This is a genomic window from Novosphingobium sp. AAP83 (assembly GCF_001295795.1).
Classification (GTDB): domain Bacteria; phylum Pseudomonadota; class Alphaproteobacteria; order Sphingomonadales; family Sphingomonadaceae; genus Novosphingobium.
On sequence record NZ_LJHY01000031.1, the window covers coordinates 1 to 54,312 of the forward strand.

60 protein-coding genes and 1 tRNA gene (1 of these 61 only partly in view) are annotated in these 54,312 nt (G+C 61.3%); 21 read left to right on the plus strand and 40 right to left on the minus strand.

The features are described 5' to 3' along the window. Positions 1-102: 102 nt before the first annotated feature. Genes IP81_RS15190 through IP81_RS15220 form a run of 7 tightly spaced genes read right to left on the minus strand, consistent with a single transcriptional unit; the run spans position 103 to position 7,306 of the window. Positions 103-1,080 (minus strand): RDD family protein, encoded by a 978-nt coding sequence (locus IP81_RS15190; RefSeq protein WP_054108867.1) that lies wholly within the window; start codon positions 1,078-1,080, stop codon positions 103-105. Next, entirely contained in the window at positions 1,080-2,150 is a 1,071-nt protein-coding gene (locus IP81_RS15195) for a stage II sporulation protein M (protein WP_054108868.1), read from the minus strand. Before IP81_RS15195 ends, IP81_RS15190 begins: the two co-directional genes overlap by 1 nt. After that, positions 2,147-3,430, minus strand: a complete 1,284-nt coding sequence (locus tag IP81_RS15200; protein WP_054108922.1) for a DUF58 domain-containing protein — start codon at positions 3,428-3,430, stop codon at positions 2,147-2,149. Before IP81_RS15200 ends, IP81_RS15195 begins: the two co-directional genes overlap by 4 nt. A gap of 41 nt (positions 3,431-3,471) precedes the next feature. Continuing rightward, a complete protein-coding gene (locus tag IP81_RS15205) occupies positions 3,472-4,428 on the minus strand; it encodes a MoxR family ATPase (protein ID WP_054108923.1) in 957 nt (318 codons plus the stop codon). Positions 4,429-4,433: 5 nt separating this feature from the next. Beyond that, a complete protein-coding gene (locus IP81_RS15210) occupies positions 4,434-5,714 on the minus strand; it encodes a hypothetical protein (protein ID WP_054108869.1) in 1,281 nt (426 codons plus the stop codon). Continuing rightward, a complete protein-coding gene (locus IP81_RS15215) occupies positions 5,711-6,394 on the minus strand; it encodes a DUF4129 domain-containing protein (RefSeq protein ID WP_231626916.1) in 684 nt (227 codons plus the stop codon). Before IP81_RS15215 ends, IP81_RS15210 begins: the two co-directional genes overlap by 4 nt. A 21-nt stretch (positions 6,395-6,415) precedes the next feature. After that, positions 6,416-7,306, minus strand: a complete 891-nt coding sequence (locus tag IP81_RS15220; RefSeq protein WP_054108871.1) for a prephenate dehydratase — start codon at positions 7,304-7,306, stop codon at positions 6,416-6,418. Between the two features lie 168 nt (positions 7,307-7,474). Between IP81_RS15220 and IP81_RS15225 the strand changes: the two genes are divergently transcribed. Next, a complete protein-coding gene (locus IP81_RS15225; protein WP_054108872.1) occupies positions 7,475-8,101 on the plus strand; it encodes a cytochrome c family protein in 627 nt (208 codons plus the stop codon). A gap of 57 nt (positions 8,102-8,158) precedes the next feature. Here the strand turns inward: IP81_RS15225 and IP81_RS15230 are convergent, their stop codons facing one another. After that, on the minus strand, positions 8,159-8,590 hold the full coding sequence (locus IP81_RS15230) for a helix-turn-helix domain-containing protein (RefSeq protein ID WP_082356214.1): 432 nt from the start codon (positions 8,588-8,590) through the stop codon (positions 8,159-8,161). A gap of 56 nt (positions 8,591-8,646) precedes the next feature. On the opposite strand from IP81_RS15230, the gene IP81_RS15235 reads away from it, so the two are divergent. Then, positions 8,647-9,255: an NAD(P)-dependent oxidoreductase gene (locus IP81_RS15235; RefSeq protein ID WP_197274659.1), complete on the plus strand. Its 609-nt coding sequence runs from the start codon at positions 8,647-8,649 to the stop codon at positions 9,253-9,255. Here the strand turns inward: IP81_RS15235 and IP81_RS15240 are convergent. The 3 genes from IP81_RS15240 to IP81_RS15250 form a co-directional block, all read right to left on the minus strand. Further along, the gene (locus tag IP81_RS15240; protein ID WP_157573282.1) at positions 9,252-9,677 is read right to left on the minus strand and encodes a surface-adhesin E family protein; all 426 of its coding nucleotides are present in this window, start codon (positions 9,675-9,677) and stop codon (positions 9,252-9,254) included. The two genes, IP81_RS15235 and IP81_RS15240, sit on opposite strands and share 4 nt — an antisense overlap. A 118-nt stretch (positions 9,678-9,795) precedes the next feature. Next, complete coding sequence (locus IP81_RS15245; RefSeq protein ID WP_054108874.1) at positions 9,796-10,464, minus strand: RlmE family RNA methyltransferase; 669 nt, start codon at positions 10,462-10,464, stop codon at positions 9,796-9,798. Next, on the minus strand, positions 10,461-11,774 hold the full coding sequence (locus IP81_RS15250; protein ID WP_054108875.1) for a Ppx/GppA phosphatase family protein: 1,314 nt from the start codon (positions 11,772-11,774) through the stop codon (positions 10,461-10,463). The genes IP81_RS15245 and IP81_RS15250 overlap by 4 nt, the downstream gene beginning before the upstream one ends. 160 nt (positions 11,775-11,934) lie before the next feature. Here IP81_RS15250 and IP81_RS15255 point away from each other — a divergent pair. From IP81_RS15255 to IP81_RS15265, 3 genes are all read left to right on the plus strand, one after another. Next, positions 11,935-12,008: transfer RNA gene (locus tag IP81_RS15255), tRNA-Gln, on the plus strand. 82 nt (positions 12,009-12,090) lie between these two features. Next, the gene (locus IP81_RS15260; RefSeq protein ID WP_054108876.1) at positions 12,091-12,972 is read left to right on the plus strand and encodes a TIGR00730 family Rossman fold protein; all 882 of its coding nucleotides are present in this window, start codon (positions 12,091-12,093) and stop codon (positions 12,970-12,972) included. Then, on the plus strand, positions 12,965-13,492 hold the full coding sequence (locus IP81_RS15265) for a GNAT family N-acetyltransferase (RefSeq protein ID WP_054108877.1): 528 nt from the start codon (positions 12,965-12,967) through the stop codon (positions 13,490-13,492). Before IP81_RS15260 ends, IP81_RS15265 begins: the two co-directional genes overlap by 8 nt. Here the strand turns inward: IP81_RS15265 and thiD are convergent. From thiD to glmM, 3 genes are all read right to left on the minus strand, one after another. Further along, on the minus strand, positions 13,477-14,223 hold the full coding sequence (gene thiD, locus IP81_RS15270) for a bifunctional hydroxymethylpyrimidine kinase/phosphomethylpyrimidine kinase (protein ID WP_054108878.1): 747 nt from the start codon (positions 14,221-14,223) through the stop codon (positions 13,477-13,479). The two genes, IP81_RS15265 and thiD, sit on opposite strands and share 16 nt — an antisense overlap. Before the next feature lie 98 nt (positions 14,224-14,321). Beyond that, complete coding sequence (locus tag IP81_RS15275; protein ID WP_054108879.1) at positions 14,322-14,561, minus strand: DUF1272 domain-containing protein; 240 nt, start codon at positions 14,559-14,561, stop codon at positions 14,322-14,324. Further along, positions 14,561-15,898 carry a phosphoglucosamine mutase gene (glmM, locus tag IP81_RS15280; protein WP_054108880.1) on the minus strand — a complete coding sequence of 446 codons (1,338 nt, stop codon included), beginning with the start codon at positions 15,896-15,898 and terminating at the stop codon, positions 14,561-14,563. The genes IP81_RS15275 and glmM overlap by 1 nt, the downstream gene beginning before the upstream one ends. Positions 15,899-15,983: 85 nt before the next feature. Here glmM and IP81_RS15285 point away from each other — a divergent pair, with 85 nt between their 5' ends. After that, entirely contained in the window at positions 15,984-17,264 is a 1,281-nt protein-coding gene (locus IP81_RS15285) for a dicarboxylate/amino acid:cation symporter (RefSeq protein WP_054108881.1), read from the plus strand. A gap of 113 nt (positions 17,265-17,377) precedes the next feature. Beyond that, complete coding sequence (locus IP81_RS15290) at positions 17,378-17,992, plus strand: superoxide dismutase (protein ID WP_054108882.1); 615 nt, start codon at positions 17,378-17,380, stop codon at positions 17,990-17,992. Here the strand turns inward: IP81_RS15290 and IP81_RS15295 are convergent. The 3 genes from IP81_RS15295 to IP81_RS21020 all read right to left on the minus strand — a co-directional run bounded on the left by IP81_RS15295 (position 17,980) and on the right by IP81_RS21020 (position 20,102). Continuing rightward, positions 17,980-19,221, minus strand: a complete 1,242-nt coding sequence (locus tag IP81_RS15295) for an AI-2E family transporter (RefSeq protein ID WP_231626918.1) — start codon at positions 19,219-19,221, stop codon at positions 17,980-17,982. The two genes, IP81_RS15290 and IP81_RS15295, sit on opposite strands and share 13 nt — an antisense overlap. Positions 19,222-19,318: 97 nt before the next feature. Next, entirely contained in the window at positions 19,319-19,936 is a 618-nt protein-coding gene (locus tag IP81_RS15300; protein ID WP_054108883.1) for a sigma-70 family RNA polymerase sigma factor, read from the minus strand. Then, positions 19,929-20,102 (minus strand): NepR family anti-sigma factor, encoded by a 174-nt coding sequence (locus tag IP81_RS21020; protein WP_197274660.1) that lies wholly within the window; start codon positions 20,100-20,102, stop codon positions 19,929-19,931. Before IP81_RS21020 ends, IP81_RS15300 begins: the two co-directional genes overlap by 8 nt. Positions 20,103-20,323: 221 nt before the next feature. On the opposite strand from IP81_RS21020, the gene IP81_RS15305 reads away from it, so the two are divergent. Beyond that, a complete protein-coding gene (locus IP81_RS15305) occupies positions 20,324-21,994 on the plus strand; it encodes a CHASE domain-containing protein (protein WP_082356215.1) in 1,671 nt (556 codons plus the stop codon). A gap of 22 nt (positions 21,995-22,016) precedes the next feature. Here the strand turns inward: IP81_RS15305 and IP81_RS15310 are convergent, their stop codons facing one another. The 3 genes from IP81_RS15310 to IP81_RS15320 form a co-directional block, all read right to left on the minus strand. Then, positions 22,017-22,811, minus strand: a complete 795-nt coding sequence (locus IP81_RS15310; protein WP_054108885.1) for a response regulator — start codon at positions 22,809-22,811, stop codon at positions 22,017-22,019. A gap of 347 nt (positions 22,812-23,158) precedes the next feature. Next, positions 23,159-23,617: a response regulator gene (locus IP81_RS15315; protein ID WP_054108886.1), complete on the minus strand. Its 459-nt coding sequence runs from the start codon at positions 23,615-23,617 to the stop codon at positions 23,159-23,161. Positions 23,618-23,702: 85 nt separating this feature from the next. Beyond that, entirely contained in the window at positions 23,703-24,860 is a 1,158-nt protein-coding gene (locus IP81_RS15320) for a hypothetical protein (RefSeq protein ID WP_054108927.1), read from the minus strand. A gap of 153 nt (positions 24,861-25,013) precedes the next feature. Here IP81_RS15320 and IP81_RS15325 point away from each other — a divergent pair, with 153 nt between their 5' ends. Beyond that, positions 25,014-26,108: a fatty acid desaturase gene (locus IP81_RS15325; RefSeq protein ID WP_054108928.1), complete on the plus strand. Its 1,095-nt coding sequence runs from the start codon at positions 25,014-25,016 to the stop codon at positions 26,106-26,108. A 4-nt stretch (positions 26,109-26,112) separates the two neighbouring features. Here IP81_RS15325 and lptG read toward each other — a convergent pair whose 3' ends face one another. The 15 genes from lptG to flgB all read right to left on the minus strand — a co-directional run bounded on the left by lptG (position 26,113) and on the right by flgB (position 38,617). Then, positions 26,113-27,213 (minus strand): LPS export ABC transporter permease LptG, encoded by a 1,101-nt coding sequence (lptG, locus tag IP81_RS15330; RefSeq protein ID WP_054108887.1) that lies wholly within the window; start codon positions 27,211-27,213, stop codon positions 26,113-26,115. Next, positions 27,203-28,447 (minus strand): LPS export ABC transporter permease LptF, encoded by a 1,245-nt coding sequence (gene lptF, locus IP81_RS15335; protein WP_054108888.1) that lies wholly within the window; start codon positions 28,445-28,447, stop codon positions 27,203-27,205. The genes lptG and lptF overlap by 11 nt, the downstream gene beginning before the upstream one ends. Positions 28,448-28,876: 429 nt before the next feature. Continuing rightward, positions 28,877-29,716: a flagellar motor protein MotB gene (locus IP81_RS15340; protein WP_054108889.1), complete on the minus strand. Its 840-nt coding sequence runs from the start codon at positions 29,714-29,716 to the stop codon at positions 28,877-28,879. A 3-nt stretch (positions 29,717-29,719) separates the two neighbouring features. Further along, positions 29,720-30,583, minus strand: coding sequence for a flagellar motor stator protein MotA (gene motA, locus IP81_RS15345; protein ID WP_054108890.1), 864 nt, complete (start codon positions 30,581-30,583; stop codon positions 29,720-29,722). A 31-nt stretch (positions 30,584-30,614) separates the two neighbouring features. Further along, a complete protein-coding gene (locus IP81_RS15350) occupies positions 30,615-31,535 on the minus strand; it encodes a flagellar biosynthesis protein FlgL (protein WP_054108891.1) in 921 nt (306 codons plus the stop codon). Between the two features lie 6 nt (positions 31,536-31,541). Further along, positions 31,542-32,879, minus strand: a complete 1,338-nt coding sequence (flgK, locus tag IP81_RS15355) for a flagellar hook-associated protein FlgK (protein WP_054108892.1) — start codon at positions 32,877-32,879, stop codon at positions 31,542-31,544. Positions 32,880-32,882: 3 nt separating this feature from the next. Beyond that, the gene (locus IP81_RS15360; protein WP_054108893.1) at positions 32,883-33,212 is read right to left on the minus strand and encodes a hypothetical protein; all 330 of its coding nucleotides are present in this window, start codon (positions 33,210-33,212) and stop codon (positions 32,883-32,885) included. Further along, positions 33,212-34,312 (minus strand): flagellar basal body P-ring protein FlgI, encoded by a 1,101-nt coding sequence (locus tag IP81_RS20495; RefSeq protein WP_369800765.1) that lies wholly within the window; start codon positions 34,310-34,312, stop codon positions 33,212-33,214. The genes IP81_RS15360 and IP81_RS20495 overlap by 1 nt, the downstream gene beginning before the upstream one ends. Before the next feature lie 12 nt (positions 34,313-34,324). Next, complete coding sequence (locus IP81_RS20500; protein WP_054108895.1) at positions 34,325-35,068, minus strand: flagellar basal body L-ring protein FlgH; 744 nt, start codon at positions 35,066-35,068, stop codon at positions 34,325-34,327. A 5-nt stretch (positions 35,069-35,073) separates the two neighbouring features. After that, positions 35,074-35,862, minus strand: coding sequence for a flagellar basal-body rod protein FlgG (gene flgG / locus IP81_RS15375; RefSeq protein ID WP_054108896.1), 789 nt, complete (start codon positions 35,860-35,862; stop codon positions 35,074-35,076). A 20-nt stretch (positions 35,863-35,882) separates the two neighbouring features. Continuing rightward, positions 35,883-36,623 (minus strand): flagellar basal body rod protein FlgF, encoded by a 741-nt coding sequence (locus IP81_RS15380; RefSeq protein WP_054108897.1) that lies wholly within the window; start codon positions 36,621-36,623, stop codon positions 35,883-35,885. 39 nt (positions 36,624-36,662) lie between these two features. Then, complete coding sequence (locus IP81_RS15385; protein ID WP_054108898.1) at positions 36,663-37,490, minus strand: flagellar hook-basal body complex protein; 828 nt, start codon at positions 37,488-37,490, stop codon at positions 36,663-36,665. Positions 37,491-37,514: 24 nt separating this feature from the next. Further along, complete coding sequence (locus IP81_RS15390; protein ID WP_082356217.1) at positions 37,515-37,856, minus strand: flagellar hook assembly protein FlgD; 342 nt, start codon at positions 37,854-37,856, stop codon at positions 37,515-37,517. Next, complete coding sequence (flgC, locus tag IP81_RS15395; protein WP_054108899.1) at positions 37,856-38,266, minus strand: flagellar basal body rod protein FlgC; 411 nt, start codon at positions 38,264-38,266, stop codon at positions 37,856-37,858. Before flgC ends, IP81_RS15390 begins: the two co-directional genes overlap by 1 nt. Before the next feature lie 3 nt (positions 38,267-38,269). After that, positions 38,270-38,617: a flagellar basal body rod protein FlgB gene (flgB, locus tag IP81_RS15400; protein WP_054108929.1), complete on the minus strand. Its 348-nt coding sequence runs from the start codon at positions 38,615-38,617 to the stop codon at positions 38,270-38,272. Between the two features lie 199 nt (positions 38,618-38,816). Between flgB and IP81_RS15405 the strand changes: the two genes are divergently transcribed. The 8 genes from IP81_RS15405 (at position 38,817) to IP81_RS15440 (ending at position 45,115) form a co-directional block, all read left to right on the plus strand. Next, positions 38,817-39,494, plus strand: a complete 678-nt coding sequence (locus tag IP81_RS15405) for a MotA/TolQ/ExbB proton channel family protein (protein WP_054108900.1) — start codon at positions 38,817-38,819, stop codon at positions 39,492-39,494. Beyond that, positions 39,491-39,949, plus strand: coding sequence for a hypothetical protein (locus IP81_RS15410; RefSeq protein ID WP_054108901.1), 459 nt, complete (start codon positions 39,491-39,493; stop codon positions 39,947-39,949). The genes IP81_RS15405 and IP81_RS15410 overlap by 4 nt, the downstream gene beginning before the upstream one ends. A gap of 44 nt (positions 39,950-39,993) precedes the next feature. Further along, a complete protein-coding gene (locus IP81_RS15415) occupies positions 39,994-40,521 on the plus strand; it encodes a flagella basal body P-ring formation protein FlgA (protein WP_082356218.1) in 528 nt (175 codons plus the stop codon). A 108-nt stretch (positions 40,522-40,629) separates the two neighbouring features. Beyond that, on the plus strand, positions 40,630-40,929 hold the full coding sequence (flgM, locus tag IP81_RS15420) for a flagellar biosynthesis anti-sigma factor FlgM (RefSeq protein WP_082356219.1): 300 nt from the start codon (positions 40,630-40,632) through the stop codon (positions 40,927-40,929). Further along, on the plus strand, positions 40,929-41,303 hold the full coding sequence (locus tag IP81_RS15425; RefSeq protein ID WP_369800766.1) for a flagellar protein FlgN: 375 nt from the start codon (positions 40,929-40,931) through the stop codon (positions 41,301-41,303). Before flgM ends, IP81_RS15425 begins: the two co-directional genes overlap by 1 nt. 69 nt (positions 41,304-41,372) lie before the next feature. After that, the gene (locus tag IP81_RS15430; RefSeq protein ID WP_231626921.1) at positions 41,373-42,275 is read left to right on the plus strand and encodes a lytic transglycosylase domain-containing protein; all 903 of its coding nucleotides are present in this window, start codon (positions 41,373-41,375) and stop codon (positions 42,273-42,275) included. 72 nt (positions 42,276-42,347) lie between these two features. After that, positions 42,348-44,384: a flagellar biosynthesis protein FlhA gene (locus IP81_RS15435; protein ID WP_231626937.1), complete on the plus strand. Its 2,037-nt coding sequence runs from the start codon at positions 42,348-42,350 to the stop codon at positions 44,382-44,384. After that, the gene (locus IP81_RS15440; RefSeq protein WP_054108904.1) at positions 44,381-45,115 is read left to right on the plus strand and encodes a sigma-70 family RNA polymerase sigma factor; all 735 of its coding nucleotides are present in this window, start codon (positions 44,381-44,383) and stop codon (positions 45,113-45,115) included. Before IP81_RS15435 ends, IP81_RS15440 begins: the two co-directional genes overlap by 4 nt. A 51-nt stretch (positions 45,116-45,166) precedes the next feature. Here the strand turns inward: IP81_RS15440 and IP81_RS15445 are convergent, their stop codons facing one another. The 3 genes from IP81_RS15445 to IP81_RS15455 all read right to left on the minus strand — a co-directional run bounded on the left by IP81_RS15445 (position 45,167) and on the right by IP81_RS15455 (position 48,385). After that, entirely contained in the window at positions 45,167-45,895 is a 729-nt protein-coding gene (locus IP81_RS15445; RefSeq protein ID WP_054108905.1) for a L,D-transpeptidase family protein, read from the minus strand. A 158-nt stretch (positions 45,896-46,053) separates the two neighbouring features. Continuing rightward, positions 46,054-47,280 (minus strand): DUF418 domain-containing protein, encoded by a 1,227-nt coding sequence (locus tag IP81_RS15450; RefSeq protein ID WP_231626922.1) that lies wholly within the window; start codon positions 47,278-47,280, stop codon positions 46,054-46,056. 4 nt (positions 47,281-47,284) lie between these two features. After that, positions 47,285-48,385 carry an SPOR domain-containing protein gene (locus IP81_RS15455; protein WP_054108906.1) on the minus strand — a complete coding sequence of 367 codons (1,101 nt, stop codon included), beginning with the start codon at positions 48,383-48,385 and terminating at the stop codon, positions 47,285-47,287. A gap of 314 nt (positions 48,386-48,699) precedes the next feature. On the opposite strand from IP81_RS15455, the gene IP81_RS15460 reads away from it, so the two are divergent. Genes IP81_RS15460 through IP81_RS15470 form a run of 3 tightly spaced genes read left to right on the plus strand, consistent with a single transcriptional unit; the run spans position 48,700 to position 51,304 of the window. Next, a complete protein-coding gene (locus tag IP81_RS15460) occupies positions 48,700-49,428 on the plus strand; it encodes a ParA family protein (RefSeq protein WP_054108907.1) in 729 nt (242 codons plus the stop codon). Positions 49,429-49,438: 10 nt separating this feature from the next. Further along, positions 49,439-49,930 (plus strand): hypothetical protein, encoded by a 492-nt coding sequence (locus IP81_RS15465; RefSeq protein WP_082356224.1) that lies wholly within the window; start codon positions 49,439-49,441, stop codon positions 49,928-49,930. Between the two features lie 21 nt (positions 49,931-49,951). Continuing rightward, the gene (locus IP81_RS15470) at positions 49,952-51,304 is read left to right on the plus strand and encodes an SPOR domain-containing protein (RefSeq protein ID WP_054108909.1); all 1,353 of its coding nucleotides are present in this window, start codon (positions 49,952-49,954) and stop codon (positions 51,302-51,304) included. A 63-nt stretch (positions 51,305-51,367) separates the two neighbouring features. Here the strand turns inward: IP81_RS15470 and IP81_RS15475 are convergent, their stop codons facing one another. Continuing rightward, positions 51,368-52,597, minus strand: coding sequence for a dihydroorotase family protein (locus tag IP81_RS15475; RefSeq protein WP_054108910.1), 1,230 nt, complete (start codon positions 52,595-52,597; stop codon positions 51,368-51,370). Then, positions 52,594-53,619: an aspartate carbamoyltransferase catalytic subunit gene (locus IP81_RS15480; RefSeq protein ID WP_054108911.1), complete on the minus strand. Its 1,026-nt coding sequence runs from the start codon at positions 53,617-53,619 to the stop codon at positions 52,594-52,596. The genes IP81_RS15475 and IP81_RS15480 overlap by 4 nt, the downstream gene beginning before the upstream one ends. Before the next feature lie 87 nt (positions 53,620-53,706). Here IP81_RS15480 and sppA point away from each other — a divergent pair, with 87 nt between their 5' ends. After that, positions 53,707-54,312, plus strand: the start of a protein-coding gene (gene sppA, locus IP81_RS15485; RefSeq protein WP_054108912.1) for a signal peptide peptidase SppA. 1,272 nt of this gene lie beyond the right edge of the window; the window shows 606 of its 1,878 coding nt (coding positions 1-606); the start codon lies at positions 53,707-53,709; its stop codon lies beyond the right edge, outside the window.

The window sequence follows — 54,312 nt, forward strand, 5'->3', positions numbered from 1 at the left end:
GATCTCTTCACACTCGTCCCGGAATTGACCGGCAAGCTGTAAAGCTTCCGGCAAAGCCCCACAAACGAAAGGCCCCGCAAGCTTGCGGGGCCTTTTTGCGTTTTAACCGCCGCTGTGTTTATCGGCCTTGCGTTTGCCAAAGCGCATGCCGGTTTCCAGCCGCGCGCGCAGTTGGGCGTAATAGGCCTCGAGGAAGGCGCGTTCGTCGCCCGCACCGGCGCTCCAGCCGATCTTGCGGCAGATCGTTTGCGCCACATCGACCAGCGCTTCTTCGCGGTTTTCGCGCAGGACGCGTTCGAGCGTTTGCAGTTCGAACTCGCCATAGACGGCAAGGTCTGCGTCGCTGAAGCGGTATTGCGCGCCGGTTGTTTGCGACTGGCCGCGCGCGGCATCGCTGACCGAGAGCGCCTGCTCCAGCTTGCGCTTTGGCGCTTCGACGACCCATGTCCCCGCGATCAGATCACCGCAGCGCAAACGGTCCCGGTTGAAGAACGGGAACAGCACGAAGATCAGGAACCAGATGACTCCAGCCCAACTGGCAACGCCAGCATCACCATCATCGGCCATGGCAGACACGATGAAGATAACCGGCATGAACAGTTCGATATCGCGCACCAGATTGCGCGCGATCACGGCCTCGGTTGTCAGCCGCGCGCCAGCACTTGCCCCCCCGCTGGCACTGCCGCGCGCGGCCACGCGAATGCCGACGATACGCTTGCCCGGAGTTGCCCCGCGCGGGCCCAGTTCGAAGAACAGGAACCATGCGTTGCGGAACAGGAACAGCGCAATGATCCAGATGACGGCCAGTGCCTGCACCGCGCGGGCGGCCGGGCCCTTGCCGTCTTCCAGATTGATGCCTGTGGCTTCGGCGATCTTGAACAGGATCAGCGTCATCCCGATCATCGCGCCGACAATCATCGTCAGGTCTATCATCAGCGCACCCGCCCGCGCCCCGCGCGAGGCGAGCAGGAAAGGCAGCGACACGCCTTCGGGCGTGGTTACGATTCGTCGCCGTTTGCCATCGTAATCGAGCGGTGTTCCGGTCACCGGCTGGCGGCGTTTGGGCCATGAGAGCGCCATCACACGCGCACTCCGCGCCGGAAGGCAAAGAAATAGCCGATCCAGAACACCAGCATGAACCCGCCCACGGTGAGGCGCGCGGGCGTGTCGTCCACCAGTTGGCGGGCAAAGCCTTCAAGCACGGCGGCAACGATCAGCATCAGGACAACGCCGGTCATCACTTGCGCCGCGCGCCGTCCGGCAGCAGCAGCGGCATCAAGGACCGAGGCATTGCCGGGAAAGGCCATCGCGCGCCCGATATGCAGTCCCGCCGCGCCCGCCAGCAGGATCGCGAACAGTTCGGTCGTGCCGTGAATCGACAGCCAGCCGACGAAATCGAGCGTCAGGCCTTTGCCGTGATAGAGCCACAGCATCGCGCCCAGCAATGCGGTATTGTGGATCAGCAGCAGCATAGTGGGCAGGCCGAAGGCAAAGCCCAATGCGAAGCACATGATCGAAACTTGCGCATTGTTGCTGAACAGTGCTGCGGCGAACAGGGTCAACCCGTCCTTATCCTGATGGCCGAACAGCGTGCCGCGCAGCACTTCCTGGCTGGCCCCGGGCACGCGTTCATCGGCAAATCCGGATGAGACGAGCGAATAGTACCAATCGGGGTTTGCCTCGACAAGCATCCAGCCGACCACGGTGCCCGCCACCATCAGCGCCAGCGCGATCAGGATATCGCTGCCCATGGCGCGCACCGAGGCGCTCCATTCCCCGCCAAGGAAGCGCTTGAACCACGACCAGAGCGAGGCGCGCGGACCATAGACGAGGAACCACGCACGCTGGGTCAGCGTCTCAAGATAGGCGATCAGCGCGGCATCGAGCGAGGTTTCGCGCGCAATCGAAAGGCTGGAGGCGGCAGTGCGATAAAGCGCGGGCAGGGCGAGCAGGTCCTCGTCCGAAACGCGCCGCATCCGGCCTGCTTCCATCTGTGTGACCACGGCTTCCAGCCGCTTCCATTCGCCTTCACGCTCCAGCCGGAACCGGTCAGAACGCAGCGCGGCTTGCTCTGCCGCAACCGCTTGTTCGGGGGCTTTGGAGAACCAGCCGCCAATCTTCTGCGCGATGGTGGCATTAGCTGGCGTCATCCGATCCGCCCTTCGCGCTTTACGGTAAGATAGGCATCGAGCAGCCGCGTGCCGATCTTGTCATGCGGGGCTTCAATCACGCGCACGCCAAGCTGGCGCAGCCGTTGCAGCACCAAGGCGCGCTGGCGGATCAGCGATGTGGCGGTGACGGCTTGGCCTACGCTGTCCATATCCACAACCGGTGCCGAGACGATCCGCGCCAGATCGGCATCGGACATCACCACGAACAGCACGACATGGCGTTCCACCAGCCGCCCGACATTTTCGACCATCAGTTCGGCGCTGGTGGGATCGGCGAAATCCGAGAACAGCACGATCAGCGAGCGGCGTTGCAGGCGGGCGGCGAGTGTGGACAGAGCGAGGGTAAAGTTGGCCTCGCCGTAGTGATATTCCAGCCCTGCCGCAGCGCGTTGCAACCGCGCGAAATCGCGGCTGGAGGTGACGAAGGGCGTCGCGACTTCGGGCCTTGCCGCAAAGCCGAACAGGGCGACGCGGTCTTGCGCCTTCAATGCGACATAGGCGGTGGTCAGCGCGGCGGTGACGGCGCGATCGATGCGCGGCAGGCCATCGATGGGTTCGCACATTGCCTGCCCGCAATCGAACGCGAAGACGATCTGGTTGTTGCGCTCGACCTCGTATTCCTTGGCATAGAGGCGGGCGTGGCGGGCGGAGCTTTTCCAATCGATCCGGCGGCGGTCCATGCCGGGTTCGTATTCGGCCAGTGCCTCAAAATCGGTGCCTTCGCCACGGATACGGCGGGCGATCATGCCGAACTGGGCATCGCGCAGGAACAATTGCAGCGCGGGGCTGCGCACCGGGGCGATATTGGGCCAGATGCGCACCGCGCTATCGAGCGCGCGGCTGGTCTGGCGGTGGGCAAGCCCGAGCGGGCCGCTCCAGCGCAGCCATACGCGGCTGACAGCGCCGGTGCCGCGCCTGTTCGGGTGCAAGTCTGTCGTTCCGCTCCAAGCGCCGTCCAGAGGCGCGAGGGTGAGGGCTATGCGGCCTCCGGGTGCGAGGCGCGGGCCACATTCCAGCGCGGCTTCGGCCCGCGCGCGAGGGCCTGCGCGGGTAAGGTCGGCCAGCACGGTCAGCGCGGTGGCTTCACCAACTTCGGCATCGGCGGGCACGATCACGCGCAAATCTGCCAAAGCGCCCGCAAACACCCCGTCGAGCAGCACCAGCACCAGCAGCGCGCCACCCAATGCGGGCGCGGCGATCCACGCGCCGGGTGCCGCAGCGGCAAGGATGAGCGCCAGCGGGGCAAGCCCTGCGACCATCAGCACCGCCGTCCGTGTCGGCAACAAGGCGGGCGGTGCGCTCAACGCGGCGCTTCCGTGCTTTCCACCAAAACCGCAACAATCGCCTCGACCTGCTTGCCCTCGATCTCTGCCGCAGGGCTGAGCAGCAGGCGATGGCGCAACACGGCGGTAGCCAGCGCCTTCACATCGTCGGGGATCACATAGTTGCGGCCATCAAGCGCGGCGCGGGCGCGCGCGGCCCCTGCCAGCAGCACGGCGGCGCGGGGCGAGGCACCGGCAAACAGATCGCCGGTCTCGCGGGTGGCGCGCACCAGCCGCACAACATAATCGACAATCGATTCGGCCAGCGTGACCGAGGCCACGGCGGCATTGGCACGCGCCAATTCATCGCCGTCGGTTACAGCCACGATCCCCATCTCCGCAGGCTTGGGCGCGCCGCGTCCTTGGCCATAACGCGTGACAATGCGGGCTTCTTCCTCCGCCGAGGGATAGCCGACCAGCAGTTTGAACAAGAAGCGGTCAAGCTGCGCTTCGGGCAGGGGATAGACGCCCTGGCTTTCGATGGGGTTCTGTGTGGCGACGACCATGAAGCGGTCAGACAGCGCGTGCGCCTCGCCATCCAAGGTGACGCGGCGCTCCTGCATCGCTTCGAGCAGTGCGGCCTGCGTTTTGGGCGGGGTGCGGTTGATTTCATCGGCCAGCAACAGTTCGTGGAAAATCGGCCCGCGCGTAAGGGTGAACTGGCTGGTCTGAAAGTTGAACAGGTTGGAGCCCAGAATATCGCCCGGCATCAGATCCGGCGTGAACTGGATGCGCCCGAAATCAAGCCCGAGCGTGGTGGCAAGGCATTGCGCAAGGAACGTCTTGGCGGTGCCGGGAGGGCCTTCGAGCAGCACATGGCCGCCAGCAAACAGCGCGACGAGCAGATGGTCGAGCACCGCTTCCTGTCCGACCACGGCCTTGCCCACTTCGCTGCGAATCTTCGCGGCCAGTGTGCCCAGCTCCTCAAGGGTCATATCGCTCACGTCAGGTCCTTCTCGATCTGATGCACCACGGCAGCACGCCGGGTTAGTTCATGGGGTTTGCGCGCGGCGCGCAAATGCGCAGCGGCGGCGGAAAAACGGGGTCCGCCAAGGCCACGCCGGTCTTGCGCAGCGTCGATCAGCTTTTCGATGGCCTCTGCCGATTGCCCGCGCGGCAGGCCGAGCACCACCGCTAGCCGTTCCCGCGTCGCATCGGCATAGGGCGTGGCGACAAGGTGGACGCGACCTGTGCGCCGGATAAGACCAGCGGCATTGGCCACCAGCGCGGCCTTTCCATTGGCGATCTCCGGCCCGCTTTGCAGCGCAGGGCCAAAGCGGTAGAACGCGCGCCAAGCCACTGCCAGCGCGGCCAAAATCAGGCAGAGCGTGGCGGCCAGAAACGGTGGCTCGAACGCCAGCGTCAAAAGGTTGCGGTTTGCGCCAAAGCCGTTGAATGTCATGTCGAAAGCGAACGGTTGGCTGCGGTTGTCAGCCGTGGCAAGGATCAGATCGCGCGCCATCAGCGCGGTGGTCTTGTCAGCCAAGCCCCAGTTGTCGAGCAAGTCCGGCTCAAACACCAGCACCACCGGATAACGGTCTTCATCCTCGCCACCGTATGCAGGGTTTATCCCGGCAAAGGTGTTGAGTGCGGGGTAATAGCCATCATCATCCAGCCACGCCGCCAGCACTTTGCCGTTGCCCGCATTTATGATCGGCACCAAGCCTTTGCCCGATCCCGTCTCTACCCGCCGCTGATCCGGCAATGGTCCCAGCCGCGTTCCTACACGCCAGCCGCCGACCGGAGGGGATTTGTCGGTGCCAATGTCCACCGTCACATCATCGGCAAAACCTTGCCAGTTCGGTGCTGAAGTATCGATCACCTGCACCCAGCCGCGTTTGGCCTTTTGGGAATTTACACCCACCGCGGTCCACTTGGGCGTGACCACAATCGTCGGCCCGATATAGCGCCGTGTTTCGATGATCCGGGCAATCTCTTTGCCATCTGCCTCTGCCGGAGGTGTAAGGATCAGCAGCCCGTTTTGCGATTCCAGCGCTTTGCGGTTGCGCTGGCGGATCACATCCAGCCCCTCATCCTCCAGCATCCGGGCGATCCCGGCATAGCCGTTCAGGCCATACCCGCCGACATGCGCGCCGCCATTGTTGCCGCTACCGCCGGTATTGTTGCCCATGAACCATAGCAGGCCGACAAAGGCCAAGGCACCGACCAGCAGCATGCCAATTACGGTTGAGCGCGGGAAGGGGGATGCCGCAGCGCTCATGCCGCAACCTCAAGCCGTTCCAGCGCGAATCGTGCGTAAGCCGCGCGTGCCGCAGACCAATCTTCGGCGTTCAGGCGGCGCAGGGCGTAGCGGGCACGCTCTACCAATCCGGCAATCTCGGCAAAGGCGTGGCGGGCGCTTTGCGGCAGGGCCATGATCGCGCCGATTTCGCGCGCGGTGCTGGATGGCGATAGCCAGTCGGGACGCGCGCGGGCGATCTGGCCGATGCTGCGCTGAAGCAGCAGATGTGCGGCTTCGTCATAGCGCCCTTCGGCGGCCAGCCGGTCAGCATCTTCGAGCAGGGCAAGCGCTTCTTCGCGCGCTGGCGTCCAATCGGGAGCCACTGCCTTGATTCGGCCTTTGCGATCGCGCCACATTGGCCAGAGCAGTGCCCACGCGATCCAGGCGACGCCAAGCCCCGCGCTGATGAGCAAGGCCATTTCGATCCAGCCCCAATTCACACCCAGCATCTGTCCGAACGGAGACAGGAGCCAATCCAGAAAGCGGCCAATCGCCTTTAGCCATTCGGGCACTACAGGAGCCGGATCGGGCGGAACGGGCGCGAATTGGATGTCACCGGCATCACGCAGCGAGGCCCATGCCTTTTCCGCCGCAGCAGCGTCATCGCTTGAAGTGTTTGCCGGGGCTGCTGCTGTCACGGACGTAGTGGTTACACGCACAGGCGATCCGGGCAAGTATAACTAACCCCGGATACGCTCCATCGGGTAGGTTCCGAGCATGCGCAGGTGCTTGGCGAAATACTCAAGCTCTTCAAAAGCGCGGTCCACCGCCGGATCACCCGGAGCGCCAACAATATCGGCGAAGAATTCGGTTGCGGCAAAACTTGCCCCGCGCTGGTAACTTTCCAGCTTGGTCATGTTGACGCCATTCGTGGCGAAACCGCCCAGTGCCTTGTAAAGCGCGGCTGGAATGTTGCGCACTTCGAATACGAACGTGGTCATGGCTGGCGCAGCCATGGCAGCAGGGTCAAGCGGGGTCTTGGACAGGATAACGAATCGCGTGGTGTTATCGTGCGCGTCCTCGACGTTGTCCTCGATCACTTTGAGGCCATAGAGCTCCGCCGCGATTCGCGGGGCAAGCGCTGCAACGCCGGGATCGCCCAGCTCGGCAACATAGGCCGCAGCGCCCGCCGTATCGGCATAGCTCATCGGCACGATGCCGCGTGCTCGCAGATAGAATCGCGATTGGCCCAGCGCTTGCGGGTGGCTGTAAGCGGCAGTGAATGGTCCGTCGCCAAGCGCCATCAGGCTGGCATGAATCTCCAAGAAGTGTTCGCCGACAATCGACAAACCGCTTTCAGGCAGCAGGAAGTGGATGTCGGCAACGCGCCCATGCTGCGAGTTTTCGATGGGGATGATAGCCTGACCCGCGCGGCCCTCTTTCACCGCATCCAGTGCATCTTCGAAAGAAAAGCACGGCAGTGGCAAGCAATCGGGCAGGGCTTCCATCGCGGCGCGGTGCGAATTTGCGCCCGGGGCACCTTGAAACGATACGGCACGCGCCGGATCGGCGGCGGCAGCGGCGGCCATTTGTTCGACAAGGACGAGCGCGGGTGCGGGATAACTCTGCATAGTGACTGTGCGATTAAGCCTCCGTGCCCCTTGCGGCAAGGGCGTGATCCCGCTTCTTGTCATTTTGCGCGTCAAAGCATCTTGCACTTGGGCGGGGGTCTGACTAGAGCGAGCCGCAACTCGCGCGGGGGTCGACAAGGTGTCGGCGTGCGCCAATGGGGTTCGTAAATGGACGACCGTTTCAACACCATCGCTGGATGGGCTTTGTTCGGGGGCATCGTTGCTCTGGGCCTCTCCAGCCTTTCGGGACACTATTTCCTTGCTGATAAGGAGCATCGCCCTGAAAAGATGGGCTATGCGATTGAAGGCGTAGAAGAAGAAGCTGCGGCTGGCGCTGAAAAGGAAGTGCCATTGGCAACCCTGCTTGCCACGGGCGACATCGCCAAGGGTGAAGCTGTTTTTGCCAAGTGCAAAGCATGCCATGTTGCCACCCAAGGTGGTGCTAACGGCATCGGGCCTGCCCTCTATGGGATTGTTGGCAAGCCTGTAGGCAAGTCTGTTGCGGGCTTTGCCTATTCGGCAGATCTTGCAGGGCACGGCGGCAATTGGGATTTCACCACGCTTGATGCTTGGCTGAAGAATCCCAAGGCATTCGCCGCTGGCACCAAGATGTCGTTCGCCGGTCTCGCCAAGGGCGAAGATCGCGCCAACGTGATTCTCTATCTCAACTCGCTCGGCTCAAACCTGCCGCTGCCCGCCGCTGAAGCGGCTCCTGCCGCAGAAGCAGCGCCCGCGGATGCAAGCGCTTCTGGTGCAGCTGTCGAAGCAGCGCCCTCGGAAGCTGCTGCACAGTAAGGCAGCTTTGCGCGAATCATGCAAAGGGCGTCGGGAGCAATCCGGGCGCCTTTTGCATTATGGCTGCGGTGGATTGCGCAGATCATAGGCGCGCTGGGCAGCGGCTACCTCGATCATGCAGGTTTCGGCCCAGTCGATCATGCCGCGCATCGCGATGATCAGCCCGCGGCCAAGCGGCGTGATCGCATAAGTCACCGTCACGGGCACCGTCGGCTCGACCGCGCGGCTGACGAGCCCGTCGCGCTCCAATGATCGCAGCGTCTGGCTGAGCATCTTCTGGCTCACGCCCTCAATCCGCCGCTTCAGCGTGTTGAAGCGCAGGTCCTCTTGCGAAAGCAGCAGCAGGATCAGCGCGCTCCATTTATCGGCGATACGGTCCAGCAACTGCCGGGTGGGGCAATTGGCGGCGTAGACATCGCCGCGCAGATAGATCGGCGGGAGCGGGGTTACCTCGTGGTGACCAGGTATGGAAATTGTGCCTTCTTGCATGACTGGCATCCATATCGCACTTGGTATCCATTGGAAACCACCAAGGAGATATCCCGATGAAAGTTGCAGTTTTGGGCGCTAGTGGCCGTGCCGGATCAGAAATCACCGCCGAGCTTTCGCGCCGTGGACACGAAGTAATCGCCATTGCGCGCAAGCCCGAAGCCATTGCTGCGGTGTCTGGCGTCACCGCTGTCGCAGGCGATGCGAGCAACCCCGATGCGCTGGCAGGCCTGATTGCCGGTGTAGACGCCGTGATCAGCGCTATTCACTTCGATGTCACTGCGCAGACGTTGCTTTCAGCGGTCAAAGCGGCAGGCGTTCCGCGTCTCCTGATCACCGGTGGGGCGGCTAGCCTTGAAGTGGCGCCCGGCAAAATCCTGTTTGATGCAATGGACCTGCCCGAAGAATGGAAACCCGCGATTCTGGGCGGGATCACGTTCCTCAACGAGATTCGCAAGGAAACCGAGGTGGACTGGACGTTCTTCTCACCCGCGGCGTTCATCGAAGAAGGCCCGCGCACCGGCACATTCCGCCTTGGTACGGACCAGCTTGTAGTGGACGATAAGGGTGAAAGCCGGATCAGCTTTGCCGATTATGCCATCGCCATGGTGGACGAGCTCGAACAGCACCGCCACCCGCGCGCCCGCTTTACCGCTGCCTATTAAGCGGGGCAGGCAGTTGCCATGATCGTCGCGCCAAGCGTCGCGGGTTCGACCTTTTCATACAGGTCAGCCCGGTCGCTTGGCACGGCGTTGCGGGCAATCACTTTGCCATCGGCGGTGAAGTCGGTGGCGGCGGCAATCAGCATGCGCTGGCTGGCGCAATCATATTGGAACAGGACAATCTTGCGTCCAGCGTCGATTCCTGATGCACCGGTTTGATCAAATCCGGCCCAGACCTGCCGGACAGTGAACCGGCGATCGGCACTTGGCGGCAATTCCCGAACCGATTCGGGCCGCACCAGAACCTCGGTGCGATCCTCGGCCACCCCGATAAGTTTCCAGTCCGCACTCCAGCCTCGTGCCATCGCCTCGCCGGAGAAGCCAAGGAGGGCAAAAGGGAGCAGCATTTTGCGGACGGTCATCATCGGGTGGCTCCGGAACATTCGGGTAATGTTTCGATAACCATATCTGCAAACGGTGCGACTACGGGATTCTACGTGAGTCCCGCGATGTGACAGGCGCCTGGGCAAATCCTAACGCCGCCTATTCCGGCCTGCCCTTGAACCCTTGCGCAATCACATACCATTCGGACGAATCCTTGCGGCTGGACGGCGGCTTGGCATGCTTCACAGTCGTGAAGTTCTTTTTGAGGATCGTCAGCAGTTCCGCATCGGTCCCGCCTGCGAACACTTTGGCGACAAACCCTCCGCCCGGTGCCAGCGAGGTAATCGCAAAGTCCACCGCCGTTTCGACCAGGCCCATCGTGCGCAAATGATCGGTTTGCTTATGGCCCAAGGTATTGGCAGCCATATCGCAGACCACCAGATCAGGCGGACCATCCAGCGCCCCTTGCAGGGCTGCGGGCGCTTCATCGGCCATGAAGTCCATCTCTAAGATGACCACGCCCTCAATCGGCTCGGTCGGCAACAGATCAATGCCGACGATCTTGGCCGAGGGAGCCTTCTTGCGCACGACTTGCGCCCATCCGCCCGGCGCTATGCCCAGATCGACAACGCGTTTGGCATTGCGCAGCAGGCTGAACTTTTCGTCCAGTTCGATCAGCTTGAACGCCGCGCGGCTGCGCCATCCTTCGGCGCGGGCTTGCTTCACGTAAGGATCGTTGATCTGTCGCGTCAGCCAGCGCGACGAGGAGGCCGTGCGCTTCTTGGCGGTGCGCAAGCGCTCGTTCGGGTCTTTGCCGGATCGGCTCATGCTACAAAATTCCGTTGTTGGGCGGGCGCGCGGGAAGGTTCGCCGCCGCTCGCCATAAGGCTGCGCAAGATGCCCTCGCGAATGCCGCGATCGGCAATGCCAAGGCGTTCGGCTGGCCAGATATCGAGGATCGATTCGAGGATGGCACACCCCGCCACCACAAGGTCGGAACGCTCGCGCCCGATGCAGGGTACGGCCACGCGTTCGGCATAGGACATCTTGGCAAGGCTTTGGCTGATCGCGCGCATCGAATCCGCAGGGACGATCAGGCCATCCACCGCCCGCCTGTCATAGTGCGGCAGTTCCAGATGCAGGCTGGCCAGCGTAGTCACGGTGCCGCTGGTGCCCAGCAGGCGAATCCGCTCTTGCGCCAGCGCCACTTCGCGCATCGGCGAAACCCGCACCGCAAAGTCGGCAAAGCCTTCGTCAACACAGCGGCGCATTTCGGCATAGGCCTCGGCACGCGCCTCGGGGTGATCGTCAATCGGGCCAATGCTTTCGGTCAGCGAGACGACGCCCCATGGTGCGGATTGCCAATCAAGGATGCGCGGCACGGTTTCGCCCGTTTCGACCAGCACCATCTCGGTCGATCCGCCGCCGATATCAAAGATCATCGCGGGACCATCGCCCTGTTCCAGCAGGATGTGGCAGCCCAGCACAGCCAGCCGCGCTTCTTCTTGCGCGGTGATGATGTTCAGGTGGATGCCGGTTTCCTCGCGCACCCGCTCAATAAACGCAGCGCCATTGGTCGCGCGGCGGCAGGCCTCCGTCGCCACAGAGCGTGCCAGATGGACATTACGCTTGCGCAGCTTCTCGGCACAAACATGGAGCGCTGCCAGCGCGCGGTCCATCGCTTCGTCCGAAAGCCGTCCGGTCTGCGCCAGCCCTTCGCCAAGCCGCACCACGCGGCTAAATGCATCGATTACCACGAAGTGTTCGCCCGAAGGCCGCGCGATCAACAGGCGGCAATTGTTGGTGCCCAGATCAATCGCGGCATAGGCCTGTCGATGGTAGGGCAGGGGCTTTTGCCACAGCGCGACACGCTCAGGCACAATTACACCGGCACCGGTTTCTACGGCACGCACGGGCGCTTGCGCAGCCTCTGGCGATATGACCACCCTTGGCGGGGGCGGGCTGATCGTGCCAGCCGATGTGGGCGGGAGGCTGCTCCCGGCATTGTTGCGGCTCGGTCGGGACTTGCTTCGTCCCTTCTTCCGGCTGCCTTTGTTTTTGCCGGCCCTATGTTTTCCGGCTTTATGTTTGCCGGATTCCACGCCTTGCCCATTGGCTGGCGGAAGGTATTCCGCCATGATTCGAATTCACTTATGTTTTCCCGCGCTGCATGATGCCTGCCGGGTACTTGCCAGCAATGCTAACGACACAGTGCCTTGCCTGCAAGGCCAGCACCCCAAAAATGCCGTTTACCCTTCTTGACTCACAGTTTTTCGCCGCCTAATTGCGCACCCACACTGCCCCGTCGTCTAACGGTAAGACTACGGTTTCTGATACCGTCTATCGAGGTTCGAATCCTTGCGGGGCATCCATCTTCTTTTAAATTTTTGATAAATTGCGGCCAGTTGCTTGGCCCTCTTGCGCTTTTGCACTGATCGTCCGACTAATACGGGCATGACAGAAGAAGAAAAGCAGCACGATCTGACCAAGCGCAAGTTCTATAAGGCCAAGCAGGAAGCGGGCTTTATAGACAGTCGGCCCAAATCCACTCCGCAGCAGCAGGACCCGTCTTATCGGCTGGCATTTCGCGATACCGATTTCTTGTTACGTGAAGAATTGCGGCCTGTGCGGTTTCAGTTGGAACTGCTCAAGCCCGACATGTTGCTGGACGAGGCCGGGATCGGCTCAACCTTGGTGATCTATGGGTCAGCGCGGATCCCTTCGCCTGATGAGGCAGAGGTCGCACTGGCGGCTGCTGCGACGCCTGAGAAAAAGGCGGTGGCCGAGCGGCTCGCGGCCAAGGCGAAATACTATGAAGAAGCACGCAAGCTGGCCTATACAGCCAGCAGTTGTGGAATGATTGAGGACGGTCAGCGGCAGTTCGTGATCTGTTCGGGCGGCGGCCCTTCGATCATGGAGGCGGCCAACCGCGGCGCGCAAGAGGCAGGTGCCGAATCGATCGGCCTGAACATCGTGTTGCCTCATGAACAAGCGCCCAACAGCTATGTCACCCCACACCTGTCGTTCCAGTTCCACTACTTCGCGCTGCGCAAGATGCATTTCCTGCTGCGCGCCCGCGCGGTGGCGGTGTTCCCCGGCGGGTTCGGCACGTTCGATGAATTCTTTGAACTGCTCACGCTTGTCCAGACCGGCAAGATGAAGCCGATCCCGATCCTGCTGTTCGGCGGCGATTACTGGAACCGGGTGATCAACTTCGAGGCTCTGGCCGAGGAAGGCGTGATCAATTACGAGGATCTGGAACTGTTTACGCCGGTCGAGACTGCCGAAGAGGCGTGGGCACACATCGTCAAGTTCTACGATCTCGACTGTGGCTGAGGCCATTATCCGCACGCAGCGCCTGTTGCTGCGTCCCGTGCATGAGTCCGGGGATCTTGCGGCCATGCACACCATCATGAAGCAGTCGCGCGCGATGGCCTATTGGTCCACACCGCCGCATGCCAGCGAGGTTCAGACGCGCGAATGGCTGGCGAACATGGCGCAGATCGAACCTGCGCTGGGCGAGGATTTTATCGTTGAATTCGAAGGCCGTGTGATCGGCAAAGCGGGGTTCTACCGCTTCCCCGATATCGGCTATCTGTTGGACCCTGCGGTGTGGGGGCAGGGGATCGGGCGCGAGGCCGTGGAGGCCATCGTCGCACGCGGGTTTGCGGTGCATCACCTGCCGCGTATCACTGCCGATGTCGATCCGCGCAACAAGGCCTCGATGCGCTTGCTTGAAGGCTTGGCCTTTGCCGAAACGCACCGGCAGGCCCGCACATGGCTGGTCGGTGATATGTGGTGCGATAGCGTTTATTACGCGCTGACCCGCGAGGAGTGGGATCAGCGCACCGCGTGATGGCCAAGCGGACCATGGCCTGCGCCAAAGCCGGGCGCGGCCAGCAGGGCGGCGCGGACGAATTCGCGCGCATCCTCAACCGCCTCTTCCAGTGAAGCGCCAAGGCCGAGGAAGGTGGCAATCGCGCTCGACATCGTGCAGCCGGTGCCGTGGGTGTGGCGCGTTTTGATGCGCGGCGCGGTCCAGACCATTTCGGGCTGGCCGGGGATCACCAGCCGGTCAATCACGTCGGCTCCCTCGGCATCGCCCCCCTTGGCGATATAGGTGATGCCGCGCGCCTGCATGGCCACATCGCCGCCCAGCGCCAAAAGTTCGGGCACATTGGGCGTGGTCAGCGTGGCCAGCGTCATTAGCCTTTCAAAAGCCGTGATAGTGGAGGCGTCAGCCAGCGCGGCACCGCTGGTGGCGATCATCACGGGATCAAACACCACGGGCACAGACAGGCCCGCCAGCTTGTCGGCCACAACCCCCGCGATTTCAGGTGAGCCCAGCATCCCGATCTTCACCGCATCCACGCCGATATCCCGGATGCAGGCGTCAATCTGCGCGGCCACCATCGCCGGATCGACCGGCAGAACGGCATGGACGCCGGTCGTGTCCTGCGCGGTGAGGGCGCAGATCGCGGTCATCGCATAGCCGCCGAGCATGGTGATCGTCTTGATGTCGGCCTGAATACCGGCACCGCCGCTTGAATCAGAGCCGGCGATGGAAAGGATACGGGGAGGGTTCATTGTTTCGGGTTAGGGCTGTGCGGATGCTTCGACAAGCTCAGCATGAGCGGGTCATTTATTGTTGCATCGCACACATTGCGCAGCTTCACACACACCGCTCATCCTGAGCTTGTCGAAGGATGGAATTTGCGCACCACAGATGGCGGGTTCTTCGCGTGCAAGGCTTTGGCGCGGGTCGGGCGGTCCATCAGCTCGCCGCTGCAATTGGGGCAGCGATCATCCAGCGAGTCTGAACATTCGGCGCAAAAAGTGCATTCGAACGAACAGATGAATGCGCCGGGCGCTTCGGCAGGAAGATCGGTGCCGCAGCGTTCGCAATCAGGGCGCATTTCCAGCATCAAGCTGCCTTTCGCACGGCGTTGCAGATTTCATCGACGACTGCTTCGACTTCATCGGCATCATCGCCTTCGGCCATGACGCGGATGACGGGTTCAGTGCCCGATGGCCGGATAACAAGCCTGCCTTTGCCTGCAAGACGCGCTTCAGCCGCAGCGATCACGTCCTTGACGCTTTGCGCCTCCAGTGGCTTTCCGCCTGCAAATCGCACGTTCTTGAGGATTTGTGGCACGGGATCGAACTGGTGGAGCAATTCGCTGGCTGGTTTGCCCGATGATACCATCGCCGAAAGCACTTGCAGCGCGGCAACCGTGCCGTCGCCGGTGGTGGCATGATCGGTCAGGATCATGTGGCCCGATTGTTCGCCGCCCACGTTGAAGCCGCCCGAACGCATGCGCTCAAGCACGTAGCGATCACCCACAGAGGTGCGCTCCAGCGTCAACCCCTGCGAGTTCAGATGGCGTTCGAGGCCAAGGTTGGACATCACCGTGGCCACCACGCCGCCGCCGCGCAATTCGCCGCGCGCATGCAATTGCGTGCCGATCAGCGCCATTATCTGGTCGCCGTCCACTGTCTGGCTCTTTTCATCGACCACGATCAGCCGGTCGGCATCGCCATCCAGCGCAATGCCGATATCGGCGCGGGTTTCGCGCACTTTGGCCTTGATCGCATCAAGATGGGTGGAACCGACATTGAGGTTGATGTTCTTGCCATTGGGCTCAACACCCATGGCAATCACTTCTGCGCCCAGTTCCCACAGCGCGGAAGGCGTTACGTGATAGGCCGCGCCATTGGCGCAATCGATCACGATGCGCAGCCCGTCCAGCCGCACATTATCGGGCAGGCTGGCCTTGACCGCGTGGATATAGCGGCCGCGTGCGTCTTCGATGCGGCGGGCGCGGCCCACTTGCGTGGCATCGGCCAGCACCATGTCCTGTTCCAGCATGGCTTCGATGGCGAGTTCCGCATCGTCGGAAAGCTTGAAGCCATCGGGGCCGAACAGTTTGATGCCGTTATCTTCAAACGGGTTGTGGCTGGCCGAGATCATCACGCCAAGATCCGCGCGCATCGAACGGGCGAGCATGGCGACGGCAGGCGTGGGCATCGGACCCAGCAGAACCACGTCCATTCCCACCGAAGTGAACCCTGCCACCATCGCGCTTTCCATCATGTAGCCTGAAAGGCGCGTGTCCTTGCCGATCACCACACGGTGGCGATGATCGCCACGCTGGAAATAGGTGCCAGCGGCCTGCCCCACCTTCATTGCGGTGGCGGCGGTCATGACGCCTGCATTGGTGCGGCCCCGGATGCCATCAGTGCCAAAAAACTTGCGTGCCATGGAAAACATTTTCCCTATTCCCAGCGCCACCTTTGGCGGCTTGCTGCATTGCTATGCTTGGATGTGTAGCTAATGTCACCTCAACATGACCTTACCGAATCCGGAAAAATCGTCCAACGTCTTGCCGCCCATCGCCCAAGTGCCGGCGATGTGGACGTTTATCGGCCTCGTTGGCGGGTTGCTTGGTGGCTTGGCGATTGCATTTCTCGTGCCCCAGGCCTTGCCCATCGTGCAAACATGGGTCCAGCCCATCGGCGAAATGTGGCTGCGCGCCCTTCAGGCGACGATTGTGCCGCTGGTCGCCGCGCTCTTGTTCACCGGTGTAACGCAGACCGTTGCGATGGCCAGCGCGGGCGCAATGGCACGGCGCAGCCTTGGCATGTTCCTGGCCTTTCTGGCGTTTAGCGCGGGGATGGCCATTGTGGTTACGCCATTGCTGCTCTCGCTCTTCCCCGTTCCGGCAGAAGCGGGCGCGGCCTTGCGCATCAGCCTTGGCACAACAGAAGCCGGCCCGGTTCCGGGCGTTGCCGAATTCCTGCGGTCCATCGTGCCCACCAACGTGATCAATGCCGCCGCCAATGACCGGATGTTGCCGCTGATCCTGTTCATATCGGTGTTTGCGCTCGCGGTCGGACGGCTGGCAGGTCCGCAGCGCGAGGTGATGACGACATTCTTTGCCGCGCTTGCCTCGGCCATGCTGGTGGTGATCGGTTGGGTTCTGGCGCTAGCCCCTATCGGCGTATTCGCGCTGAGCATGGCGGTGGCAGCCACCAGCGGCACGGCCGCCATCGGCGCGCTGGCGCATTATGTCGGCATCGTGGTGCTGACCGGATCGGTCGTGCTGGTGGCAGGCTATGTCTTTGCCGTGGCCATTGCCCGCCAGCCTTTGGGAGCTTTCGCCCGCGCGATGCTGCCGGTGCAGACCATTGCCCTGTCCACCCAGTCATCGCTCGCCTCTTTGCCTGCCATGCTGGGCGCCTGCCGCGATCTGGGCGTGCGCGAGACGACGTCCGAATTCGTGATGCCGCTGGCCGTCGCCCTGTTCCGCGCCACCAGCCCTGCGATGAACCTTGCCGTGGCGATCTATGTCGCGCACCTCTATGACGTCACACTGTCGCCCATGGTGTTGATTTCGGCTTGGACAGTGGCGATCTTGGTTTCGTTAAGCTCGGTCAGCCTGCCCGGATCGATCAGCTTCGTCGCCTCTGTCGGTCCGATTGCGATTGCGATGAATGCCCCGGTTGCGCCGCTGGCGCTGCTGGTCGCGGTTGAAGTGCTGCCCGACCTCATGCGCACGCTGGGCAACGTGACGATGGATGTGGCGGTCACCGCTGCGGTTGATCGCAAAGCTGCGCAAAGCGCCTGACGCGCTGTCGATATCCAACGGAAATTCGATGTCTTTGGCTGCCGATTGCGGCACCGATGCGTGTTTCGCGCGTTGGCCAAGGATACGCAATTTCACAAGGACGTCGATCGCCCATGGCCATTACCCTGCCCCCGCTGCCTTATGCCAATGATGCGCTAGAACCTGCGGTCTCCGCAGTCACGCTCAAAACGCACCACGGCAAGCATCACAAGGCCTATATCGATAAGACCAACGCGGCGATTGTAGATACCGATCAAGCAGATGCGAGCCTTGAACAGATCATCGCAGCCGCCGCAGCCAAAGGCGACAAAGGCCTGTTCAACAATGCCGCACAAAGCTGGAATCACGCCTTTTACTGGAACAGCCTAACACCAGGCATGTCAGAGCCCGCAGGCGACTTGGCCAGCGCCATTGCGGCATCATTCGGTTCGCTCAGTGCGCTCAAGGTGGAACTGCTGGCGCAAGGCACGGCGCATTTCGCGTCGGGTTGGGTGTGGCTACTGGCGCGGGGCCATAGCCTGAGTGTCGAGCAGAGCCATGACGCCGCAACCTTTGCCACAGGAGACGCCAAGCCGCTGCTGGTGATTGATCTGTGGGAGCACGCCTATTATCTCGATCACAAGAACCTGCGTCCGGATTATCTCAAGGCCGTAATCGAGGGCCACCTCAACTGGGCGTTTGCCGCCGAAAACCTTGGCCGCGGCGGCACTTGGGCCTATCCCGCCTGACCTTCGGGGGTCGGGTCATCCCCATCCATCAACGCATCCAGCCCGGCGAGGCGGCCCGGCTCGAACAAAGCCTCGCCAAACATGAAGCCGACAATGTTGGGCTTGCCGATGTGGTCCAGCAAAGCGGTAATCGTGAGCAGGATAGGCACAGACAAAAGCGCGCCCAACACGCCCCAGATCCACGAAAAATAGCTGATCGAAATCAGGATCGCGACGGGGTTCAGCGTGAACCGAGCGCCAAGGATCGTAGGCGTGATTACGTTGGATTCAACCGCGTGCAGCCCGAGATAGGCCAGCATCGGAATGACACCGACGGCAACGCTTGGCGCAGTACCAAGCCCTACCAGCCCGATCAGGCCCATGAACATCAGCGGGCCGATATAGGGCAGGAAGTTGAGCACGAAGGCCAATCCGCCCCACATGATCGGCGCGCCAAGATCAAAGGCCCAAGCCCCTGTTGCCACGATCACGCCCACCCCGAAGTTTACGAGGGCCACGGTCAGGATATAGCTGCTGACCCGTTCCTGTACGTCGCGCAATACTCGGGCGAGGCGCACCGATGCATTGAACGAATGGCGATCCAGCACCATTCGCCGCCGCATCCTGATACGCGATTCGATCATGAAGAAGGTCATCAGCAGCGTCAGAATGACTTCAAGGATTAAGCTGGGCGTGGCGATGGCCACTTGTTCGATCACCGAGGGGCTGGCGAGTACGACTTCGCGGCTGGAACTGCTGCCGGTAATGCGCGCAAGCTGGCGGTTGACGTCTGCGATCCATGAAAGATTGCCGCGCAATTCGGTGAAACGCCGCGCCACTTGCCGCGCCAGCGATGGGACTTGATCCACCATAACAAAAGCGGGTTGCAAAATGAGCAGCAACGCCACCAGCACAATGGCGATCATGGCCAAAATCGCCACGAACGATGCCAGCATGTTGGGAAGGCCGATACGGGTGAGCCGGTCGGCCATGGGCGAGACAATGATCGTGAAAATCATCGCGGTGACAGGCGGCAGGAACACCACAGAGCCGATCGACAGGACAAACGGCAGCGCCAGAAACAGGCCGAGTCCCAACAGTAGAACAATCGCCGATTGCAACCGCGCGCGACGGTCATGCACGTCCAATTTGGGCGCAAGCATGTCAAACGGGTCTGGCTGGGTCGACTGGTTCACCTGTGGGGCAGCCTTGAAAATGAAGTTGCGCAGCGCGAAGCGCAAGTTCCCCATTCACCGCAATTATTTGCCAATCAAGTGCGAGATTGGCCAGCCCTGCCGATTTGCCGATCAGCGTGGCGCAAATGCCCCGCTCTCCCGGCATCTGGCCCTAAGGCGTCTCGTGCTGGTGTCCGTGCAGCACCGTTTGATCCAGTTCGCTCATGATGGCGCTATGGGCGACGGCATCCAATGTGCTGCGGCGCGGGATCTGGCCGCTTTCGATCATCAAGGTAAGCGCTGCCCGCGCCCGCCCGACACGGCTTTTGATTGTGCCGACAGCACAACCACAAATCTTTGACGCCTCTTCATAGCTGAATCCGCCTGCGCCCACGAGGAGCAAAGCCTCGCGCCGTTCGGGCGGCAGGGTCAAAAGCGCCCTGTGCATGTCTGAAAGGTGCATCGGCCCTTCCTGCGCGGCCGGTGCCACAAGAATACGCTCTGCCACGGCTTCATCATAATCGCCGCGAAAGCGATTGCGGCGCATGTCAGTCAGGTAGGCATTGCGCAGGATCACAAATGTCCATGCCCGCATTGATGTGCCAGGTTCAAACCGTTCCTGCGCGGCCCACGCCTTTAACAGGGCTTCCTGCACCAGATCATCGGCCAGATCGGGGCGCCCGCACAAACCACGCGCAAAGGCGCGCAAGTGCGGGATAACCCCCGTTAATTCACGTTTAAACGCAATAGGATCAATCGCCGGGCGCGGCGACATGTCAGCCTCAGCCATGTGGGGGGGCATCCAGTTTATCAAGCAACTGGGTGAAGCTATCGGGCAACGGTTCATCCAGGACAGAATCGTAAAGGCGTTTAAGCCCGTCTGCCCATTCGGGCGCGTGCGGCTTGGCCCCTTTCCGGCTTTTGGCACCGGGGATCATCGGCTTTTCTTTCGACATTCGCTCTGACAACGCCTCCCCCTCCAGGGATAATTTAAAAACAAACCGCAAAGAGGCGCGGCAGATGCGCATTTTACACCACTAGGGTCGCGCCGGTAGAGCAATCGCCAATGGTTCTTCAGACGTGGAACGATATGAGCCGCTGTCAGTTCCCGTTTTGCCAGGACGCAAAGGAAATTCCTTTCCGACGGGTCTTGGGTCAAGGAGGACGAGCGCGCACAATGGAGAGGCTTCTTGCGATGAAGAAGCAGGGGCCACGCTGGTACGAACGCTTCCCGCGTGCCGTACCGGTGGGGATTTTCGTGATGACGATGGCGATCGCGCTGCTTAGCGTTTTTGCGCTCGAGGATGCCGAAGACCAACGCCAGAAAGCCCAGATCGCCCAAACTACCCAGGCAGTAGCATCGGGATTGGAACGAAGCGGTAACACAAATGCGGCCTATCTGTGGTCAAGCGCCGCTTTGTTTGCCTCCCAGCAATTCGTTGAAGCGCCCCTGTTTCGCACCTTCGTCACGCAGTTGCACCTTGAAGGCCGCTATGTCGGCTCGGACGGAATCGGATGGGCGATGAAGATGGACCGCATGTCTGTCCCGATGGTCGAAGCGATTATGCGGGGGGGAAACCAGCCAAAATTTTCCGTGCGGCCAAAACCTGCCATCGACCGGGCTTTTGTGGTGCCGGTGATGTTTCTGGAACCTGATTCTGTCCGCAACCGCCGCGCGATCGGCTTCGATATGTATTCTGAACCGGTGCGTCTGGCGGCGATGAATCGAGCTGAACGCAGCGGCCAGCCAACCGCAACAGGTCGGGTCGTGCTCTCGCAAGAAGCACGACCCGATGGGGCGGCGGGTTTTCTGGTTTATATGCCTGTCTATGCTTTGCAGAAAGAAGGCGGCAAGCACAAGCTGCGCGGCTTTGTCTATTCCCCGTTTGATGCGCAGACTTTTCTTACATCATCGATTGATGCCGCACAGCTTCAGGGTGCAGGCGTGCGCTTGTTTGATCCAACGCCCACCGGTTTGCAGCTTATGGCCAGCGTTGTCCCGGTCGGGCGCTCGGGGCAAACTGTGCGCCGTCCGGTCACTATTGCGGGTCACCGTTTCATGATCGAGCTTGCCGCACCGGCAACGGCGATGTTCTCGACAATGTCGGGAATGATGCTGCTGTTTGGCTTGCTTGTGGCAACGCTGCTGCTGGTCTTGGCACGCCTGTTGACGCAACAGGCAATTGAGGACCGGATTGCGCTGGCGTGGTTCGAACAGCAATCCTCGATCCGCAATTCCTTAACGCGCGAGCTTAATCACCGGGTCAAAAACACTTTGGCCAATGTGCTGTCGATTATAGCGTTGACCCGCCGTCGCGCCAAATCCTTGCCCGAATTTGCCGACAGTCTGGAGGGGCGTATCCGCGCACTTTCGGCAACGCATGATTTGTTAACGCAATCGGATTGGGGGACAACACCGGTTGCGCTGGTGATCCGGGCGGAACTGGCACCTTACGCACAAGATGTGCTGCGGCATTTGGCGATTGAAGGTCCTGATTTGGAACTGGCTCCCAACGATGCCTTGTCTCTAGGCCTTGCTATCCATGAACTGGCGACAAACGCCGCCAAGTATGGCGCGCTTAGCGTCGAACAGGGCCGTGTTTCCATCCATTGGGAAATCACCGAAGAAAACCTGGCACGGATCGAATGGATCGAAACTGGCGGACCTGCGATTGATGCCCGACAACAGCGCAAGCGCGGCTTTGGCACCGAATTGATCGAAAAGGTCGTAGCCCATGAACTGCGCCATCCGGTGGATTTGCAGTTCGATCCCGAAGGTGTGCGGTGCACCCTGTTTGTCCCGGTGCGCCGCCGTGATGGCTTTACCATGCGCCAGGGCCGCACCTGATGGCGCGGCCCTCAGGCTTCCACTAGTCGAACGGGCGGCTGGACCCGAAGAACAGGGCCTGGCTGATCGCGGTGCGCACGGTCTGTTCCTGAAACGGCTTGGTTACAAGATATGTCGGCTCTGGCCGATCTCCGGTCAGCAGGCGTTCGGGATAAGCCGTGATGAAAATCACCGGCACTGAACACATCCGCAAGATATCTTCCACTGCGTCTAGCCCCGAACTGCCATCGGCCAACTGGATATCGGCCAGCACCAGCCCCGGCTTTTCACGTGATACGATGTCGACCGCCTGCGTGCGTGTTGCTGCCATGCCGCAAACGTCGTGGCCCAATGACCGGACGAGGTCTTCAAGTTGCATTGATATCAGCGGCTCATCTTCGATGATCAGGACAGATGTTGCCGATTCCCGGTCGATTTCGGCAATCGCATCCTGAACAAGGTTTGCAACCTCATCGGGCTCACGATCCATGATATAGGCAGTATCATCGACGCTGAAGTCCTCCAGCGTCGTAAGCAGCAGGGCTTGCCGGTTGGCCGGTGTCATTGCCGCCAGCCGCTCTTGCGCTGCGGCCTCATGCTGGCCAAGTGCCCGGGAACGGTCAACCGTATCGACATAAGCGGTAGACCAGACGCGATTGAACGCATGGTAAAGCTGTGGCCGGCCTTCGCCGATCAGACCCCGCAGAGCGTCATCGGCAAGAGCGGCTTCAAGCGTGGCACGGACGAACGAATCGCCCGCGCTCTGGCTACCGGTCAATGCCCGCGCATAACGGCGCAGATATGGCAGTTGATTGGCAACTTTTGCACCAAGAGACATTCAAACCCCTTCCCAGACAGTATCGTCCAGATCAACGCGCGAACCTGGTGTCCGGTTCCCGACCCCCGGCAAGAAGAAAGCAGGCTCCTTACAGATTGGATCTTCTTAGGCGCACCTTCTACATATATATCTGATATATAATGATAATAATTTTTCAAAAGTGTGGGAACCGCAAACCTTGATGGTCGTTTTCCCTATGTCACCACCGAGACCCCCCCTCCCGTCCAAACGGTGGTGATACGATCCCGAAAGGTCCTCGTCGGCAACGACGGGGACCTTTTTTGGCAGATCATACGCCCCGGCTGCACGCCTCTTTGGTGTGTGGCCGGGGTGGCTTTTTCCGGCGCTCAAACCCGATAGGAAAGGGCGCTGCGAATGCGCCCGAGCAGCCCTTCGGGTTTGTGGTGTTGGATCAGAGCAATCAATTCATCGGTATGGAAAGGTTTGGCCAGCACGTGGCCGAGCACGGCAGCCGTGGGCGGGATCGATCCGGGCGCTGCGGTCGTGAACACGACCAGTGGCCGCGCTCCACCCAGTTGCATCGCCAGCTCCGCCAAAGCCCAACCATCATCCCGATCGGCCAGGTGCACATCAAGCACCAGAACCGAAGGAACCTGGCGGCCCAGATGCTGCATCGCTTCTGCAATGCTGGCGCAAGTGATGACCGGATCGGCACCGGCCTCAAAAAGCGCTTCGGCAATATCGAGCGCAATCAGGCCGTCATCTTCCACCACCAACGCATGGCCGAGCGCTCTGCGCGTCGTACGCGCTACCGGCTTGGTCTGGCCATGGTCATCGCTGGTCAACGTGGTCTGTATTCCCGGGGGCTCTGTCGATCAAACGCGAAGCGGCCCCCACCGTTCCAAAGCAGAACGGTGGTCCCGGCCAAAATCAGAGCGGCTTGTCGTAGATCACGTAAGACTTGTTGACGGTGCTGTTGATGGCTTCGGCAATGGCATTCATTCCTTGGTTGTCTTCCAGAATCCAGCCGATCTCTCCGCGCTTTGCGTCATATTCGCGGATCGCGTTGCGGCGGATATACTCGATCATCATGAACGCCAGTTGGCTGGCCATGCGCGATGATTGCAGCCGTTTGCGCACACCCATCAACGGCACGCGCATCGTGTGTACCTTTGGCTTGCGCAACCACAGCAGCAGCTTGGCCCAGTTGAACGGAAACAGCTTGCCGCCCATGGGCTTGATCACTTCGTTCAGGTCGGGCAGCGTCATCATGAACGCCACCGGCTCGCCTTCATACTCGGCAATCATGATCAGGTCTTCGCGCACAATCGGCTTGAACTTCTTCCCCGCATATTTGATCTCGGCATCGCTGAACGGCACAAAGCCCCAGTTATCCGACCACGCATCGTTGAGAATATCGAGGATCAGCGCGGCTTCGGCATCGAACTTTGATTTGTCGACATTGCGGATGCGGATCTTTGCGTTCTTTTCGCCCGATTGGATGATGCGCTGGATCAGCGGCGGAAACTCGTTGAGGATGTCCAAATCATAGGTGTTGAGCGTCTTGGCGGTTTGATAGCCCAGCGCCTCGATATAGTGGCGATAGCGTTCGGGCTGGTGGCCCATCATCACCGTTGGTGCCTGATCGAAGCCCTTGATCAACTGGCCCGGCTCTTCCCAGATCGACATCGACAGCGGGGCTAAAACGCGGGTCATGCCTTTGGTGCGCAACCAATCCTCGGCACGGCCGATCAGGGCTTGCGCCACCGGTTCGTCCTCGGCTTCGAGCATGCCCCAATTGCCAGTGCCCGGGCCCATGCCTTGTGATGCATCCATGGCGATGGCCAGATGATCGATATGCGCCGAAATGCGCCCCACCACCGCGCCTGCGCGCCGTGCGAGGAACAACTGGACATCGGCATGGCCAAAGAACGGGTTCTTACCCGGCGTAATCAGCTCTTCAGCGTCCATCCGCAGCGGCGGCACCCAGCACGGTTCGGACGCATTGAGGCGATAAGCCAGATCGATAAAGGCCTTTCGGTCAGCCTTGCCGGAGACGGGAGTGATGATTACTTCACTAGGAGCCACGTTCTTGCCTTTGTTTGCGGGTAAGCGGGGTTTGGTCGGCGAACTGCGGTTCAATCCGGCCCATTGTCAAGCCACAGGACGCAAGTGGGAGCGTTCTTTGGCGCAATTGCCCGGCAATCGCCGGGTCAACAGGGTAAACTGGAACTGCAAGGCATGATCGCGACTGAAACTCTCACCGCCCCCCGCACTGCGGCCCCGGCGCAGCCCACGCTGCCAAAGGGACTTGCGGGTACGCCAGACGACAAAGAGATGCTGCGCGCCGCGGTTGAACTCACGCGCGATATCGCCACCGCACGGCCAGAGATCTACTGGCCTGACATGCTGCTTTCCGCCGCGCTTGGCTATGCCGCGCTGGTAGGGGCGATCCTGCTGGAAAATCCCGCGCTCGCAGTGCTTTCCGGTATTGTATCAGCGTTCGCCTTCTATCGCGCGCTGCTGTTCATCCATGAACTGACGCACATCCACAAGACCGCGCTTCCGGGCTTCCGCTTTGGCTGGAACCTGCTCATCGGCATACCGATGCTCATCCCGTCGCTGATGTATGAAGGCGTCCACACGCTCCACCACGCGCGCACCCGCTATGGCACGGCGGAAGACCCTGAATACCTGCCCCTTGCGCTGATGAAGCCGTGGTCGCTGCCGCTGTTCACGGTCACCGCGCTGCTCCTGCCGGTCGGACTCATTCTCCGGTTTGCCGTTCTGGTGCCGCTGGGCGTGATTATCCCACCCTTGCGCAAGCTGGTGTGGGAGCGCGCCTCTTCGCTATCGATCAACCCCGAATTCCGCCGCCGTCCGCCCGAAGGCGATTTCGCCAAGATGGTTTTCTGGCAGGAGCTTGGCGCATCGCTATGGGCGATTTCCCTGCTCGGGTGGAGCGCGACGCATTCATGGCGACCGCTGCTGATCGGGCTTGCGGTGGTTTCGCTCACCGCTTTGCTCAATCAGATCCGTACGCTCGTCGCGCATTTGTGGGAGAATGAGGGCGATGCGATGACCGTGACCGGGCAATACCTCGATTCGGTCAACGTCCCGCCGCCTGCGCTGATGGCACCGCTCTGGGCACCGGTGGGCTTGCGTTATCACGCGCTGCATCACTTGCTGCCGTCGATGCCCTACCATTCGCTGGATGAGGCGCACCGCCGCATCACCGCGCACCTTGGCGGTGTCTCGACTTATGAGAAATCGAATTACACAGGCTTGCTACCGCTGATCGGGCGTCTGGCGCGCAGCACTATGCTTGCGCGATGACCTGTTATTCCTCGGTACGGATCAACACCGTTTCGCCAATCAGGAAGAACAGCACGAACGGAGCCCAAGCGGCCAGAATTGGCGGGTAGGCTCCGAAATTGCCCATAGCCAGCGCCGCGTTATCAAACACGAAATAGGCAAAGCCCAAGCCCATCCCCATTGCTGCGCGCACAAACAGATGCCCTGATCGCGCCAGCCCGAACGCAGCAACCGCGCCCAGCAAGGGCATCAGCATCGCCGACAAGGGGCCGGATATCTTGTGCCACCATTTGCCCTCAAGCTCGGTCGTGCGGAAACCCGCCTCGCGGATCGCCGCGATGGAGCCGCTCAGCTCGGTCAGCGATTGCGCATCGGCATCCACTTTGGCGATCACCACTTGCACCGGCTCCACCGATTTGGCGAGAATCTGATCACTGGCAGACGCCGTTTTGCGCGCGCTTTGCACATCGAACATCATCGGCTGGTGGAATGTCCAGCCCGGATTGGCAAAGCTGGCGGTCTGCGCGGTGGCGATTTCGGTGACCATGCCGGTAGGATCGCGGCGATACCAGCTCACCCCCGTCATGCGCATCGCCTTGCCATCGCCGGACACGGTGCGCGCAAACAGGATGTTCGGCCCGTCTTGCAGCCAGACATTCGTCTTCACCGCTGATTCCTTGGGGATCGGGCCGTACTGCACGTTCTGCCACGCCTTCAGCGTCGCGCTGGACCGCGTAACAACGCGTTCGTTGAACGCAAACGTCACCACCGATGTCACGGCTGCCACCAGAAACAGCGGTGCCAGAACCTGATGCGCCGAAAGCCCGCCAGCCTTCATCGCAATCACTTCGCTGTTCTGGTTCAGCGTCATAAGCGTGATAATCGTGGCCAGCAGCACCGAATAAGGCAGAAACCGGCTGACAAGTTGCGGCGCGCGCAGCGAAACATAGGTCAGCAGTTCACCTTGCCCGTTGCCCGCCGCCGCCATCACTTTGCCGCTTTCGCTTAACAGATCCAGCATTTGCAGGATCAACACCAGCATCAGCAGCACTGCCACGATCCGCACGGCAAACATCTTACCGATATACATCGCCAGCGTGCGCGAGGGGAAGAATTCAAACTGCATGATGCGCCTCGCTGACCGTAGCCGCGACCGGTTCATCGCGCAGAGCTTTGCGCGCAAACAGCTTGCGCATTGACCGCGATATCTTGGCGAAACCTGTTTCCAGCGCGCCAATCGGCTGGCCGCCCGGCACATAGGCGATCCGCCAATACATCCACACGATCATCGCGGCAAACACCGCAAACGGCCCCCACAAGGCGAGTACCGGATCAACCCGCCCGAGCGCGGCCACGTCCTGCCCGTATTGATTGACCTTGTGATAGGCCACAACCAGAATGATCGAGAGGAAAATGCCCAACGCTGAGGTTGATCGTTTTGGCGGCACCGCCAAGGCCACCGCCAGCAGCGGCAGCAAAAACATCATGACAACCTCGACCAACCGGTAATTCAGACTGGCCTGTGTCTGGTTGCGCAGTTCGGGAGAGCTGGTTTCGCTCCAGCCGATCCGCAGCAGTTCGGGCAGGAAGTATTCCTTGTCGGCATCGCCGCGCTGGCGGAATTGCTCGATCTTGGGCAGATCAATCGGCAGATCGTGGCTGGCAAAGCTGAGCACGCGAGGCGAGGCAATGGTCGGCCCGTCCTGCACGATCTGGCCATCGGTCAGCCGCAGGATCACCGTGTCGGGGCTTTCGCGGTTGGCAAAGAAGCGGCCTTCTCGTGCGGAAATCACCATCACCTGACCATTGCCGGTCTGTATGCGCGCAAAGATGCCGCGCAGATCACGCCCCTCATCGCGGCTGGCGTCTACACGCAGCGCAGTGCGGTCTTGCAGCGAATTGAATTCACCTACCCGGATCGATGCGCCCAAGGCCCCCGAACGCAGTTCAAACTGGAGCTGTTCGTAATAATAGCGTGACAGCGGCTGGAGATAGCTGACGATCAGCAGGTTGAGCGCGGCCAGCACAATCGCAAACATATAGGGCACGCGCAGCAGCCGGGTATAAGACAGCCCAACCGCGCGCATCACATCGAGTTCAGAGCTCATCGCCAGCTTGCGGAACGCAAACAGGATGCCCAGCAACAGCCCCAGCGGGATCGCAAGGCTGGCATATTCGGGCAGAAGGTTTGCCAGCATCTTGAACACGACGCTTACCGGTCCGCCTTGTGTCGCCACAAAATCGAACAGCTTGAGCATCTTGTCGAGCACGAGCAGCGATGCGGCCAGCACAAACACCGACAGCATCGGCACGAAAACGAGCCGGGCAATATAACGATCAGTGGCGGTAAACAGTTTCACGGTGGAGCGCGTTCAACCAGAGTGCGAAGATCGAAATGGGTTCCGCGCCGGTCCTGCCACGATGGGCATGAACGACACATGATGCCCGACTAGCCGCATCATCCGGTTCGGGGAAGGGAAAAGCGCCCCGACCCCGGTTTGCGGTGCAATCGCGGTGGTTTGGCGGTAGGGGGCAGGGCAGTCATTGGGATATAGAAGCGGGAATTGGGCACAAACCGCTGTCCTACATGCAACGACCCTTCTAAAGTTTATGCCGCTCTTTGAACCGGTAAAACCATCGGCATAGCCCGGCCCCGAAAGGTTCGCTCCCCCGGCCTCCTGAGCTTTTCCTCAGGACAGTGTAAACTGTGTAAACTTGTTCAGGTTAAATGCCGTGAACCTGAACAAATCCGCTGCTAACAGAGCAGGAAGACGCGGGGCGATGCCTCCTCACCCCGTCATCAAAATTGACATGCGCCGGTTGCGCGGGTCTGCCGGGTCATTTTGGATCAGCGGTTCGCGGTCGGCCACGCCTTCGATGCGGCGGAAGCGGCTTTCGGCGATGCCTTGGCGCATCAGTGCCTGCCGTGTGGATTCGGCGCGGCCTGCCGAAAGCGACCAGTTGTTGGCCACGCCCGATTTCCACGGCAGCGAGTCTGTATGGCCGCGCACGGTGAACTGGCCAGCGCCGGGTGCCACGACTTGCCCCACCGCGCGCAGCAATTCTGCCGCATCGGGTGTCAGCACTGTGGTGCCCAGCCGGAACATCGAAAATTCGGCGTCGTCCACCAGATCGATGCGGATGCCTTCGCTGGTTTCGATCATGCGCACTTGCCGCGCCAGCTTCTTCAGCTTTTCCGAAGCCGCCAGCTTTTGCGCCAACTTCTCTTTCATCACTTGTGTGCGCTTGACCTTGCTGCCGCCTTCCTTCGCGCCGCCGGTGGCATCGCGCGGGATGGTGATCGTCTTGTTACCGGTCTGGCCTGCGCGGTGCGCGTAATCATCCGCATCGGTCAGCGATGATCCGCCCAGCACGCCATAACCGCCCGCGCTGCCTTGCCGCATTTTCACGAGGGTTGGCGTAAAGTAGTCGGCAATGCCTTTGCGTTGCTTTTCGGTGGTTGCACCCAGCAGCCACATCAGCAGGAAGAACGCCATCATCGCGGTCACAAAGTCGGCATAGGCCACTTTCCATGCGCCGCCGTGATGGCCCGCGGCCACCATCGTGATCTTCTTGACGATGATCGGGCGCGGTGGCTCGTTCTTGCCTTTGGTGGGGGACTTGGCCATCGCTTAGCGCCCACGCAGCGCGTCGAGCAGTTCCGACAGGCCGGGGCGGAATGAATGGCCAAGGCCAGAGCGCGCGCTTTCCACCACCAGCGGCTGCGGCCAGCCGTGCAGGCTGGCGATGATCACTTGCTTCACCGCCTGGAAAATCATCTCGTCCTGATCGAGCACTTGTTTCAGGCGGCCCGCGATGGGCGCAACGATGCCATAAGCCAGCAAAATGCCGAGAAACGTGCCGACCAGCGCCGAGCCGATCATTCCGCCAAGGATCGCTGGCGGCTTGTCGATCGAACCCATGGTTTTCACAACGCCCAGAACGGCGGCCACAATCCCGAGCGCGGGAAGCGCATCGGCCAAGCCTTGGATTGCGTGCTGCGCTTCGCTTTCCTCGTGGAAATGCGTTTTCATCGCGTGATCCATCACGTCTTCCACCGCATGCACTTCCAGCGTGCCCGAGGACACCACGATCAACGTAAGCGTATCGCAGATCAACGAGACCAGCGCCTTATTGCCCAGCAAACGGGGATATTCGGCAAAGATCGGCGAGTTTTTGGGATCGGTCACATGGCTTTCCAGCGCCACCGGACCATCACTGCGCAGGATCTTCATCAGCTTCGTGCACAGCACGATGGCATCAACGTGGTCCTGCTTATTGTGCTTGGGGCCTTTGAAGGTCTTTCCAAAGCCGCCGCCGATGCCCTTCAATTCGTGCATAGAATTGCCGGTGACAAGCGCGCCCACGGCAGCGCCGCCAATGATCAGCATTTCATGGGGCAGCGCGTGCAGCACTGGCCCCAGATCGCCGCCAGTGATCGCAAAACCGCCAAACACCATGGCAAGGAGAATGACGAGGCCGATGATCACGAACATGCAAGTTTATCCCGGTCTGGCGGTGTATGGTTCAGCGCAGCTGATCGAACAGCGAAAGGTTGGCGAGCTTCGAGAAGCTCGCTTGGCTGGCTTCCAGCACCAGCATCGTGTTTTGCAGCCGCGCGATGGATTCGGTCAGGTCGTTTCCGCCCACTTCGGTCTGTTCTTGCGTCCGCAATTCGGAAAGCGAGATACGCCGCTCAGTGTTAAGATCGATCCAATTGAGGCGTGAGCCAACTACGGTCTGCGCGGTAGTGATTGATTCAAGACCATCGCGCAGCAAGCCCAGTGCGGTATTGGCAGCGCTGGCACCGCCCGTGCCCGATGCCAGCGCATCGGCCAGATCTTTGGTCACGGCCAGCAGATCACGCGGGGCACCGCCTGATGTAAACTCAAGGAATTCAGGCCCGGTCACCCCGCGCGCGACGGTTTGCCCATCACCAAGGGAGACGGTGCCCGCCGTCAGCGTGCCATCGTATTGCGCAACGCCTGAGGCGTTGACGGAATAGGCATCGCCCGAACTTTCCCCGCCAAACAATGCGCGGCCTGCGCCATCGCGGGTATTGGCCAAAGACACCAGATTTTCCTGGATTTGCGCTACTTCCTGCCCGATCCCGCGGCGCTGACTGTCACTAATCGTGGCCGATGCGGCCTGTGTTGCCAGCTCTTGCAAGCGTATGACGAAATTGGCGAACTGGGTCAGCGCACCGTCGGTCAATGTCAAATCGGATGTGGCGCGGTTGGCGGCGGCACTATCGATCTGGTCAACCGCTTCGGCTCTGGCCAATTGGCGCAGGCGTGATGCGGCCACCGGATCATCGGACGAACGCTGCAAGCGCTGCCCGCTCGACATCTCGGCCTGGGTCTCTTCGGCCTGCTTGCGCAAGGCGGTGAGATCCATCAGCGAGCGTTCGTAAAAGGCGCTGGTCGATGTGCCGTAGATCGTGCTCATGGCGGTTTACCCAATTCCCAAGAGGGTGTCGAAAATGTCCGAGGCGACTTGCATCACTTTGCCCGAAGCCTGAAATGCCTGCTGGTAGCGCACCAGATTGACCGCTTCGGCATCGAGATCGACGCCGGATTGCGCTGAAAGCGCCACTTTTGCGGTATCGGCAATGGTCTGCAATGCCCCCAGCGTTACGTTGCGTCCGGCCAATGTGCCCGAGATGTCGAACAGGATCTGGTCCATCCCGTCGGCAGGATTGAGCGTGCCGATGGCGTTGCGGATGGCCGTCAGATTGCCGGCATTGCGGCTGCCGATAGGATCGTTCAGCGGCGCGGTGGCCAGTTTGCGCACATCGGAAACCGCAAGCGTCATCGTTGCGGCGTTGGTGCCTGAAAAGATGTCGGTGCCCGGATTGCCGTCCAGATCGTCGCCTGTTGCTTGCGCGGCGTTGAACGTGGTCACGATATCTTCGGCCAGCCCGTCAACATCCAGCTTCAATTGCGCCAGCTTGCCCAGCGCCAGTTGCTGCCCGGCCAACGACCCGCCTGAAAGTGTTACGGCATTGCCGCCCACATCAAAGCTCACCGTGCCATCGGCGGCGGTTGTCATGGCTACTGCCACAGCGTTGCCGCCGGTTACCAGATCGCGTCCGGTTGTGCCGCCAAGCTTTACCGCCACGGTGCCATCGATGGCAAACGTCGTGCCGATATTGCCGAACTGGCTTAACTGGTTGAGCAACTTGTCGCGCTGGTCGAGCAGCGAGGTCTTGTCGCTGCTGGCATCCGAAGCGCGGGAAAGCCGCGTGTTGGTGCGCGCCAATTCCCCGGCGATACGATTGACTTGCGTCACCCCGTCGCTGGCAAGGAATTGCAGACCTTCGCCTGCCGCTGTCAATTCCTGCGCGGCAATCTGGAAAGTGCCCACCATCGTGCGCGCTTTTTCGATGACCGATGCGCGCAGCGATGTATCAACCGGGTCTTGCGTCAGTTGCTGAAGCGAGGATTCAAAGCCGACGATGGCGCTATAAACGCCAGATTGTTCGATGGCCGATTCAATGTTGGACAGGCCTGCGGCTTCTGCCGTGCCGCGTGCCACATCGGATCCGGTTCGGCGCACTTCGGCTTGCCGGAACGCATCGGCATTGCGGGTGATGGAATCAAGCCGCACGCCTGAAAGCGATAAGTCGCCGATGCGATAGGCACCGCCAGTGGAAGCCACTTCCGCCATCTGGGCAGAGCGCCTGACATAGCCTTCGGTCGAGGCGTTGGCGATGTTCTGCGCCGTAACATCCAGCCCGATACGGGCGGCCAGCGCGCCACTGCGGGCGATGGAGAGGAGGTCAGACGCCATGGCTTACTTGCCCCCTTCCGCTGTCGCAGCTTTTGCGCCCGCTTCCGGCGGAAGCAGCGCGGCAAGGTGGTTCTCGATCTGCTTGGCAAGGCCCAGCATGCCGGTGTTCGATGCGATTTCGGCAAAGCGATCATCGCGCATCTGCACGAATGTCTGGTCCATCTGGCCAAACAGGCCATCACTGTCGAGGCTGGCAGCACGCGCGCTGGCCAACATCTGCCGCAGAAAAATCGCTTCGAACTGCTTGGCAGCGCCTGCCAGCTTCTCGCGCTCGGAGGCGACCTTGGGGCCAAGGCTCAGACCGGTGGCGGCTGTGGTGGGGGAGATCTCCATCAGATCACCACCATTTCAGCTTTGAGCGCGCCAGCTTGTTTGAGCGCCTCAAGGATCGCAACAAGATCTGATGGACTTGTGCCCAACTTGTTCAGCGCATCGACCAGCGAGGACAGCGAAGCGCCGGGCTTGAACAAGGTAACCTTGTTGCCCTCTTCGGCCACATCGATCTGGCTGGCGGGCGTCACTGCCGTTTGACCACGGCCAAGCGCATTGGGCTGTGAAACCTGGCTCTTTTCATCGATTTTGACCACCAGCCTGCCATGACTGATCGCAGCTGGGGACAAACGAACCGCGTTGTTGATTACCACAGTGCCCGTACGGCTGTTGATAATAACGCGCGCTGCGGTTTCGGCAGGCGTGATGTCCAGCATCTCGATTGATGCCATCGCCGTCGCGCGCGAATCTGCGCCCGCAGGCAAGCGCAAGGCCAGCGTGATGCCGTCTTCGATGGTGGCCGATTGCGGGAAACGCGCGTTGATCGCATCGCGCACGCGCTGTGCGGTCAGGAAATCGGCTTCGAACAGGTTCCAGCGCAACACTTCGCCGCTATCAAAGCCGGAGGACACCGCACGTTCGACGGAGGCCCCTTCGGCGATGCGGCCAACAGTTGGCACGTTGACGGTCAGCTGCGAACCATCGCGTGCGGTAATGCCGAGGCCGCCAACGGCAAGGTTGCCCTGCGCCATCGCGTAAATCTGGCCATCTGCACCATAAAGTGGGGCCATAATCAAAGCTCCGCCGCGCAAGGACTTCGCTCTGCCAATGGTTGATACCGTTACATCAATACGTTGGCCGGGTTTGGCAAAGGCGGGCAGGTCTGCTGTAATCATGACCGCCGCTGCGTTCTTTAAGGGCGGGGAGATACCGGGGGGCAATTGCATGCCCAGCCGCCCGGCGGTGCCGCGCATGGCCTGCGTCAGATATTCAAGGTTGTCATCGCCCGTGCCTGCAAGCCCGACGACGATTCCATAGCCTGTCAATTGGTTGGCGCGCACGCCTTGGAACTCGCCCAGATCGCGCACGCGTTCGGCCATGGCGGGCGCTGGCAAGAGCGCCGCAAAGCTGATGAGCAGGGACAGAATGAAGCGGACCAGCATATTCATAAGGCCTTAGAAGGGCGAAACTGCATTGAAGAACTTGCTTAACCAGCCTTCGCGGCTTGCGCGTCCGACCGAGCCATTCCCGGTGTATTCAACGCGCGCATCCGCGATCTGGGTGGAAAGAATGCGGTTTTCCTGATCGATATCGCCAAGGCGCACGATCCCTGAAAATTGTACCCATTCCTGCCCTTGGCTTAGCATCATGCGCTTCTCCCCGCGGACAAGCGCGGTGCCGTTGCCCCGCACTTCTGCGATGGTCACAGCCACGTCCCCTGCGAGCGTGCTCGTTTGCAAGGCGTTGCCCTGACCATTGAACGACGATCCGCCTGATGCATTAAGGGCATTGGGGTTGAGAAACGACAGTGGCCCCGCCGAGGGGGGGGTGACCGCGAACTGGCCTTGCTTTTGCGTACGGGCCACAGCGGTCTTGGCAGAGGTCAGGTTTTCGATCAGCACGACCGTCACCAGATCGCCAACTTGATGCGCGCGCCTGCCTTCGACAAAGCCGGTGTAGCCGGTGCTCGCGTTGAAGATTGATCCGGCGGTGGGCGGTTGCGGCTGCGCCGTCGCAGGGTTTTGCGGCAACGTCGGTTCGAAACCGGGCTTGGGCCGCGCGGCGTTTGCCGGATCGGTCAGGAATACGACAGCAGCAGTGGCCAGCGTTCCTATAACCATCGCGCGCAGAGCGCTTTTGCGGCGGCGGGGGGGCAACGATGCATAGCCCGAGAAATGGTGCTCGAAGGGGGTGTTCATGTCTATCACAGCGTTTGGTTGGCGTTCTGGAGCATTTCATCGACGGCCGAGATCATCTTGGAATTGATCTCATAAGCGCGCTGCGCCTCGATCATGTCGACGAGCTCTTCCACGACATTGACGTTCGAGGCTTCAAGATAGCCTTGCTGGATGCGGCCCCGGCCCAGCTCTCCGGGAATGCCGACTTGCGCCGCGCCCGAGGCTGCGGTTTCCTGCAAGAAGTTGTCGCCCATTGAACGCAAGCCGCCGGGATTGGCGAAGCTGGCAATGGTGATCTGGCCCAGTTCGGCAGGTTCTGCCTGTCCTGCAACGGTTGCCGAAACGATGCCATCAGGCGAAATCGTGATCGCACTTGCCCCTTCAGGGATCGCGATGGCGGGGTTCAGCGCATAGCCTTGCGCGGTCACCAGCACACCTTCGGCTGAGCGGCTGAAGTTGCCTGCACGGGTATAGGCAAGCACGCCGCCGGGCATGGTGACTTGGAAATAGCCATCGCCGTCCAGCGCCATGTCCAGCGCATTGCCGGTTGTTTGCAGTGTGCCTTGCGTATCGATCCGCGTAGTCGCCTGAAGCGCAACGCCGGTGCCAAGGTTCAGGCCGGTGGCATAAGCCGTCTCGTTCGAGGACTGCTGGCCTGCAACGCGGGCGTCCTGATAGGCCAGGGTGGCAAAGTTGGCGCGGTCGCGTTTGAATCCGGTCGTGCCGATATTGGCAAGGTTGTTGGCGATCACGCGCATCCGCGTGTCTTGCGCCTCAAGCCCAGTGCGGGCGACGTGCAGGGCGGAACTTGGCATGGGGTTTTACCTTTCTGAAATCACGAAATGCGCATCAGGGCAGAGCTGGATTCATCCACCTCGCGCGCCTGGCTGACGACTTTGGTGCGGATATCGAACAGGCGCTGCGCCTCGACCATTTCGACAAGGATGCGCGTGGGATCGACGTTGGACTGTTCCAGACTGCCGACCATCAGCTTGGCCTCTTCGTCTTGCGGCAACACGCCGCCACCGGTGACACGGAACAGGCCGTCCAGCCCCTTGTCGATGGCGGTTCCTGTCGTTGAAGCGATCTTGATCCGCCCTACATTCTGCGGCGGCTGATCCGGCGCTTCGGGGTTTGCAACATTCACCCCGCCATCGGGCGAGATCGTGACCTTCGATCCTAAAGGCACGGTGATCGGTCCACCTTCGCCGATGATGGGGCGGTTGTCCCCGTTTTGCAGCACGCCGCCTGCGCTGATCGAAAGATCGCCGCGCCGGGTATAGGCTTCGGTTCCATCGTCGGCCTGTACCGAAAGCATGGTGTCGCCGGTTAGCGCCACGTCCATCGGCTTGCCCGTTTCGATCAACGAACCTTGCGCCATCGAAGAGCCGCGCACTTCGCCATCGGTCATCGCGCGTGCTTCAAGGCTGGGGCCTTTCAGCGTCATCGGCGTGGTCGTCAGCATCTCGGCGCGAAAGCCGATGGTCTGGGCGTTGGCCATGTTGCTGGCGATCACGCGCTGGCGCACGGTCGATCCGGTCATCCCGGAATAGGCGGTGTAGATCAGGCGGTCCATCGGGCGGCTTTCAAGCTAAAGGATTGAACAGTAAGAGAATTAGCTCTGGAGCTGGATCACGGTCTGCGAAATCTGGGTGGCCGTATCGATCGCCTTGGCGTTCGCCTGGAAATTGCGCTGGGCGGTAATCAGGCTCACCAGTTCCTCGGCGATGTCCACGTTGGAACGCTCCAGCGCACCCGACAGCAGCGAGCCGTATTGACCGGTGCTGGGCTGGCCATAAGTTGCCGCGCCTGAAATTCCCGATGCCACCCAGTTGGACGAACCCACTTGCTTCAGGCCCTGCGGCGCGATGAAGCTGGCCAACGCTACTTTGCCGATGATCAGGTTTGATCCGTCAGCATATGATGCAACTACCGCGCCATCATCGGCAACAGTAATGCCTGCAAAATCAATAGGATTACCGTTGGCATCAACGCCATTGCTGGCTGGAATTAGTGCGTCGACGGGCGTCTGCGACGTGATGACACCCGCAGTCGTTGTCGGGAACACTTGCAGCCGGTTGTTCGAGCCATCGCTGATGAAACCCGAGCCATCTACGGTCATGCTGCCGTTGCGGGTATAGAGCGTTTCTTGGGTTACCACATTCTTGGTGGTGAAAAACCCGTCGCCGTTGATCGCCAGATCCAGGGCTGATCCGGTTTGCTCGATGGGGCCGAGCGCAAAATTTTGGCTAATCGATTCAACCGCTGCGCCAATGCCCACGACCAGCTTCGGGTTCGTAAACGCGCTACCCACCACAATATCGGCAAACTCGGTCCGGCTCTTCTTGAAGCCCGTTGTTTCAGCATTGGCGATGTTGTGGCTGATTACGCCAAGATCGGTCTGCGCGTTCTTGAGGCCGTTGAGCGAGGTGTAAAAGGACATGTGGGTCTCCTGCGGGAAAGGTGGTCAAACGGTGGCGGATGGGGGCGTCTGGGTGGACGCAAGCTTGGCGATCGTGCTGTTCAGCGTGTCGAGCTTGGCCGAAATCTGCGCGAGGGTGTCGTTCTGACCGGTGATGGTCTGAAGCGATTCCTTCATTTCGTTGGTGTTGGACAAGTTGGAAAACTGGGCCAGTTGCGCCAGCATCAGCGTGTTATCCACCGGCTCTGTCGGGTCCTGATTGTTCAACTGCGTGGTCAGCAGCTTGATGAAATCTTCGGCGCCCAAATCGCCCCAGCCTTTGGCCGTGGTGGTGTTGGATTTGGAGCCGGTGACACCGGAGGTGGAGGTTACAGAAGCGACTGACATTATTTCATCCTCATCGTTTCGAGCATGAGCTGCTTTGCGGTTTGCATCGCCTCGACCACGTTCTGGTATTGGCGCGAGCTTTCGAGCATCTCGACCATCTCGGCGTTCTCATCGACCGGGGCGGTCCAGACATCGCCATTGGCATCGGCCAGCGGGTGGCCGGGATCGTGCTGGCGAATGGGGGTGGCATCTGAACGCTTGACGCCTGCGACGCGCACCGTCGAAAGGCCGTTGGCCTGATCGAGCTGTTCGGCAAAAACCGGGCGCAGCGGGCGATAGGCCTCGGCCTCGCTTGTGGTGACAGTGCCGGCGTTGGCAAGGTTCGATGCCGCTGCGTTCATGCGCACCAATTGGGCCGACATGGCCCGACCGGTGACTTGGAACAGATTGAGCGGTGCATTGTTTGGCATGGCTTATTCGCCCTTTATTGCGCGGGTGATTGTCTCGACCCGGCCACGCAGGAAGTTGAGTGTGGCCGAATAGCCCACCGCGTTTTCGGCAAAGGCTGTCTGTTCGGTCGCCATCTCCACGGTGTTGCCATCAAGGCTGGGCATCACCGGTATGCGATAGCGTGTGGCCGCGGTCATCGCCTGATCCGCACTGGCACCATTGGTGCGGGCTTTCAGGGCTGTGGCAAAATCGATGTCCTTGGCTTTGAAACCCGGGGTTGCCGCGTTCGCTATGTTGGACGTCAGCAGGCCCATGCGCTGCGAGCGCAGTTCCAGTGCCTTTCCGTGAATGCCGAATAAGGACTCAGACATCGTATCGTACCTTGGGTCTTGCCAGAGGGAGTAATGCCGGTGTTCCAGCAAGCCCTGTGCCAAACGCGCAAATGCGGGGCCGGGCGCGGCGCGGGCGGGCACAAGCGGCAAAGCATTGCCGGATGGCGGCAAATTGCAGGCAAGGGGCTGAATTTTGCCTGCCGCCTGCCGTTCTTTGCCTTGAGGAGACCCCCGGTCCATGCAACTTCCGCTGCTGATTGACGGCATCTCGGCCACTATTGTGCTGGGCGGGACCGCGCTTGCCACCGTGCTGCGCGCAGGCTGGCACGAACTGGCTGTGACCGGGCAGGCCTTGGGCGGGCTGTGGCATCCGCGCTTTACCGCAGAACAGGCCAAGGCCGATCTTGCGCCGCAGGTGACCGCCATCGTCCGTGACGGGGTGCTGCGGGTTACGCCGCGCAGCACCGGAGACCGGGAATTTGACGAGGGCACCGAGGCGCTGATCCGCGAGCGTTCGCTTGATCCGCTGATCGCCCGCCATCACACTTTTCGCCGCCAACGCATGGCAACGGCCAATACGGCCGTGCGCACATTGGCGCAGGCGGCTGAGCTGGGGCCGGTGTTCGGCATGGTCGGCACGCTGGTATCGCTTAGCCAATTGCCCACAGGCGGGCTGGATAGCAGCGCGCTGAATGGCGCGATCTCTACTGCCGTGATGACCACGCTTTACGGGCTGCTGCTGGCCAATCTGGTGCTTGCCCCGCTGGCGCGCATGGTGGAACGCCACGCGCAGGCAGAGGAGAACGCACGGCAGGACGTGATTGATTGGCTGACTGCGCAGCTTGAATCCGCTGTTCCGCCTCGCGTCCAGCCTTTGCGCCCGCAGGTGGTCCCGCGCGAGAGACAGCACGTATGATCGTGCGTGCGGGCACCGGCTGGCAATATGCGCTGGCCGATCTATCGCTGATCCTGTTTCTGGTGACCGCCTCGGCGCTCGCCCAGACCAATAGCGCGCCCAAAGCGCCGCCGCCGCCAGTCCCTCCAGCCCCCATTGCCGCGGCGTTCACGTCCGAGCCGGTGGCCGTGTGGAGCGCGGGCGAAGGCGCGCCACCGCTGGCGCAATGGCTGGCGCAAGTGGCGGCTGACCCCCGTTTGGAAGTGCAGATTATCGTGCGCTTTGCCGACAAGAAGCGCGATGCAGCCGTGGCGCAAGCTGTCCAGCTTGTTGCAGAAGGTGGGCCAAGGGCCAGCGGGGCGCGTATTCTGGTGGAACCGGGTGATCGTGCCGGTGCCAGCGTATCGCTGACTTATGCGAGCGAGGGGTTCACACCGCCCGCAACCGCCGTGGTTACAGCGGCTTTGGCACGATGATTGCGATGATGGCTGCATTCTGAAGCTATTGCCGGACACGCCCCATGAAGATTTCCCTCCGCATCGCCACTGCTGCCGCAACAGCGCTGGCTGCTTTTACGCAAGTGCCAACGGCAGCGGCACAGGCCAGAGGTTTCCACGATCTGGTAGCGATAGATGCCGCAATTGCCGCGTTTACCGGCGCGGGCATTGGCGTGCCGGGAGGCGCAAACTTGCCTGTAGACCGCCGGATGCGGCTGGCCCAGTGCTATTCCCCGCTGGCGCTTTCATGGTACGGCAACCGGCAAGACAACGTGCTGGTGCAGTGCCCGGATGTGGGTGGCTGGCGGCTGTTTGTTGCCGTTTCCGGCAATGGGCGGCAAGGCGCTGCCCCGATGGCCCCACTGGCTGTTGCACGCGGCGAGGCAATTACCATCGCGGTTGCAGGCGAGGGCTTTTCGGTGACCCAATCGGGCGAAGCGATGGAGGCAGGCGCAGTGGGCGCGTGGATTCGCGTGCGTACCAGCGCCAAAGCCACGCCGATCCGCGCACAAGTGTCGCGGCCCGGACTGGTCATCGTGCCGGTGGAATGATGCGGTTGCCGGATAAATTTCACAAACCGGCAAAATTTTTCCGCATGGCCCCTTAAAGCTTCCTTTAGATCGCCGTTCTTGGATGCATGAAACGCTAGGAGCGTCACCATGTCATCTATTGAAATCGGTGCACCGCGTCCGGTTGGGCCGGTGCAAGTCAAAACTGCCACCACTGCCAAAGCGGCTCCTGCTGTCGTTGCTTCGGAAGCGACTTCTGTTGCCGATGCCGGACCTGCTGCCAATGTCCAGCGTTCGTCAGCGCTTGATGCCGGCGCTGCTGCACCTGTCGATATCGAGCGGGTGAAAGACATTCGCCAGGCCATCGAAAAGGGCAACTACCCGCTGGTCCCGGCGCGTATCGCCGATGCCATGATTGCTGCCGGAATGCTGTTGAGGACTGCCTCCTGATGACCAACACCACCACAGCCCGCCCTGTCACCGGCACAAGCGCAGAAGTGACCTCGCCCTTGCGCGATACGCTTCGGCAGATGCTTGCCGTGCTGCAGGAAGAACGGCACGCGCTTGCCGGACTGGACCTTGATCTGATCATGGGCTGCGCTTCAAGCAAGGCAGAGCTGTGCGGCACTTTGGCCGATGTCGGCGATGCGCTGGTGGACGAGGAATGCCGTGCGCTGCTGGACTCTGCGCGCCGCCTGAACGAGGCCAATCGCCGGGTGCGCAACCTGATTGCCGCCAATGTTTCGGCGCGGCTTGATGCGCTTACCGGCAGCACGCCGCTCTATCGTGCAGGCGCGCAAGTTCACCGCTTGCGCAGCGCCTGAGCCATTTGGCACGGCCTTTGCTGAACACCTTCCGTGATGCCGCTGTGATGCGGACGGAAGGGACAAGGCGTGAGTTCATACGATCCGACGAGAATGCCAAGTGCCCCGACCACGCCGAGTGATTCCGGGGCCAACGTGCGTTCGGCCATTGCCGGTGCTGCACAGGCGACAGGCGTCGACTTCGGCTTTCTGATGGCGCAAGCCAAGCTTGAATCGAGCCTTGATCCCACCGCCCGCGCGCGCACATCCAGCGCGAGCGGGCTTTACCAATTTACCGGCGAAACATGGCTGCGCACGCTCGACAAACACGGCGCCAGTCACGGCCTTGGCTGGGCGAGCGAGCTGATCCAGGGCGGATCGGTTAGTGATCCGGCGGCCAAAGCGCAATTGCTGGCGATGCGGTTCGATCCGCAAGTCGCCTCGCTAATGGCGGGCGAACTGGCCAATGATAACAGTGAATATCTGACCGCCACGCTGGGCCGCAAACCCGATCATGCCGAGCTTTATCTGGCGCATTTCTTTGGTGCGGAGGGTGCGTCCAAGTTTCTGACTGCGCTCAATCGCAACCCTGCCCAAAGCGCCGCCGAGATACTGCCAGCGGCGGCCGCAGCCAACCGTTCCACCTTTTATGGTGCAAGGGGCGTTGCCCGGTCTGTCAACGAAGTGATGGGCTTGATCCGCAAGCGCATGGCCGGGGCGTCCGGGGACTCCGGAGCCGATGAGGCACTGCAATGGGCGGCATCGATAGGCATTTCACCCGCCATGGCGCCAGCGCAGTTCAGCGGCGGCCCCATCGCGCGCGAATTCCAGGGCGCGGCGGCAAGTTCCGGCAATCCCCTAATTGCCGCTGCCTCGCCGCCTGCCGCATCAATGGCCGATACTTTGCGCCAGACCTTTTCGTTGAACGATGGCGGCTCGGCTCCGGCCCATGTCCGTCAGGCCTATGGCCGTCTTTCGGCATTGGGGCTGTAATCCGTGTTCAAACGCTTTGGCTCTCCCGCCGCTTTTGCCCTGCCGTCCGGTGTTTTGACGCTCATCGTCCTGATGGTCGTGCCGATCCCGGCAGTGATGCTCGACGTGTTCTTCGTGCTGAACATCGCGCTTTCGGTCGCGATCCTGATGGCGGCGATGAATGCGGAAAAGCCGCTCGATTTCTCCTCGTTCCCGTCGGTGCTGCTGTTTGCCACGTTGCTGCGCCTTGCGCTGAACGTCGCGTCCACCCGCATCGTTCTGGTCAACGGCCATGAAGGTGGCGCGGCGGCGGGCCATGTGATCGAGGCGTTTGGCGCGTTTCTGATCGGGGGCAATTTTGCCGTCGGCCTGTTCGTGTTCATGATTTTGATGATCATCAACATGATCGTGGTGACCAAGGGCGCGGGCCGTGTTTCCGAAGTTTCGGCGCGCTTCACACTGGATGCCTTGCCCGGCAAGCAGATGGCGATCGACGCCGATCTGGCCGCCGGGATCATGACCGCAGACGAAGCCAAGGCGCGCCGCCGCGAGGTTGCCACCGAGGCCGATTTCTATGGTTCGATGGATGGTTCGTCCAAGTTTGTGAAGGGCGATGCGATTGCCGCGCTGCTGATCCTTGGCGTGAACATCATCGCCGGTTTCTGCCTTGGCATGATCACGCATGGGTTGAGCGCTGCCGAGGCTGCGCAGTTCTATATCACGCTGGCGGTGGGCGATGCGCTGGTGGCGCAAGTGCCCTCGCTGTTGCTGTCTATCGCGGCGGCCGTGATCGTCACGCGTGTTTCCGATAGCCGCGATCTGGCGGGGCAGATTGGCGGCCAGTTCGCCAATCCCGCGATCTGGTTGCCGGTCACCGTCGTCATGACCGCCGTCGGCCTTATCCCGGCCATGCCGCAAACTATTTTCCTGCCCGCTGCGGGGATTTCCGGCTGGCTGTGGTGGACGCTGAAGAAGCGCGCCGACCGGCCAGTGCCGGTGGTGATCCCTGAACCGCCCGCTATCGATCCGGCGCGGATCACGCTTGATGATGTGAGCGACCATACGCTGGTCACCATCGAGATGGGCTATGGCCTGATCCATCTGGTTGATGAGCGGCGCGGATCGCCTCTGGTTGCGCGGATTACCGGTGTTCGCAAGCAGCTCAGCCAGACGTTCGGCTTTATCGTGCCGCAATTCCGTGTGCGGGATTCCTTGGAGCTTGGCCCCAATGCCTATCGTATCTTGCTGGGCGGGGTGCCGATTGGCGTGGCCGAAATGCGGCCCGATAAGGTCCTAGCGATTGATGCGGGCGAGGCCAATTCTGATCACGGATTGCGCGGTGAAAAGACCCGCGACCCAAGCTTTGGCTGCCCCGCCATCTGGATTGATCCGGCGCAGCGCGATCTGGCGATCGCCGAGGGTTTCCTGACGGTCGATGCCAGCACGGTCATCGCCACCCATCTCAATCAGGTGCTCGGTGACCGGCCATCGGCGCTGCTTGGCCCCGATGAGGTCAAGGCGATCCTTGAGGGCGTTAAAGAGCGCTCGGCTGGGCTGGTCGAAACGATCCATCCTGCGCCGATGTCATTGGGTGCGCTGACTCGCTTGTTCCATGCGCTGCTGGATGACGGCCTGTCGATTGGTCATCCGATCCCGATCCTGTCGGCCTTGAGCCAGGCCTTGCAGCAAACCACGGATCACGACCGGTTGGTTGATCTGCTACGCGCTTCGCTGGGCGAGATGGTGATCGGGCGCATTTGCGCCGCCGATGAGCGTCTGCCTGTGGTCACGCTGGAAGCGGGCCTTGAACAGATGATCGTATCGGGGATGCACGATCCATCCACGGGCCAGCCGGTGATCGAACCCGATCTGGCGCGCGGCATTGGTGAACGTATCTCTGCGATCATTTCCGAGCGTGGCCCCGCAGCGCCGCCGATTGCGCTGATCGTCCAGCCGCGCGCGCGCCGTCCGCTGGCGGCACTGCTGCGCCAGCGCGCGCCGCAATGCCTTGTCCTTTCCATATCCGAACTCCCGCCTTCGCAGCCGATCGAGGTTATCTCGGTCATCGGCGGCGAAGCGCCCCAACAAGAGAGCGCAGCGATGCCGATCCCTGAGGGAATTGCCGCATGAAACACGATCCACGCAGTTTCGCCGCCGCACAGGCTTATAAAAAGGACGAAGTCAGCGACCGGATAAGGCGGTTTCTGCCGATGGTCAAACGTCTGGCGTGGCACGTCCACGGCTCTGGCCGCGCCGGGATAGAGCTGGAGGATTTGATTCAGGCGGGGCTGGTTGCGCTGACAGAATGTTCGCAAAAACATTCCGGCCCGACCGAGGACGGCTTTGCCGCTTATGCCAAACTGCGCGTGCGCGGGGCGATGGTCGATCTGGTACGGCGGTCAACGCCTCTGTCACGCTCTGCCACCGAACGCCGGCGGGCGCTGCGCGAAAAGACCGCGACCCTTTCAACCGAACTGGGCCGTCCGCCCAGCGAGGCGGAGCTCGCCGCTTCGATGGGAATGACCGAAAACCAGTTGGCCGATCAGCGTGCGGCGGATGAACCCTTGCGGTTCGAACATATCGACGATGCCTATTCCGACAGCAATGCGGCCTTTGCCGATGATCGCCCGGACAGCTTTGCCATGCTGGCCGATCAGGAAATGCGCGAGGGTGTGGCGGCGGCTATCGGCAGTTTGCCCGAACGCTTGCAAATGATCATCCAGTTGTATTTCGTGGAAGAGCTGAACCTTGCCGAGATCGCCGAAGTGCTCACCGTCAGCATCCCGCGCGTGCACCAGTTGAAGGCGCAGGCGCTGGACAAGCTGAAAGAGGCGCTGGGTGAGGGGTATGAAGTGCTTTGAGCTCGTCATTGAGAGCGCTGGGAAGCAATCCAGAGGTTGTGCACGGGCGCTCTAAAGCGCGTGTTCACCGGCCAGAATCGGATCGCCGACGGACATTTTCTTGCCATCGGTGATGATCACTTTGTCGCCGAGCTTGGCCACTTTGAACAGTTTGGCGGCGAAATCATCGGGCACGCCGACGCAGCCATTGGTGGCATAGCCCAGTTGAACTTTGCTGCCGTGGATGGCTACGCCATCATTGGTTAGGCGCATCATGTGCGGCATGGGGGCATCATAGATGTTCGAGACGTGATCAGCGTCTTTCTCGGTGATCGGGAAAATGCCGGTGGGGGTGGGCTTCTCGCCATAGCCCTTGAGGATCGCTGCTGCGCCGATTTCATGGCCATCGCGGAATACGCTGATGACACGCGCGGTCAGGTCTACCGTTACCACAAGCGGGCCGGTGGCAGGCGCGCGGGTTTCATCCCAATAGAACTTGCCGAACTTGATTGGCTCGTTGATCGGCAGGATTGATTTGACGATGAATGGACTATCGGCGGGCGGGGCAACTGCGGCGGCGGGCGCTACCGCCAGCGTAGGGTTTGCGGGGTTGGGGGCTGCGACGATGTCGAACGGCGCCTCGGCCTTCACCACCGATGCTTTTGCGGTGCCGTTGCCGAATGCCATCTCGGCGATATCGTGGCCGGCATAGAACGCGAGTAGCGAGGCAGCAGATGTGGCGACAAAACCCAGAGGTACGCGGACCCAGCGGCTGCTCCACAGGCTTGGTTGCTTCGTCATTTCAGCATCTCTCCTTTCGCTTCACCCGGATAAGCCTTCGCGCGCGGCCATGCGAGTCTGCAAAACGCGCTGTCCCGTGCCGGGACGCGGGCGTGCGGACCGGTTTCCAAACATAGTTTACAGGGGTTAACTAAGCGTGTTGGTCCCGGCTTGGCTGGTTACTTTGGGGGCCGCTCACTTTGGGGCAGGGCCAGTTTGCGCCATAGGGCTTCAAGCGGACCTTGGGCAAAGCGCGCAAGCCACCATTGCGGCCATGCGAGCATAGCTGCCCAACCGAGCAGGACAAAGCCGGGCAGCCACGCGCGCGGTGCCTCTGGCCCAAGGCCCAATCCCCAGCCGCAAAAGATTGCGCCCATCAGCACGCTTGTACCAAGGTAATTGGTGAAGGCGCAGCGCCCCGCGGCCACTAGCGCACGGCCCGGCAGGCTGCTTTGAACCTGCGGAAACACGAGCATCAACAGCGCGCCATAGCCTGCGGCCATCGCCAGATGCGGCAAGGCCATGCCGTGTTCAATCGCGGCAAACATTGCGCGCGGCGGCCAATCGTGCGCAGCCAGCCATTGCAGCGCCAGCACCGTTGGCAGCGCGCCTGATGCGATGCCGACGACCGCCAGCCACGCCATCTTCCGCCGCGACCATGTGGTGAAAAAGCCGCCCTGTAACGCGGCCATGCCGATGAGCATCAGCGGCATGGTTTCGGTGAATGTGGAAAGCACGACGTTGAGCGGGTGCAGTGGGATCATGGTCAGCTTCAGCCTGATGGCTTGCAAAAAGCCCGCTTGTAAAATGGCGGTGTCATCGCTGACGGATTGGCCGATGCGGACCATCATCCCTGCTTGTTCGGCAATATCGGCAGGCGAGCCAACGCCCGCCAGCACGGCTTGTTCGATAAAAACGCCCGGAAGCGCAACAAACGCTGCCATCAATTGCGTAACGGCATAGAACGGCAGTGCAATCGCCAGCAATTGCACCGGCGCAAGCCGTCGCAGCGCCAATGCACCCATCCCGCTCAGCGCATACGTGAACAGGATATCGCCCCACCACAGCAGCGCGAAATGCAAATAACCGAACAGCGCCAGCCACATCAGCCGCCGCAATTGCGCGGTATCGGGATTGGCGCCTGCGCGCTCGGCGGCATCGGCAAACAGCACCATGCTCGCCCCGAACAGCAGGCTGAACAGCGCGCGCATTTTGCCTTCGAACACCACAAAAGCCACGCTGAACCACGCAGCGCCCCCCGGTTCCATCTGCGGGATCGCGGGCGAAAAGGTGGCGAGTGATGGTCCCCAGAAGCCGGTAATGTTGATCGCAAGAATGCCCAGCACGGCCACGCCGCGCAGGAAATCGACCGCTTCGATGCGGGGATAGGACGTTGGTATAATCAAGCCGTTAAGGCTGTACCACCAGACATGTAAACCCGCCAGACTTGAGCGCCAAGCAGGCCTTGTTAGCATCGGCTTGCGAGGTATAGCCACCTGCCAGCACTCGCGTGACACTGCCCGACGGCAGATCAATCCGGTTGTGTCCTGCTATTTCAGGACGGTTGCGCACTTTGGCCCAAAGTCCGTCGGCGTTGCTCTTCACACCAAACGCGCCAAGCTGGACGCGCCAGTTGCCTTTGGCAGCAGGAGGCGTCACCGAAGCCGGTTTGGCCACCGCAATTGCGACGGGCTTTGGCGGCGTAGCGGCTGGTACCGGAATGCGTTTGGGCGGTGTCATCACCACTGGATTGGCGAAATCGGCACCAGCGGTAACCGGGCCTGACGCAAGTCGTGGGCCGTTCGTCGTGGATGGCGGAAGGTCTGTGCTCTGGATGGCAGCGTTGGTCTGGGCGCTGCGGATCGGTGCGGTGGGCGTGGCGTTCACGCCAAGATCGGCGGCGGCAAATTGCTGGGACTGGGCCGCTTTGGCGCGTTGCTCAAGCTCTCCTGCCAGCGAAACGCCAAGTTGGCGCTGTTCCAGCGGGATCATCCCATCCATGGTGCCAAGGCCGCGTGTGGCTTGTTCAAGGCCGGATGCCGAAGCCCTGCTCATCAAAGCATAAGCGCGGACCCAGTCTTTGCCGACGACGTCGCCGTTAAAGTGGGCAATGCCCATGATATACTGAGCGCGCGGATCGCCGCGTTCGGCCGATGCCTGCAAGAACGGCACGGCATCTGCTTTGCGGCCATCCTGAAACAGCAGCAGTCCTAGCGTGTCAGCAGCCTTGATGTGGCCGTTTTCGGCAGCTTTGCGATACCAGGCTTCGGCGCGTTTGATATCCTGCGGCACGCCCCGGCCCAATTTGTGCGCCTGGCCCAGATTGAACTGGGCATCGGGATCGCCGTTGGCGGCTGGGCCCATCCATTCTTTCACGGCAAGTGCATGATCTCCGCGCGACCAGGCATCGACGCCCGCTTTTACATCGGCAAGCGCAGGTGTGGCGGCCAGCACCAGTCCCGATGCCACAAGCGCAGCCTTCAAACCTGCTGCATATGTCAAGCGTGCCATGATTTGAAAGTCCGTCCCTGATTTCGTGCCGTGAATTACATGAGGCGAATGTGGTCTATCCCGCTACCCATATAGTGCCGATCATTTACCGGTTCTTACAAGTCCGTGTTATAGTCAACAAAGCGTTAGCAAAGTATTAGCGCCTGAATATTAACCTTCAAGGTAGGCCGTGACTGCTAAAAACCGGGCATTAGGCATCCCGGTGCGAAGCCTGCTTGCCTTTTATACGATTGTGCCAAAATCTTAACTAAAATTTTAGGCCAATCTGCGAATCCTCGACGCACAAATTTATGATTTGAGCAGGGGTTCAGGTTTTGCGCGTTTTGGCATTGGCATCGCAGAAAGGTGGATCGGGCAAGACAACCTTGTCCGGGCACCTCGCCGTCCAAGCCCAGCGGGCGGGCGCCGGACCTGTTGTTCTGATCGATATCGATCCGCAAGGATCGCTTTCGGATTGGTGGAATGAGCGTGAAGCCGAATTCCCCGCTTTTGCCCAAACTACCGTTGCCCGTCTTGCCAGCGATCTTGCGATCTTGCGTCAGCAAGGTTTCAAACTGGCCGTCATTGATACACCGCCAGCGATTACTATGGCTATTCAATCGGTTATCGCAGTTGCGGAACTCATTGTTGTGCCAACCCGACCCAGCCCGCACGATTTGCGCGCCGTCGGGGCCACGGTGGATTTGTGTGATCGCGCGGGCAAGCCATTGATTTTCGTGGTGAATGCTGCAACGCCCAAGGCGCGTATCACGTCAGAGGCCGCAGTTGCGCTTTCGCAGCATGGCACAGTGGCTCCGGTAACTTTGCACCAACGCACTGATTTTGCGGCCTCTATGATCGATGGGCGCACGGTGATGGAATGTGATCCGAGCAGCAAATCGGCCGCTGAAGTGGCGGTTTTGTGGACATATGTTTCGGAACGGCTTGAAAAGAATTTCCGCCGCACCGTTTTCGCGGTGCCGCAACAGGCCTCTGCCATGCCGATGACAGGTGGCGCGCAACGCCCGATTGGTGGCTTTGGCCGCCGCATTGCGGGTTCTTGAGGGCGGAATGATGAGCGCAGCCAAACCCCTTGCCGCACTGTCATCTGGTCTGCTGGCCCGCAAAGGCGCTGCCCGCCCAGCGATGCGCCCGCAACTGGCGCTGAGCGCCGATGAGCACCGCCGCGTGCTGATCAGCATGGGGGAGACTGCGTCTGTCGCGGCATCTGACGATCTTGGCTGGAACGATCTGGGTGAGGATGCGTCCGTCCCATCTGCCGAAGCACCTGTGATCGTCCAGCAGCTTGAAACGCTGGCTACCGCCGTTACCGCCATGCCGCCCGTGCGCCGCACGAAAGCGGGCAAGGAAGTGCGTTCCGCGCTGGCCGAAGGCCGCAAGGCCGCGTTTACGCTGCGGCTCGACCAATATCGCCATCTGCGCCTCCGTCTGGCCTGCACGTTGCAATCGCGCAGTGCCCAGTCGGTCTTGATCGAGGCGCTCGACCGATTTCTCGCAGATCAACCCGGGATCGAAACGATCGCCCGGCGCGCTACGCGCAACTGATTGCCTGAAGGAACCCCGAGAATGAGCAACCTCTTTGCCACCTTCGTCCCCAGCCGTAATGTGCGGTTGGTTTTGTCTACAGTGCTGGCCGCAGGCGTGTTGACGGGCTGCGCCACGGGCGCGATCCGACCTGGCAAATTTGTGGCGTCCGCCGAGAAGGCAATGACCAAGGGCGATATCAAGCAGGCCGTCGAAAATGCCGAAAAGGCTGTGCTGGCCGATCCGCGCAATGCAGCCTACCGGGTGTTGCTGGGCAATGCCTATCTCAAATCGGGCCGGTTTGAATCGGCGCGCCAAGCCTATGACGAAGCGATGGAACTGGGCGAGGATAGCAACCGTACAGCGCTGAGCCTTGCACTGGCCGACATTGCACTGGGCCGCCATCCCGAAGCGATCGATACGCTCAATTCCTATCGAGATAGCCTCGCGCCTGCCGACTATGGTCTGGCTGTGGCGTTGGCCGGGCAGCCGGCACAGGGCGTTGCGGTGCTATCCGATGCCATTCGCGGTGGCGAAAACACCGTGAAAATTCGCCAGAATCTGGCTTTGGCTTATGCGCTTTCCGGCCAGTGGCGTGAGGCCCGTGCGATGGCCGCGCAAGACTTGCCTGCGGCTGATGTTAGCGGGCGCATGGAAACATGGGCGATGATGGGCCAGCGTGAATTGACCCGCGAACGCGTGGCCGAACTGCTTTCTGTGCCCCTGCGCGCCGATAGTGGGCAGCCGACCGCGCTGGCGCTGGCCAATTTCCCAACGACGATGCAGCTTTCGGCAGACGCCGCGACACGCGCTGAACCGCTGGCGCAGGCTGTCGTATCGGAACTGGCGCCGCTGGATGAGTCTGTAGGCGTCGAACCATCCCTCGCCGATGCCTCGTCGCAGCCGCTGCAAGGCCAATTGGCGCTGATTGATCTGCCTGCGTCCACCCCTGCCTATAAGGCTCCGGTTTATAAGGCTCCGGCTCCCAAGGCTGCGGTGAGCAAGGCTGCGACACCCAAAGTACAATTGGTCAAGAAGCCGCCGGTCAAGACAGCCGCCCCTGCGACCAAGGCCGTTCCTGCTTCGGTTGGCAAGAGCCCGCACGGCGTCCAGTTGGGCGCGTTCGCAAGTGCCGAGGGCGCACGCCGCGCCTGGCGGCATTTTGCCGCACGTAATCCGGCGCTGGCCAGCTATCGCAACGTGACCACCAAAGTGACCGTCAACGGCAAGACGCTGTGGCGGGTACGCGCAGCGGGCTTCTCCGGCCTTGCTGCGGCGACATCGCTGTGCGGTTCGGTCAAGGCCAATGGCGGGCCGTGTCTGGTGCTGCGCGATGTGGGCAAGACGAACCTGCCGGGTCAGAGCGCCGTCACTTCGCGCATGGCCAAGCGCTGACCCTGAACCAGTTTGAGAGGGAACGGGCGCGGGCTTCCAACAGGAGCCTGCGCCCGATCTGTTTTAATCGATCTGTGCGCCGCCCTTGAACAGGGCGGTGACGCGGCCTTCAACGGGGCGGCGATCAAACGGGGTGTTGCCCGCAGCGGCTGCCATTTTATCGGAACTGACGACCCAAGGGCGGACAGGATCGACGATGGCGAAGTCAGCCTCTGCGCCCACTTCAAGCTTGCCAGCGGATACGCCCAGCAGCTTTGCCGGATTGGTGGCGAGCAATTCAAATGCGCGCGCCATCGAGATTTTGCCATCACGCACCAGCGTGAGCGTGAGCGGCAGCAGCGTTTCTGCGCCTGCCATGCCGGGTTCGGCATCGGCAAAGGGCAGGCGCTTGTCCTCCGGCCCGCGCGGATCGTGGCCGGATGCAATCACATCAATCGTGCCATCGGCAATCGCGGCGATCACGGCCTTGCGATCGGAATCGCGGCGCAGCGGGGGCGAGAGGCGGCAGAAGGTGCGGAAGCCGACCAGTTCGAGGTCTGACAGGATGAAGTGCGCAGGCGTGACGCCCGCTGTAATGCGGATACCGCGCGCTTTGGCTGCGCGCACCAGATCAAGGGCGCGGGCGGTGGTTACCTGCCGGAAATGGACATGCGCGCCTGATAGCTCGGCCAGCGCAATGTCGCGCGATACTGCGAGGGCCTCGGCTTCGGCGGGGGCAGAGGGCAGACCCAGCCGTGTGGCGACTTCGCCTGCAGTGGCCACGGCCTTGCCGGTGATTGCCGCGTCTTCAGCATGGGTGACGACCACGAGGCCGAGCATCGCGCAATATTGCAACAGGCGCAGCATCACGCCCGAATCGCTGATCCAGGTGCGGCCGGTGGCGACCGCCTTTGCGCCCGCATCGCGCATCAGCGCCAGTTCGGCCAGTTCGCTGCCTTCAAGCCCGCGCGTTGCGGCGGCGAGCGGGTGGACCCACAAGTCCGGCTTGCCCGATTGAGCGGCGAACCGCACGCGGGCGGGGTGATCGAGCGGCGGGCCTTGATCGGGCATCAGCGCGGCGCGCGTGATCCCGCCAAAGTGGAACGCGGGCTTATCAATCGCGAAGACGCCCAGATCGACAAGGCCGGGGGCGACGAGCGCGCCTTTGGCATCGAACACGGTATCGCCATCCACCGGCGTCACGTCGCCCATTGCAACGATCTGGCCATTTTCGCAGCGGATGGCGCCTGTTTGCGGCTCGCCCGTGGGCAGAACCAGTTTGCCGCCGGTGATGGTAAGGGGCGGTGCGATCATGCCGCTGCTCCTTGTGCTTCCCAGCCGGGTACCTGGCGCGTCCGGCGCGTCAGCACTTCAAGGCAGGCCATGCGGATTGCCACGCCCATTTCCACCTGTGTGGTGATCAGGCTGCGGGTGGGATGATCGGCCACGGTGGAATCGATCTCGACTCCCCGGTTCATCGGGCCGGGGTGCATGATGAAGGCATCAGGCTCTGCCTTGGCCAGACGTTCGGGGGTGAGGCCATACAAGTGGCGGTATTCGCGCGGGGAGGGGATGAACTGCCCGCTCATGCGCTCCTGCTGCAAGCGCAGCATCATCACCACGTTCGCGCCCTTTAGCGCGGCATCAAAATCATAGAACGGCGTAACGCCCATCACGTCCACTTCTTCGGGCATGAGCGCGGGCGGGGCGCATACGCGCACATCTGCGCCTAGCGCGGTCAGGCTGAGGATGTTCGAGCGCGCGACGCGGCTGTGCAGGATATCGCCGCAAATCGTCACTTTCAGGCCATTGAGGTCGCTACCAATCGGCAGTTTCAGCGCATGACGCATGGTCAGCGCATCGAGCAAGGCCTGCGTCGGGTGTTCGTGCTGGCCATCGCCTGCGTTCAAGACCGGGCAATCGACCTTTTCGGCGATCAGCCGCACCGCGCCGGAACTGGCATGGCGGATCACGATGGCATCGGCGCGCATGGCGTTCAATGTCATCGCCGTATCGATCAGCGTTTCGCCCTTCTTCACGCTGCTGGTGGCGGCGTGCATGTTGACCACATCTGCGCCCAGACGCTTGCCCGCAATCTCAAACGAAAGCAGCGTGCGGGTGGAGTTTTCGAAGAAGGCGTTGATGATCGTAAGGCCGCCCAGAAGATCGGTCTTCTTCTTGCTCTGCCGGTTGAGGTCGACCCATTGCTCTGCTTCATCGAGCAGATAGAGGATTTCATGGCGGGCAAGCTGGCCGATGCCGGTCAGATCGCGGTGCGGGAAAGCAAGGCCGCCCGTCGGGTAACGGCCTGCCTGTGGAAGGTTAGCGCTTTGCATTAAACCAAGTTCCCTAGAGGTCAGGTCGGCTGCGCTCAAGCGGTTTCCTGCTGGCATTGTGCACTCGTCCACAATAGAGTTGCACGCATGAGCTTTGCCCGTTCGGTCTGGAAGATCCTCGTCGCCATCAAAGATGGCTTGGTCCTTTTGTTTCTGCTGCTGTTTTTCGCAGTGCTTTACGCGGCGCTTACCGCGCGACCCAGCCCGGGCATGGTGCGCGAAGGCGCGCTCTATTTGGCGCTGAATGGTGGAATCGTTGAAGAAGCCGCCCAATTATCGCCAACATCGCTGTTGCTTTCTGGCGATGCGCCCGCGCCCGAATATGTGGAACGCGATCTGGTGCGCGCGATTGAAAGCGCCGCCACGGACAAGCGGATCAAGGCTGTCGTGCTTGATCTCGAACAGTTCTCCGGCGGGTCGGGCGTGCAAATCGCCAATATCGGCGCTGCGCTCGATAAAGTGCGCGCCGCCAAAAAGCCGGTGCTGGTGCGCTCCTTGATCTATACCGACGATGCGATTCAGTTGGCCGCGCATTCCACCGAGGCGTGGATTGATCCAATGGGCGGCGTTGCGATCAGCGGCCCGGGCGGCACGATGCTGTTCTATAAGGGCCTGCTCGATAAGCTGAAGGTCAAAGCCAACGTCTTTAAAGTTGGCACCTATAAAAGCGCGGTGGAGCCTTACATCCGCAGC

Excerpts from the sequence above, each read along its gene's own strand:
- IP81_RS15425 (WP_369800766.1), top strand. The coding sequence starts at position 40,929 with ATGACCAACACCACCACAGCCCGCCCTGTCACCGGCACAAGCGCAGAA.
- IP81_RS15295 (WP_231626918.1), bottom strand. The coding sequence starts at position 19,221 with ATGGGGAACTTGCGCTTCGCGCTGCGCAACTTCATTTTCAAGGCTGCC.
- IP81_RS15225 (WP_054108872.1), top strand. The coding sequence starts at position 7,475 with ATGGACGACCGTTTCAACACCATCGCTGGATGGGCTTTGTTCGGGGGC.
- flgK (WP_054108892.1), bottom strand. The coding sequence starts at position 32,879 with ATGGCGTCTGACCTCCTCTCCATCGCCCGCAGTGGCGCGCTGGCCGCC.
- IP81_RS15195 (WP_054108868.1), bottom strand. The coding sequence starts at position 2,150 with ATGACGCCAGCTAATGCCACCATCGCGCAGAAGATTGGCGGCTGGTTC.
- IP81_RS15415 (WP_082356218.1), top strand. The coding sequence starts at position 39,994 with ATGAAGATTTCCCTCCGCATCGCCACTGCTGCCGCAACAGCGCTGGCT.
- IP81_RS15445 (WP_054108905.1), bottom strand. The coding sequence starts at position 45,895 with ATGACGAAGCAACCAAGCCTGTGGAGCAGCCGCTGGGTCCGCGTACCT.
- IP81_RS15440 (WP_054108904.1), top strand. The coding sequence starts at position 44,381 with ATGAAACACGATCCACGCAGTTTCGCCGCCGCACAGGCTTATAAAAAG.
- IP81_RS15235 (WP_197274659.1), top strand. The coding sequence starts at position 8,647 with ATGAAAGTTGCAGTTTTGGGCGCTAGTGGCCGTGCCGGATCAGAAATC.
- IP81_RS15245 (WP_054108874.1), bottom strand. The coding sequence starts at position 10,464 with ATGAGCCGATCCGGCAAAGACCCGAACGAGCGCTTGCGCACCGCCAAG.
- IP81_RS15380 (WP_054108897.1), bottom strand. The coding sequence starts at position 36,623 with ATGGACCGCCTGATCTACACCGCCTATTCCGGGATGACCGGATCGACC.
- IP81_RS20500 (WP_054108895.1), bottom strand. The coding sequence starts at position 35,068 with ATGAACACCCCCTTCGAGCACCATTTCTCGGGCTATGCATCGTTGCCC.
- IP81_RS15385 (WP_054108898.1), bottom strand. The coding sequence starts at position 37,490 with ATGTCCTTTTACACCTCGCTCAACGGCCTCAAGAACGCGCAGACCGAT.
- lptG (WP_054108887.1), bottom strand. The coding sequence starts at position 27,213 with ATGCAGTTTGAATTCTTCCCCTCGCGCACGCTGGCGATGTATATCGGT.
- IP81_RS15455 (WP_054108906.1), bottom strand. The coding sequence starts at position 48,385 with ATGGCACGCTTGACATATGCAGCAGGTTTGAAGGCTGCGCTTGTGGCA.
- IP81_RS15310 (WP_054108885.1), bottom strand. The coding sequence starts at position 22,811 with ATGTCTCTTGGTGCAAAAGTTGCCAATCAACTGCCATATCTGCGCCGT.
- IP81_RS15250 (WP_054108875.1), bottom strand. The coding sequence starts at position 11,774 with ATGGCGGAATACCTTCCGCCAGCCAATGGGCAAGGCGTGGAATCCGGC.
- IP81_RS15350 (WP_054108891.1), bottom strand. The coding sequence starts at position 31,535 with ATGAGCACGATCTACGGCACATCGACCAGCGCCTTTTACGAACGCTCG.
- IP81_RS15435 (WP_231626937.1), top strand. The coding sequence starts at position 42,348 with ATGGTCGTGCCGATCCCGGCAGTGATGCTCGACGTGTTCTTCGTGCTG.
- IP81_RS15230 (WP_082356214.1), bottom strand. The coding sequence starts at position 8,590 with ATGCAAGAAGGCACAATTTCCATACCTGGTCACCACGAGGTAACCCCG.
- thiD (WP_054108878.1), bottom strand. The coding sequence starts at position 14,223 with ATGAACCCTCCCCGTATCCTTTCCATCGCCGGCTCTGATTCAAGCGGC.
- IP81_RS15275 (WP_054108879.1), bottom strand. The coding sequence starts at position 14,561 with ATGCTGGAAATGCGCCCTGATTGCGAACGCTGCGGCACCGATCTTCCT.
- IP81_RS15210 (WP_054108869.1), bottom strand. The coding sequence starts at position 5,714 with ATGAGCGCTGCGGCATCCCCCTTCCCGCGCTCAACCGTAATTGGCATG.
- IP81_RS20495 (WP_369800765.1), bottom strand. The coding sequence starts at position 34,312 with ATGCTGGTCCGCTTCATTCTGTCCCTGCTCATCAGCTTTGCGGCGCTC.
- IP81_RS15475 (WP_054108910.1), bottom strand. The coding sequence starts at position 52,597 with ATGATCGCACCGCCCCTTACCATCACCGGCGGCAAACTGGTTCTGCCC.
- IP81_RS15285 (WP_054108881.1), top strand. The coding sequence starts at position 15,984 with ATGACCTTACCGAATCCGGAAAAATCGTCCAACGTCTTGCCGCCCATC.
- flgG (WP_054108896.1), bottom strand. The coding sequence starts at position 35,862 with ATGCCAAGTTCCGCCCTGCACGTCGCCCGCACTGGGCTTGAGGCGCAA.
- IP81_RS15480 (WP_054108911.1), bottom strand. The coding sequence starts at position 53,619 with ATGCAAAGCGCTAACCTTCCACAGGCAGGCCGTTACCCGACGGGCGGC.
- IP81_RS15190 (WP_054108867.1), bottom strand. The coding sequence starts at position 1,080 with ATGGCGCTCTCATGGCCCAAACGCCGCCAGCCGGTGACCGGAACACCG.
- IP81_RS15305 (WP_082356215.1), top strand. The coding sequence starts at position 20,324 with ATGGAGAGGCTTCTTGCGATGAAGAAGCAGGGGCCACGCTGGTACGAA.
- IP81_RS15300 (WP_054108883.1), bottom strand. The coding sequence starts at position 19,936 with ATGGCTGAGGCTGACATGTCGCCGCGCCCGGCGATTGATCCTATTGCG.
- flgB (WP_054108929.1), bottom strand. The coding sequence starts at position 38,617 with ATGTCTGAGTCCTTATTCGGCATTCACGGAAAGGCACTGGAACTGCGC.
- IP81_RS15405 (WP_054108900.1), top strand. The coding sequence starts at position 38,817 with ATGCAACTTCCGCTGCTGATTGACGGCATCTCGGCCACTATTGTGCTG.
- IP81_RS15360 (WP_054108893.1), bottom strand. The coding sequence starts at position 33,212 with ATGGAGATCTCCCCCACCACAGCCGCCACCGGTCTGAGCCTTGGCCCC.
- IP81_RS15340 (WP_054108889.1), bottom strand. The coding sequence starts at position 29,716 with ATGGCCAAGTCCCCCACCAAAGGCAAGAACGAGCCACCGCGCCCGATC.
- IP81_RS15390 (WP_082356217.1), bottom strand. The coding sequence starts at position 37,856 with ATGTCAGTCGCTTCTGTAACCTCCACCTCCGGTGTCACCGGCTCCAAA.
- IP81_RS15470 (WP_054108909.1), top strand. The coding sequence starts at position 49,952 with ATGAGCAACCTCTTTGCCACCTTCGTCCCCAGCCGTAATGTGCGGTTG.
- flgC (WP_054108899.1), bottom strand. The coding sequence starts at position 38,266 with ATGCCAAACAATGCACCGCTCAATCTGTTCCAAGTCACCGGTCGGGCC.
- IP81_RS15325 (WP_054108928.1), top strand. The coding sequence starts at position 25,014 with ATGATCGCGACTGAAACTCTCACCGCCCCCCGCACTGCGGCCCCGGCG.
- IP81_RS15290 (WP_054108882.1), top strand. The coding sequence starts at position 17,378 with ATGGCCATTACCCTGCCCCCGCTGCCTTATGCCAATGATGCGCTAGAA.
- IP81_RS21020 (WP_197274660.1), bottom strand. The coding sequence starts at position 20,102 with ATGTCGAAAGAAAAGCCGATGATCCCCGGTGCCAAAAGCCGGAAAGGG.
- IP81_RS15260 (WP_054108876.1), top strand. The coding sequence starts at position 12,091 with ATGACAGAAGAAGAAAAGCAGCACGATCTGACCAAGCGCAAGTTCTAT.
- IP81_RS15240 (WP_157573282.1), bottom strand. The coding sequence starts at position 9,677 with ATGATGACCGTCCGCAAAATGCTGCTCCCTTTTGCCCTCCTTGGCTTC.
- IP81_RS15220 (WP_054108871.1), bottom strand. The coding sequence starts at position 7,306 with ATGCAGAGTTATCCCGCACCCGCGCTCGTCCTTGTCGAACAAATGGCC.
- IP81_RS15410 (WP_054108901.1), top strand. The coding sequence starts at position 39,491 with ATGATCGTGCGTGCGGGCACCGGCTGGCAATATGCGCTGGCCGATCTA.
- flgM (WP_082356219.1), top strand. The coding sequence starts at position 40,630 with ATGTCATCTATTGAAATCGGTGCACCGCGTCCGGTTGGGCCGGTGCAA.
- IP81_RS15465 (WP_082356224.1), top strand. The coding sequence starts at position 49,439 with ATGAGCGCAGCCAAACCCCTTGCCGCACTGTCATCTGGTCTGCTGGCC.
- IP81_RS15205 (WP_054108923.1), bottom strand. The coding sequence starts at position 4,428 with ATGACCCTTGAGGAGCTGGGCACACTGGCCGCGAAGATTCGCAGCGAA.
- glmM (WP_054108880.1), bottom strand. The coding sequence starts at position 15,898 with ATGGCACGCAAGTTTTTTGGCACTGATGGCATCCGGGGCCGCACCAAT.
- IP81_RS15200 (WP_054108922.1), bottom strand. The coding sequence starts at position 3,430 with ATGGTCGCAGGGCTTGCCCCGCTGGCGCTCATCCTTGCCGCTGCGGCA.
- motA (WP_054108890.1), bottom strand. The coding sequence starts at position 30,583 with ATGTTCGTGATCATCGGCCTCGTCATTCTCCTTGCCATGGTGTTTGGC.